49 protein-coding genes (2 of these 49 only partly in view) are annotated in these 57,671 nt (G+C 73.3%); 20 read left to right on the top strand and 29 right to left on the bottom strand.

What is annotated here, in order from left to right:
• Together EYB28_RS00755 and EYB28_RS00750 are read right to left on the bottom strand one after the other, a co-directional pair.
• On the bottom strand, positions 1–1,781 hold the 5' portion of the coding sequence (locus EYB28_RS00755) for a family 20 glycosylhydrolase (protein ID WP_166844013.1). Its footprint begins 496 nt before the window's first position; the window shows 1,781 of its 2,277 coding nt (coding positions 1–1,781); its start codon is at positions 1,779–1,781; the stop codon falls past the left edge of the window.
• A gap of 37 nt (positions 1,782–1,818) precedes the next feature.
• Positions 1,819–2,892, bottom strand: coding sequence for a LacI family DNA-binding transcriptional regulator (locus EYB28_RS00750; RefSeq protein WP_166851452.1), 1,074 nt, complete (start codon positions 2,890–2,892; stop codon positions 1,819–1,821).
• Between the two features lie 269 nt (positions 2,893–3,161).
• On the opposite strand from EYB28_RS00750, the gene EYB28_RS00745 reads away from it, so the two are divergent.
• The 10 genes from EYB28_RS00745 (at position 3,162) to EYB28_RS00700 (ending at position 16,613) form a co-directional block, all read left to right on the top strand.
• The gene (locus EYB28_RS00745; RefSeq protein ID WP_166844011.1) at positions 3,162–4,082 is read left to right on the top strand and encodes a carbohydrate ABC transporter permease; all 921 of its coding nucleotides are present in this window, start codon (positions 3,162–3,164) and stop codon (positions 4,080–4,082) included.
• Positions 4,079–5,011, top strand: coding sequence for a carbohydrate ABC transporter permease (locus EYB28_RS00740; protein ID WP_166851449.1), 933 nt, complete (start codon positions 4,079–4,081; stop codon positions 5,009–5,011). Before EYB28_RS00745 ends, EYB28_RS00740 begins: the two co-directional genes overlap by 4 nt.
• 55 nt (positions 5,012–5,066) lie before the next feature.
• A complete protein-coding gene (locus EYB28_RS00735; protein ID WP_166844009.1) occupies positions 5,067–6,410 on the top strand; it encodes an ABC transporter substrate-binding protein in 1,344 nt (447 codons plus the stop codon).
• 116 nt (positions 6,411–6,526) lie between these two features.
• Positions 6,527–8,305 carry a beta-galactosidase gene (locus tag EYB28_RS00730; protein ID WP_166844007.1) on the top strand — a complete coding sequence of 593 codons (1,779 nt, stop codon included), beginning with the start codon at positions 6,527–6,529 and terminating at the stop codon, positions 8,303–8,305.
• A gap of 112 nt (positions 8,306–8,417) precedes the next feature.
• A complete protein-coding gene (locus EYB28_RS00725; protein ID WP_166844005.1) occupies positions 8,418–11,684 on the top strand; it encodes an RICIN domain-containing protein in 3,267 nt (1,088 codons plus the stop codon).
• A gap of 174 nt (positions 11,685–11,858) precedes the next feature.
• Positions 11,859–12,491 (top strand): hypothetical protein, encoded by a 633-nt coding sequence (locus tag EYB28_RS00720; RefSeq protein ID WP_166844003.1) that lies wholly within the window; start codon positions 11,859–11,861, stop codon positions 12,489–12,491.
• A gap of 133 nt (positions 12,492–12,624) precedes the next feature.
• Entirely contained in the window at positions 12,625–13,290 is a 666-nt protein-coding gene (locus EYB28_RS00715; RefSeq protein WP_166844001.1) for a copper resistance CopC family protein, read from the top strand.
• An 11-nt stretch (positions 13,291–13,301) separates the two neighbouring features.
• The gene (locus EYB28_RS00710) at positions 13,302–13,892 is read left to right on the top strand and encodes a copper chaperone PCu(A)C (RefSeq protein WP_166843999.1); all 591 of its coding nucleotides are present in this window, start codon (positions 13,302–13,304) and stop codon (positions 13,890–13,892) included.
• Positions 13,892–15,118, top strand: coding sequence for a Dyp-type peroxidase (locus EYB28_RS00705; protein WP_166843997.1), 1,227 nt, complete (start codon positions 13,892–13,894; stop codon positions 15,116–15,118). Before EYB28_RS00710 ends, EYB28_RS00705 begins: the two co-directional genes overlap by 1 nt.
• Positions 15,119–15,128: 10 nt before the next feature.
• Positions 15,129–16,613, top strand: coding sequence for a PepSY domain-containing protein (locus EYB28_RS00700; RefSeq protein WP_166843995.1), 1,485 nt, complete (start codon positions 15,129–15,131; stop codon positions 16,611–16,613).
• A 32-nt stretch (positions 16,614–16,645) separates the two neighbouring features.
• Here the strand turns inward: EYB28_RS00700 and EYB28_RS00695 are convergent, their stop codons facing one another.
• Positions 16,646–18,172, bottom strand: a complete 1,527-nt coding sequence (locus EYB28_RS00695) for an alpha-N-arabinofuranosidase (protein WP_240930321.1) — start codon at positions 18,170–18,172, stop codon at positions 16,646–16,648.
• A gap of 90 nt (positions 18,173–18,262) precedes the next feature.
• Positions 18,263–18,796, bottom strand: a complete 534-nt coding sequence (locus EYB28_RS00690; RefSeq protein ID WP_166843993.1) for a CGNR zinc finger domain-containing protein — start codon at positions 18,794–18,796, stop codon at positions 18,263–18,265.
• Between the two features lie 26 nt (positions 18,797–18,822).
• Between EYB28_RS00690 and EYB28_RS00685 the strand changes: the two genes are divergently transcribed.
• Positions 18,823–19,038: a hypothetical protein gene (locus EYB28_RS00685; RefSeq protein ID WP_166843991.1), complete on the top strand. Its 216-nt coding sequence runs from the start codon at positions 18,823–18,825 to the stop codon at positions 19,036–19,038.
• A 237-nt stretch (positions 19,039–19,275) separates the two neighbouring features.
• Positions 19,276–19,452 (top strand): hypothetical protein, encoded by a 177-nt coding sequence (locus tag EYB28_RS00680; protein WP_166843757.1) that lies wholly within the window; start codon positions 19,276–19,278, stop codon positions 19,450–19,452.
• 245 nt (positions 19,453–19,697) lie between these two features.
• Here the strand turns inward: EYB28_RS00680 and EYB28_RS00675 are convergent, their stop codons facing one another.
• The 9 genes from EYB28_RS00675 to EYB28_RS20515 all read right to left on the bottom strand — a co-directional run bounded on the left by EYB28_RS00675 (position 19,698) and on the right by EYB28_RS20515 (position 29,331).
• On the bottom strand, positions 19,698–20,009 hold the full coding sequence (locus EYB28_RS00675; protein WP_166843989.1) for a hypothetical protein: 312 nt from the start codon (positions 20,007–20,009) through the stop codon (positions 19,698–19,700).
• A 57-nt stretch (positions 20,010–20,066) separates the two neighbouring features.
• Positions 20,067–20,744, bottom strand: coding sequence for a hypothetical protein (locus EYB28_RS00670; RefSeq protein ID WP_166843987.1), 678 nt, complete (start codon positions 20,742–20,744; stop codon positions 20,067–20,069).
• On the bottom strand, positions 20,741–22,048 hold the full coding sequence (locus EYB28_RS00665; protein ID WP_166843986.1) for a M23 family metallopeptidase: 1,308 nt from the start codon (positions 22,046–22,048) through the stop codon (positions 20,741–20,743). The genes EYB28_RS00670 and EYB28_RS00665 overlap by 4 nt, the downstream gene beginning before the upstream one ends.
• A gap of 16 nt (positions 22,049–22,064) precedes the next feature.
• Positions 22,065–22,709 carry a hypothetical protein gene (locus EYB28_RS00660; protein ID WP_166843984.1) on the bottom strand — a complete coding sequence of 215 codons (645 nt, stop codon included), beginning with the start codon at positions 22,707–22,709 and terminating at the stop codon, positions 22,065–22,067.
• Entirely contained in the window at positions 22,709–25,003 is a 2,295-nt protein-coding gene (locus tag EYB28_RS00655) for a hypothetical protein (RefSeq protein ID WP_166843982.1), read from the bottom strand. The genes EYB28_RS00660 and EYB28_RS00655 overlap by 1 nt, the downstream gene beginning before the upstream one ends.
• A complete protein-coding gene (locus EYB28_RS00650) occupies positions 25,000–27,714 on the bottom strand; it encodes an ATP-binding protein (protein WP_166843980.1) in 2,715 nt (904 codons plus the stop codon). The genes EYB28_RS00655 and EYB28_RS00650 overlap by 4 nt, the downstream gene beginning before the upstream one ends.
• Positions 27,711–28,220: a hypothetical protein gene (locus EYB28_RS00645; protein ID WP_166843978.1), complete on the bottom strand. Its 510-nt coding sequence runs from the start codon at positions 28,218–28,220 to the stop codon at positions 27,711–27,713. Before EYB28_RS00645 ends, EYB28_RS00650 begins: the two co-directional genes overlap by 4 nt.
• Before the next feature lie 4 nt (positions 28,221–28,224).
• Positions 28,225–28,449 carry a hypothetical protein gene (locus tag EYB28_RS00640; RefSeq protein ID WP_166843976.1) on the bottom strand — a complete coding sequence of 75 codons (225 nt, stop codon included), beginning with the start codon at positions 28,447–28,449 and terminating at the stop codon, positions 28,225–28,227.
• Between the two features lie 234 nt (positions 28,450–28,683).
• Entirely contained in the window at positions 28,684–29,331 is a 648-nt protein-coding gene (locus tag EYB28_RS20515) for a CatB-related O-acetyltransferase (protein WP_304599228.1), read from the bottom strand.
• 164 nt (positions 29,332–29,495) lie between these two features.
• On the opposite strand from EYB28_RS20515, the gene EYB28_RS00630 reads away from it, so the two are divergent.
• Positions 29,496–31,640: a heavy metal translocating P-type ATPase gene (locus tag EYB28_RS00630; RefSeq protein WP_205710969.1), complete on the top strand. Its 2,145-nt coding sequence runs from the start codon at positions 29,496–29,498 to the stop codon at positions 31,638–31,640.
• Between the two features lie 21 nt (positions 31,641–31,661).
• Here EYB28_RS00630 and EYB28_RS00625 read toward each other — a convergent pair whose 3' ends face one another.
• The 5 genes from EYB28_RS00625 to EYB28_RS00605 all read right to left on the bottom strand — a co-directional run bounded on the left by EYB28_RS00625 (position 31,662) and on the right by EYB28_RS00605 (position 38,760).
• Entirely contained in the window at positions 31,662–31,952 is a 291-nt protein-coding gene (locus EYB28_RS00625; protein ID WP_166843972.1) for a DUF1905 domain-containing protein, read from the bottom strand.
• Positions 31,953–32,022: 70 nt separating this feature from the next.
• Positions 32,023–33,573 (bottom strand): glucoamylase family protein, encoded by a 1,551-nt coding sequence (locus EYB28_RS00620; RefSeq protein ID WP_166843970.1) that lies wholly within the window; start codon positions 33,571–33,573, stop codon positions 32,023–32,025.
• Positions 33,574–33,582: 9 nt separating this feature from the next.
• Positions 33,583–34,842: a glycoside hydrolase family 1 protein gene (locus tag EYB28_RS00615; RefSeq protein WP_166843968.1), complete on the bottom strand. Its 1,260-nt coding sequence runs from the start codon at positions 34,840–34,842 to the stop codon at positions 33,583–33,585.
• A gap of 43 nt (positions 34,843–34,885) precedes the next feature.
• Positions 34,886–36,526, bottom strand: a complete 1,641-nt coding sequence (locus EYB28_RS00610; RefSeq protein ID WP_166843966.1) for an alpha-amylase family glycosyl hydrolase — start codon at positions 36,524–36,526, stop codon at positions 34,886–34,888.
• A complete protein-coding gene (locus tag EYB28_RS00605) occupies positions 36,523–38,760 on the bottom strand; it encodes a beta-galactosidase (protein ID WP_166843964.1) in 2,238 nt (745 codons plus the stop codon). The genes EYB28_RS00610 and EYB28_RS00605 overlap by 4 nt, the downstream gene beginning before the upstream one ends.
• Positions 38,761–38,889: 129 nt before the next feature.
• Between EYB28_RS00605 and EYB28_RS00600 the strand changes: the two genes are divergently transcribed.
• The 6 genes from EYB28_RS00600 to EYB28_RS00575 are packed head-to-tail and all read left to right on the top strand — an operon-like array spanning position 38,890 to position 46,918.
• Positions 38,890–39,906 (top strand): LacI family DNA-binding transcriptional regulator, encoded by a 1,017-nt coding sequence (locus EYB28_RS00600; protein WP_166843962.1) that lies wholly within the window; start codon positions 38,890–38,892, stop codon positions 39,904–39,906.
• 37 nt (positions 39,907–39,943) lie between these two features.
• Positions 39,944–41,629 (top strand): ABC transporter substrate-binding protein, encoded by a 1,686-nt coding sequence (locus tag EYB28_RS00595; RefSeq protein WP_166843960.1) that lies wholly within the window; start codon positions 39,944–39,946, stop codon positions 41,627–41,629.
• A 21-nt stretch (positions 41,630–41,650) separates the two neighbouring features.
• Positions 41,651–42,646: an ABC transporter permease gene (locus tag EYB28_RS00590; RefSeq protein WP_166843958.1), complete on the top strand. Its 996-nt coding sequence runs from the start codon at positions 41,651–41,653 to the stop codon at positions 42,644–42,646.
• Positions 42,643–43,548, top strand: a complete 906-nt coding sequence (locus EYB28_RS00585; protein WP_166843956.1) for an ABC transporter permease — start codon at positions 42,643–42,645, stop codon at positions 43,546–43,548. The genes EYB28_RS00590 and EYB28_RS00585 overlap by 4 nt, the downstream gene beginning before the upstream one ends.
• Positions 43,548–45,476, top strand: coding sequence for an ABC transporter ATP-binding protein (locus EYB28_RS00580; protein WP_166843954.1), 1,929 nt, complete (start codon positions 43,548–43,550; stop codon positions 45,474–45,476). The genes EYB28_RS00585 and EYB28_RS00580 overlap by 1 nt, the downstream gene beginning before the upstream one ends.
• On the top strand, positions 45,476–46,918 hold the full coding sequence (locus EYB28_RS00575; protein WP_166843952.1) for a sulfatase: 1,443 nt from the start codon (positions 45,476–45,478) through the stop codon (positions 46,916–46,918). The genes EYB28_RS00580 and EYB28_RS00575 overlap by 1 nt, the downstream gene beginning before the upstream one ends.
• A 10-nt stretch (positions 46,919–46,928) precedes the next feature.
• On the opposite strand, the gene EYB28_RS00570 is transcribed toward EYB28_RS00575, so the two are convergent.
• The 8 genes from EYB28_RS00570 to EYB28_RS00535 all read right to left on the bottom strand — a co-directional run bounded on the left by EYB28_RS00570 (position 46,929) and on the right by EYB28_RS00535 (position 54,466).
• Positions 46,929–48,353 carry a sulfatase gene (locus EYB28_RS00570; protein WP_166843950.1) on the bottom strand — a complete coding sequence of 475 codons (1,425 nt, stop codon included), beginning with the start codon at positions 48,351–48,353 and terminating at the stop codon, positions 46,929–46,931.
• Between the two features lie 64 nt (positions 48,354–48,417).
• Positions 48,418–49,158: a VIT family protein gene (locus EYB28_RS00565; protein ID WP_166843948.1), complete on the bottom strand. Its 741-nt coding sequence runs from the start codon at positions 49,156–49,158 to the stop codon at positions 48,418–48,420.
• Positions 49,159–49,269: 111 nt separating this feature from the next.
• Positions 49,270–49,656: a hypothetical protein gene (locus EYB28_RS00560; RefSeq protein ID WP_166843946.1), complete on the bottom strand. Its 387-nt coding sequence runs from the start codon at positions 49,654–49,656 to the stop codon at positions 49,270–49,272.
• Between the two features lie 21 nt (positions 49,657–49,677).
• Positions 49,678–50,001: a hypothetical protein gene (locus EYB28_RS00555; RefSeq protein ID WP_205710800.1), complete on the bottom strand. Its 324-nt coding sequence runs from the start codon at positions 49,999–50,001 to the stop codon at positions 49,678–49,680.
• Between the two features lie 60 nt (positions 50,002–50,061).
• Positions 50,062–51,249, bottom strand: a complete 1,188-nt coding sequence (locus EYB28_RS00550) for a glycoside hydrolase family 1 protein (RefSeq protein ID WP_166843945.1) — start codon at positions 51,247–51,249, stop codon at positions 50,062–50,064.
• 51 nt (positions 51,250–51,300) lie between these two features.
• Entirely contained in the window at positions 51,301–52,197 is an 897-nt protein-coding gene (locus EYB28_RS00545; RefSeq protein WP_166843943.1) for a carbohydrate ABC transporter permease, read from the bottom strand.
• A gap of 37 nt (positions 52,198–52,234) precedes the next feature.
• Positions 52,235–53,179 carry a carbohydrate ABC transporter permease gene (locus EYB28_RS00540; protein ID WP_166843941.1) on the bottom strand — a complete coding sequence of 315 codons (945 nt, stop codon included), beginning with the start codon at positions 53,177–53,179 and terminating at the stop codon, positions 52,235–52,237.
• A 3-nt stretch (positions 53,180–53,182) separates the two neighbouring features.
• Positions 53,183–54,466, bottom strand: coding sequence for an extracellular solute-binding protein (locus EYB28_RS00535; protein ID WP_166851438.1), 1,284 nt, complete (start codon positions 54,464–54,466; stop codon positions 53,183–53,185).
• A 152-nt stretch (positions 54,467–54,618) separates the two neighbouring features.
• Here EYB28_RS00535 and EYB28_RS00530 point away from each other — a divergent pair, with 152 nt between their 5' ends.
• Positions 54,619–55,653 carry a LacI family DNA-binding transcriptional regulator gene (locus EYB28_RS00530; RefSeq protein WP_166843939.1) on the top strand — a complete coding sequence of 345 codons (1,035 nt, stop codon included), beginning with the start codon at positions 54,619–54,621 and terminating at the stop codon, positions 55,651–55,653.
• Between the two features lie 63 nt (positions 55,654–55,716).
• Here EYB28_RS00530 and EYB28_RS00525 read toward each other — a convergent pair whose 3' ends face one another.
• The 3 genes from EYB28_RS00525 to EYB28_RS00515 all read right to left on the bottom strand — a co-directional run.
• Positions 55,717–56,964: an MFS transporter gene (locus tag EYB28_RS00525; protein ID WP_166843937.1), complete on the bottom strand. Its 1,248-nt coding sequence runs from the start codon at positions 56,962–56,964 to the stop codon at positions 55,717–55,719.
• Complete coding sequence (locus EYB28_RS00520) at positions 56,961–57,509, bottom strand: winged helix-turn-helix domain-containing protein (RefSeq protein ID WP_166843935.1); 549 nt, start codon at positions 57,507–57,509, stop codon at positions 56,961–56,963. The genes EYB28_RS00525 and EYB28_RS00520 overlap by 4 nt, the downstream gene beginning before the upstream one ends.
• Before the next feature lie 92 nt (positions 57,510–57,601).
• Positions 57,602–57,671, bottom strand: the 3' end of a protein-coding gene (locus EYB28_RS00515) for a cation diffusion facilitator family transporter (RefSeq protein WP_166851436.1). It continues 842 nt past the right edge of the window; only the last 70 of its 912 coding nucleotides appear in the window; its start codon lies beyond the right edge, outside the window; it ends in the stop codon at positions 57,602–57,604.

Genomic DNA, 57,671 nt, shown 5'->3' with positions numbered 1-57,671 from the left:
ACGTCCTGGATGCCGCGGCGGCTCGCCTCGGTGTGGGCGTCGTAGGTGCCGGGCGGGAACTTCGGGCCCATGACGTACTGGTGGATCGGCCGGCCGTCCGTCGTGTGCTCCGGCAGGACGACCCCCACGTACCCGGGCGCGGTGCCCACGGCGTCGAGCCGGTCGCCGAACGCCGCGAACTCGGCCTCGCTGCGCTGCGCGGTGTTCCACTGCCGGTCGGCGACGACGGCGCGCGGGCGCAGCGCCAGGCTCTCGATCCACTGTCCCTGGGCCCAGCCGAGGTCGTCGCCCCACACGTGCATGCCCCAGCCGAGGACGGTGGGGTCTGTCGGCGGCTCCCACGTGCGGGCGATGCGCTCCTCCTCGGGCAACCAGTCGCGGGCGGGCACGAGGTAGAAGGGGTGGCCGCTCGCGACGATCTTGTCGTACCCGTCCAGGTGCGGCGCGGTGCCGTCGCCGGTCCAGTCCATGACGACGACGTCGCGGTCCAGCGGCACCTGCACGGTGTCGTCCTCCGAGCCGTCGTAGATGATCGACCTGCGGCCGGCCGCCGTGACCTGCTCGTTGAGCGTGTTGAGGAAGTCGACGGCGACGTCGCCGATCGTGGAGTGCTCCGGCGACCTGTCGATGAACGCCTGCAGCGCCGGGCACTCGGCGAGGTTCGGCGGGATCTCGTCGCCCCCGAGGTGCACCCACGGCGAGGAGAACCACGGCATGAACTCGTCCAGCATCTCCTGGGAGACGCGCAGCGCCCTCGGGTTCATCACGTTGAACGTGAAGTCGTCGGTGAGGTGGTCATAGGAGTACCCGGCGCAGGAGTTCTCCGGGGTGGCGCCGGTGTCGCGCTCGCCGAACCCGGGCTCGGCGTCCAGCGGGCCGTCCGCCATCCCGACGTGGAAGTACGCGGACTTCGGCGACACGTGCGCCGGGAACTCGAAGCCGGGCACGAGCTGGACCTGGTGAGCCTTCGCGAGACGGTCGAGCCGCTCGATCGTCTTCCTGTCATAGCTGTAGTCCGGTTCGGCGAGGCCCGGGTACTTCGGGCTGTCGAGCCGGAACCCCTCGGCGTCGTCGAGGTGCAGCACCAGGAAGTTCTGCTTGAGGTACCCCATCTGCCGGATGACGTCCTCGACCTCGCGCGGCTCCCAGTACTCGCGCGACACGTCCACCGTGTTCATACGGATCCCGGTGTCCGGCGCGTCCTCGACCACACCGGCCGGCAGCGTCCGCTGGTCCGTGCTCGCCCGCAGCAGCTGCAGCAGGCTGCGGGTGCCGTAGTACACACCGGCCGCCGTGGGCGCCGTGATGCGGACCTCCCGGCCGATCTCCAGCCGGTACCCCTCGGGTTCCGCCGCGGCGTCGGGGTCCAGCGCGACCCGGATGCCTCGGGCGTCCTCGCTGTCCGCGACCGTCACGGGAACCCGCAGGCCGGTGACGGCCTCGACGTCGGGTGCCGCGTCCCGGGCCACCTGGCGCAGGGTGCGGGTGCCGACCTGCGGGTCGGACTCCGCCGTCATCCCCGGCACGGCGGTCCAGTCGTCGGCCGTGTCCTTGTCGACGACGAACCGGACGGACGGGTCGAGACGCAGCTCGCCCTCGCCCGGGGTCCAGGACTGCGGCTTCGGGACGACGGTGGTCAGGGGGTCGGCGGCGGACGGGGCGTCGGGCGTGGTCTCCGCCCGTGCCGACGGCGGAGAGGTGGCGGCCGGCAGGGCCAGCGCCAGTGCGAGGACGGCGGTGGCGGCTGCCCGCACCGTCGTCGTGGCGTGCGTCGTGGTCATCAAGAGCTCCCTCGGTCTCGACCTGCGCCGCGTGCTGCTACAGCGGCTCGCGCTCCTCGGCGACACCCTGGTCGCGGTCGTCGAGGAAGCCGGCCTCGGCGGTCGGCCGGGACGCACCCGCTCCCGGAGCGGGCGGCGGGGCGGTGCTCGCCCGCTCGACGAGCCGGGTGGGCACGAGCGTGGTGCCCCGGGGGGCGTCGTGCTCGGCCATCTGGTGCAGCACGCCGGCGACGCACCGGCGTCCGACCTCGGCGAAGTCCTGGTGCACGGTGGTCAGCGGCGGGGGATACGCGACGGCGTCGGGCACGTCGTCGAAGCCGACGACGCTGACGTCCTGCGGCACCCGCCTGCCCGCCTCGGCCAGGGCTCGCAGCAGCCCGAGGGCCATCTGGTCGTTGGCGGCGAAGACGGCGGTGGCGTCCGTGCGGGCGATGGCGCGCCCGGCCTCGTACCCCGACGACGCCGACCAGTCGCCGCGGTGCACGACGTCGGGCACCGGGCGGCCCGCGTCGACGAGAGTGCGTCGCCAGGCGTCCTCGCGGCGCTGGCTGGCGAACGAGTCGGACGGCCCCGCGAGGTGCAGCACGGTCTCGTGCCCGAGGCCGAGCAGGTGCCGCACCGCGGCGCGCGACCCGGCGGCCTGGTCGGTGTCGACGACGGGGTAGCGGTCGCCCGCGTCGGAGTCGGCCACGACGACCGGCACGTCGGTGGGCAGCGAGACGCTCGCGGCGTCCAGCAGGTGCACCTCCATGAGCAGGATGACGGCGTCGACGGCGAGCTCGCCCAGGCGGGTGAACGCGCCGTTGACGCCGTCCTGCGTGGGCGCCTCGAGGGGGATGACGGTGATGGCGTACCCTTCGGCGGCGGCCGACGTGGCGACGGCGTCGAGGGTGCGCATGTTCCCGGTGGTGGACAGCGTGAACAGGATGACGCCGATGGTGCGGAAGCGCCCGGACCGCAGCGCGCGGGCGGCGCTGTTGGGGCGGTAGCCCAGCTCGCGCATGGCGTCGAGCACCTGGCGGCGGGTGGACTCCACGACGTTCGGCTGTCCGTTCGACACGCGCGAGACCGTCTGCGTCGAGACCCCGGCGCGCCGCGCGACGTCGGCCATGGACACGCGCCGTGCCGGTCCTCGCTGCCCGCCGCGGGGCGCGTCGGGCCGGTCCTCGACGGTCGGTGTCGGTTCGGCCACGCTGTCCTCCTGCACGGTTTGCCTCGGCCGTGGTCTCGGTGCGGTCTCGATCCGGCACCGGCGGGTGCTCGGGGTTGACGTCCGCTCGGCCACGGTGCACGATCACCCTAGTCCATGTTTACGTCAACATCGATCACCGCGACGCGCGATGTTGACGTCAACATCCTGAGGGAGATCGAGGAAGTGTCATGACGACGACGTCCCCGCCGACGACGGCGAGCACGCCCACCGTCGTCCACCGCCGCAGCCGCCGGCGCTGGACGGGGTGGATGTTCGTGGGCCCCTTCATGGCGGTCTTCGCGCTCGTCTTCCTGGCGCCGATCGTCTACTCGCTGTACCTGTCGGTGTTCCGCACCCAGATGGTCGGCGGCACCACGTTCGTGGGCCTGGACAACTACGCCCGCGCCATGAGCGACCCGCAGTTCTGGGAGGGGCTCGGCCGGGTCTCGCTGTTCCTGGTCGTGCAGGTGCCGATCATGCTCGGCATCGCCCTGCTCGTGGCGCTCGCGATCGACTCCGGCCGGCTGTACGGCAAGAGCTTCTTCCGCATCTCGATCTTCATGCCCTACGCGGTGCCCGCCGTCGTCGCGTCGCTGATGTGGGGCTTCATGTACGGCACCCGGTTCGGCCTGGTCGGCAACCTCAACGAGGCCCTCGGGATCAGCCTGCCGGACCCGCTGTCGCCCGGGCTCGTGCTGGCGTCGATCGGCAACATCGTGACCTGGGAGTTCGTCGGCTACAACATGCTGATCTTCTACGCCGCGCTGCGGGTCGTCCCGCATTCGCTGTACGAGGCGGCGGAGATCGACGGCGCCGGGCAGTGGCGCGTCATCGGCGCGATCAAGCTGCCCGCCATCCGCGGTGCGCTCGTCATCGCCACGATCTTCTCGATCATCGGCAGCTTCCAGCTCTTCAACGAGCCCAGCATCCTGCAGTCGCTGGCGCCGAACGCGATCACCACGGCGTTCACCCCGAACCTGTACGCCTACTCGCTGTCGTTCTCCGGCCAGCAGTACAACTACTCCGCGACCGTCGCCATCATCATGGGCCTGATCACCATGGTGATCGCCTACGTGGTGCAGCTGCGCGGCATGCGCAAGGAGGCCTGAGCGCCGTGACCACCGCGACCCCCGCCGCTCCCGCCGCCGCCCGGCGTCCGGCGCCCCGCCTGCGCACGCCTCGCGTCCCGTCCGCCCGACCGCGCCGCAGCACCCTGCTCACGGTGCTCACCGCGATCGTGCTGGTCTACTCGCTGATCCCGCTGGTGTGGCTGCTGATCAACGCCACCAAGACGCAGGGCGACCTGTTCAGCTCCTTCGGCCTCTGGTTCGGCGACTCCTTCGCCCTGTGGGACAACGTCGCCACCACGCTCACGTACGACGACGGCGTCTTCGTGCGCTGGCTCGCCAACACCGTCCTGTACGTGGTGGTCGGCGCGGGCGGCGCCACGTTCCTCGCGATCCTCGGCGGCTACGCCCTCGCGAAGTTCGACTTCCCCGGCAAGCGCGGCGTGTTCGCCGTCGTCATCGGTGCGGTCGCGGTGCCCGGCACGGCGCTCGCCGTGCCGACGTTCCTCATGTTCAGCCAGATGGGGCTCACGAACACCCCGTGGGCCGTGATCATCCCGTCGCTGATCTCCCCGTTCGGGCTCTACCTCATGTGGACGTTCGCGGCCGAGGCGATCCCCACCGAGCTGCTCGAGGCCGCCCGCATCGACGGCGCCGGGGAGTTCCGCACCTTCTTCCGCGTCAGCCTGCCGCTGCTCGCCCCCGGGATCGTCACCGTGCTGCTGTTCACGATGGTCGCCACCTGGAACAACTACTTCCTGCCGCTGATCATGCTGCGCGACTCGTCCTGGTACCCCCTGACGCTCGGGCTCAACGCCTGGAACGCGCAGGCCGCCACCGCCGGCGGCGAGGCGATCTTCAACCTCGTCATCACCGGGTCGCTGCTCACGATCGTGCCGCTCGTCGTCGCCTTCCTGCTGCTGCAGCGCTTCTGGCAGTCCGGCCTGGCCGCCGGGAGCGTCAAGGAATGACCCCACCCCGTCCGCTCGACCCCATCCGTCTGACGAAGAAGTGAGAGGACCCCTCATGGCACGCTCCACCCCCTGGCGCCGCGCGCTCACCGCGACGCTCACGGCCGGCGCTCTCGCCGTCCCGCTCGCCGCCTGCAGCGGCGGCGCCGACGCCCCCGCCGACTCCGGCGAGGCCACCGCCGACGCCGCGTCCGCGCTCGAGGAGGGCGGCGAGATCACCGTCTGGGCGTGGGACCCGACGCTCGAGTCCGTCGCGAAGGACTTCGAGGCCGAGCACCCGAACGTCACCGTCAACCTCGAGAACGTCGGGACGGGCAACGACCAGTACACCGCCCTGCAGAACGCGATCGCCGCCGGCGACGGGGTGCCCGACGTCGCGCAGATCGAGTTCTACGCCCTGCCGCAGTTCGCGCTGTCCGACGCCCTCACCGACCTCACCGCCTACGGCGCCGACCAGCTCGACGGCACCTTCACGCCCGGCCCCTGGGGCGCCGTCACCCAGGGTGGCGGCGTCCACGCGCTGCCCACCGACTCGGGCCCGATGGCCCTCTTCTACAACAAGCGGGTCTTCGACAAGTACGACATCGAGGTCCCCACCACGTGGGACGAGTACGTCGAGGCGGCGCGCAAGCTCCACGAGGCCGACCCGAAGGCGTACCTCACCAACGACGTCGGCGACGCCGGCTTCACGACGAGCCTCATCTGGCAGGCCGGCGGGCGCCCGTACCAGGTGGACGGCACGGACGTGACGATCGACTTCACCGACGCCGGGTCCCAGCAGTTCGCCGACACGTGGCAGACCATGATCGACGACGAGCTCGTGGCCCCCGTCGGGTCGTGGAGCGACGAGTGGTACCAGGGGCTGTCCGACGGGTCGATCGCCTCGCTCGTCATCGGCGCGTGGATGCGCGGCAACCTGGAGTCCTCGGTCCCCGACGCGTCCGGCGACTGGGCCGTCGCCCCGATGCCGCAGTGGGAGGACGGCGGCCAGGCGACCGCCGAGAACGGCGGCAGCTCCCTCGCCGTCCCCGCGGCCAGCGAGAACGCCGACCTGGCGTGGGCCTTCCTGGAGTACGCGACCGTCGGCGACGGCATCGCGACCCGCGTCGACGAGGGCGCGTTCCCCGCGACGACGGCCGAGCTCGAGGACCCGGAGTTCCGCGAGCAGGAGTTCGAGTACTTCGGCGGGCAGAAGGTCAACGAGGTGCTCGCCGACTCGGCGTCCCAGGTCGCGGAGGGCTGGCAGTACCTGCCCTTCCAGGTGTACGCGAACTCCATCTTCAACGACACGGTCGGGCAGGCGTACGTCTCCGGCACGACGCTGACGGACGGCCTCGCCGCGTGGCAGGAGCAGTCCGCGACGTTCGGCAACGACCAGGGCTTCGCCGTCAACCAGTAGCCCCACCGACCGAGCGTCTCTGTTCGTCGGGTTTCCGCGCGTGAAGCCTGACGAACAGAGACGCTCGGCGGGTCCGGCTCGTCCGCACCACCCTTCCCCGAGAGGCTCCACGACTCATGCCCACGTTCGAGATCGGCGAGCGGGACTTCCTGCTCGACGGCCGCCCGTTCCAGGTGATCAGCGGTGCGCTGCACTACTTCCGCGTCCACCCCGACCAGTGGGCCGACCGGATCCGCGCCGCCCGCCTCATGGGCCTGAACACGATCGAGACGTACGTGGCGTGGAACTTCCACGCGCCCACCCCGGACGAGTTCGACCTCACGGGCCGCCGCGACCTGGGCCGCTTCCTCGACCTGGTCGCCGCGGAGGGCCTGCACGCGATCGTGCGGCCCGGTCCGTACATCTGCGCGGAGTGGGACGGCGGCGGGCTGCCGGCCTGGCTGTTCGCGGACGGGAGCGCGGGGGTGCGGCGCCACGATCCCGCCTTCCTGCGGGCCATCGGCGACTACTACGCCCACCTGCTGCCCGTCGTCGCGCCGCGGCAGACCACGCGCGGCGGCCCGGTCCTCATGGTGCAGGTGGAGAACGAGTACGGCGCCTACCCGGGCGTGCCCGACGACGAGCGGGTCCGCTACCTGCGCGAGCTCGTGCGTCTGACCCGGTCCCACGGCATCGACGTGCCGCTGTTCACGAGCGACCAGGCCGACGACGAGCACCTCGGCCGCGGCGGCCTGCCGGAGCTCCACAAGACGGCGAACTTCGGCTCCCGCACCACCGAGCGTCTCTCGATCCTGCGGCGTCACCAGCCCACCGGCCCGCTGATGTGCACCGAGTTCTGGAACGGCTGGTTCGACTCCTGGGGACAGATCCACCACGTCACCGCGCCCGAGGACACGGCCGCCGAGCTCGACGAGCTGCTCGCGGCCGGCGCCTCGGTCAACCTGTACATGTTCCACGGCGGCACCAACCCGGGGCTGACCAGCGGCGCCAACGACAAGGGCACCTACCTGCCCATCACCACGTCGTACGACTACGACGCGCCCCTGTCCGAGCACGGCGCCCCCACCGCAAAGTTCCACGCCCTGCGGGCGGTGATCGCCAAGCACGCCCCCGTGCCCGACGAGCTGCCCGCCGAGCCCGGGCTCGCGCCCGAGGGCGACGTCGTCCTCGGCCGGCGTGTGGCGCTGGCCGACGTCGTCGACGCCCTGGCCGGTGCCGGGCGGACGGCGCAGCGGCCGCCGACGATGGACGCCCTCGGCCAGTGGTCCGGGTTCGCGCTGTACCGCACCCGGGTGGAGGACGACGACGCCGTGCTGCAGGTCGCCGAGGTCCGCGACCGGGCGCACGTGTTCCTCGACGGCGAGCCCGTCGGCGTGCTCGACCGCACGGGCCACGTCGCGGCGTTGCCGCTGCCGCCCCGCGCGGGCGAGCTGACGCTGCTCGTCGAGGACCGCGGCCGGGTCAACTACGGCCCGCGCATCGGCGAGCCGAAGGGCCTGCTCGGCCCGGTGCGCACCGCGCGGCGCGAGCTCACCGGCTGGGAGGCGCTGCCGCTGCGCGTCGCCGAGGCGCCCGCGCTGCTCGACGGCGCCCTGCGGCCGGTGACCGCCCCGGACGCGCCCCTCGCCGGGCCGTCGTTCCACCACGGCACGTTCGACGCCGCCGCGGGGACCGACCGGTTCCTGCGCCTGGACGGCTGGACCCGGGGGCTCGCGTGGGTCAACGGCGAGCTGCTCGGCCGCTACTCCAGCGAGGGCCCGACGGCGACCCTCTACGTGCCCGGCCCGCTGCTGCGCGACGGCGCGAACGACCTCGTGCTGCTCGAGCTGCGGGGCGCCGCGTCCGCCCGCGCCCGGTTCGTCGCCACCCCCGACCTCGGACCCACCGAGCCCTGACCCCGAGCGTTGTGGGTACGGAGATGGCGAGGTTCCGGCGCCGGAGCTTCGCCATCTCCGTACCCACAGCGGTCCCCGATCCATCGCACCGACGCGAGAGGAGTGCTCACCGATGAGCCCGACCGACGAGAACGCACGACGAAGGAACGCACGACGACGCGCCGGCGTCGTCACCGGCACGGCGGCGGCGCTGCTCGCCGTCGGTCTGGTCCCGGCGACGGCGTCCCCCCAGGCGGTCGCCGCGGAGGCGGACGACGGCGGGACCGTCACCGTCCGCCCGGACCCGTCGTACGCGGGCGAGCCGTTCGAGGGCTGGGGGACCAGCCTCGTCTGGTTCGCCAACGCCACCGGCGACTACCCGGACGAGATCCGGAACCGCCTGGCGGACATGGTGTTCGGCGACGAGGGCCTGAACCTCAACATCGCCCGCTACAACGTCGGCGGCGGCAACGCCCCCGACGTGCCGGACTACCTGCGCGCCGGGGGCGCCGTCGACGGCTGGTGGAAAGCCCCCGAGGGCACCACCCGCGACGACGTGGACTGGTGGGACCCGGCGAACCCCGACCACTGGGACGACGACGCGGACGCCACCCAGCGCTGGTGGGTCGACCGCATCAAGGACGACATCACCCACTGGGAGACGTTCAGCAACTCCCCGCCCTGGTTCATGACGGAGTCCGGCTACGTCTCGGGCAACTTCGACGCAGGCACCGACCAGCTCAAGGCCGAGAGCGTCCAAGACTTCGCCCGCTACATGGTCGGTGTCACCGAGCGCCTCGAGGACGCGCACGGCATCGACGTGGACACGATCGACCCGTTCAACGAGCCCAACACCGACTACTGGGGCACCCAGCTCGGGGACGAAGGCAACCCGACCGGCGGCCGCCAGGAGGGCGCCCACATCGGCCCGGAGCTGCAGCAGCAGGTGATCCCCGCGCTCGCGGCCGAGCTCGCCGGCTCGACGACGGACGCCGTCGTCTCCGCGATGGACGAGACCAACCCGGGCCGGTTCGCCACCAACTGGAACGCGTACTCCGACGGGGTGCGCGACCTGGTGTCCCAGCTCAACGTGCACACCTACGGCACCGGCCAGCGCACCACCGTGCGCGACATCGCCAAGGGCGAGGACAAGCCCCTGTGGATGAGCGAGGTCGGCGGCTCCTGGTCCAGCACCGGGCAGGACTTCGAGTCCATGGAGTCGGGCCTCGGCAGCGCGCAGCACATCGTCGACGACCTGCGCGAGCTCGAGCCCTCCGCCTGGGTGTTCTGGCAGCCCGTCGAGGACTACGACAACATGGCGCCCGGCGGCGAGAGCCCCGAGGGCGGCAACTGGGGCGAGATCCAGATCCCGTTCTCCTGCACCGCGCAGGACACGCTGGAGACCTGCCCCATCTACACCAACACGAAGTACTGGATCACCCAGAACTTCACGCACTACATCGCGCCCGGCGACCGGCTGATCGGGGTCGACGACGCGAGCAGCACCGCCGCCGTGTCCGCGGCGGGCGACGGGGCCGCCGTCGTGCACGTCAACGACGACACCGCCTCGCGCGACGTCACCCTCGACCTGTCCGGCTTCGCCGACACGGCCGGCGCCACCGTCACGCCCGTCGTGACCAGCGCCGACGGCTACCTCGTCGAGGGCGACCCGGTCGCCGTCTCCGGTGCCTCCGCCACCCTCACCGTGCCCGCCGAGTCGGTGACCACCTTCGTCGTCGACGGCGTCTCCGGCGTCGCCGAGGACGCCCCGCTGGCGCAGGACGGCCACGTGTTCCGCCTGGACGGCGTGCAGTCCGACCGCTCGCTGGCGCCCGACGGCGACGGGGGCGTGCGCATCGAGACCGACGACCCCGCCGCGGCCGACCAGCTGTGGACGCTCACCGACCTGGGCGCCCCCGAGGGCTCCGGGACGCACCGCACCCGCTACGCCGTGACCAACGTGGGCACGGGGGAGCGGCTCGCCGTCACCGCGGACACCTCCGCCGTGCTGGTGGCCGCGGACGGCGACGCCCCGCCGGAGGCGCGGTGGATCCTGTCCACCACCGGCGACGGCACGTACACCCTGGTCAACGCGTCGTCGCGGACGCTGCTGGAGGTCGGCGGCGAGGCGTGGGCCGACGGCTCCCCGGTCGGCACGTACCGGGCGACCTCCGGCGCCAACCAGCGGTGGGCGATCGTCGACGAGACGGTGCTCGCCACCGAGCCCGTCGACGTCTTCGCCGTCCCCGGCACCACGCCCGAGCTGCCCACGACGGTCACGCCCGTCTACCCCGACGGGCCGCGCGGCGAGCTGCCCGTCACCTGGGTCGTGCCCGCAGACGACGCGTGGGCCGACGCGGGCACGGTCGAGGTGACCGGCACGGTCGCCGTCCCCGGCGGCGGTGCCGTCGAGGCGACCGCGACCGTCGTCGTCGACACCCTCACCGCGACCCTGCCCGCGCGTGCCGAGGCGTACGCCGGCGGCGTGCCCGAGCTGCCCGCCACGGTGACCGCCGTCGCCGCCGGCGGGGCCGAGGTCGAGCGCCCGGTGACCTGGGACGACGCCCCGGCGGGCGCCTTCGACGACCTCGGCGTCGTCCAGGTGGCCGGGGCCGCGGACGACGGCGCGGGCGGCACGCTGCCCGCCACCGCGCGGGTGCTCGTCACGCCGCCCGGGGAGGCGAACGCGGCGCTCGCGGACGGCACCACCGCCGCCGCGACGTACACCGAGCCCGGCTACCCGGCCGAGCGGGTGATCAACGGCGACACCGGCGACAAGGGCTGGTCCAACTGGCGCTCCGGCGACAAGAACCCGCAGGACACGCTCACCGTGACCCTGCCCACCGAGCGTGACGTGACCGGCGTCGTCACGCACTTCTGGCGCGACGGGTCGCACCGCAGCTGGGCGACCGGCGTCGCCGTCGAGGCGCGGGTGGACGGCGCGTGGCAGACCGTCGGCGAGGCGGAGACCGACGGCGAGACCCTCGTGGCCCGCGTGCCCGCGGAGGTGCGGGCCGATGCCGTCCGCGTCGTGATGACGGCGCACCCGGACACCCATCTGGTGGTCAGCGAGATCGAGGTGCTGGCAAAGGTGCCCGGCGAGCCGTCGCCGGTGTGGGACGCCGCCACCCGGTACCGCAAGGGCGACGAGGCCTACCACGACGGCGGTCACTTCCGGGCGTCGTGGACGTCCCGGAAGCAGGCGCCCGGCGCGTCCGTGCACGGCCCCTGGCAGGAGCTGGTCCGCGACGTCGACGGGACGGACGTGTGGACACCGTCGCGCATCTTCACCGCGGGCGACGTCGTCGTCCACGACGGGGAGCGCTACGAGGCGCAGTGGTGGACCCGGAACCAGGAGCCGGGCGTCGAACACGGCCCCTGGCAGCCTCTCGAGGGCTGACCACCGCCTGGACGAGCGTCTCTGGTCGTCAGGATCCGGCGCCTGGATCCTGACGACCGGAGACGCTCGATCCGGGCGCGTACGTTCCGGTCGTCTCGTGCCACGCACTAGGCTCGGCCGGGACACGGTGGCCGGTCCCGACGCCGGCCCCAGCGACCTCCGGAGAGCCGCACCATGACCGCACGCGACGAGCGGGCCGGGCCCGCCCGGTTCGTGCGCGGTGCGCTCGCGGCGATGGCGTCGACGGCCGTCGCGCTGCTGTCCCACGTCGCCGGCGGTGGTCAGGTGCCCGGCATGCTCGGGATCGTCGTCCCGCTGGCGCTCTCGCTGCCGGCCTGCACGGCCCTGGCCGGACGGCGGCTCTCGGTGCCGCGGCTGTCGGTCTCCGTCGTCGTGAGCCAACTCTTCTTCCACACCCTGTTCGTCCTCGGGACGCCGTCGGGCGCGGCGCCCGCCTCCGGCGGCCCGCACGGCCACGGCCTGCACGCGCCGGTGACGCTGCCCGCTGCCCAGGCCCCCGCCCACGCCATGCACACGGACCCGACGATGTGGGCCTGGCACGGCGTCGCCGCGGTGATCACCGTCGTCCTGCTGCACCGCGGCGAGACGATGCTGGCGCGGCTGCGCGAGCTCGGCCGGCGCGCTGCCGCGTGGCTCGTGCGCCGGTGGCAGGTCGCGGACCGGGTCCCGACGTTCGTCGTCCCCCGGCTCCCGGGCGTGCGTGCCGCGGACTTCCGCCCGCCGCCGCCCGGCCCTCAGCTCGCGCCCCTGTGGCGCCGAGGACCTCCCGCGCCGCACGCAGTCTGAGCTCCGTGCCGCGGGCCGCCGTGCCCGCGCGCTGATCCGTGCCCGCGCTCCGCGGGCGAGCGGGACGCCGCACGTGCGTCCCGTCGACGCATGCTCCGACGCCCTTCCGCGGCGTCCCAGGAGAGGTCCCCCTATGTCTCGTTCCCGTCCCCTCGTGGCGGGACTGCTGACGGCCGTCGTCGCGATCCTCGCGACGGCGCCGCCGGCGTCCGCCCACGACCAGCTGATCTCGAGCGACCCGGCTCACGACGCCGTCCTGGCCGCGCCCCCGTCGGAGGTGTCGATGGAGTTCTCCGACGACATCCTCGACATGGGCGCGGCTGTCGTCGTCGCCGACGAGTCCGGCACTGACCGGTCCGAGGGCGAGGTGTCGATCGACGGTCCCGTCGTGACGGTGCCCCTGCAGGAGCTGCCCGGCGGCTCCTACGAGGTGCGCTGGCGCGTGGTGTCGTCCGACGGCCACCCGATCTCGGGCGTCGTGCCGTTCTCCGTCGAGGGCGGGGACGACGGAGCAGGCGACACTCCCGCGGACGCCGGCGAGGCGGCTGCCGACGAGGACCCCGCTGAGGATCCCGGCCAGGAGACCGCGGGGGCGGACGCCGAGACGTCGGCCACGGACAGCGCACGGAGCCGGACCGCGACCGAGGACGGGGGGACCCTGCGGGTCGTCCTCGTCGCAGCAGGGGGCGCCGTCGTGGCGCTCGGCCTGCTCGCACTCGTCCAGATCCTCCGCCGCCGCAGGAACGCGGCCGGCGCCGACGACACCGAGCACGGCTCGGGCACGTCGGGAACACCGTGAAAGGCACCTCCGTGACCCACCGCACCACCCACTCCACCGCTCGGACGACCTCACGCCTCGGCGTCGTCCTCGCCGCCGCCGCGCTCGGCCTCGCCGGGTGCGCCTCGGACGGCGCGGCAGCCGACGACACGGACGCCCCCGCCGCCGAGGAGGTGACCGTCTCCGACGCCTGGGTCAAGGCGGCCGACTCCGGCATGTCGGCCGCGTTCGGCGAGCTCACCAACACCGGGGCCGAGGACGTCACGATCACGTCCGTGAGCACCGAGGCCGCGGCGATGGTCGAGCAGCACGAGACGGTCGAGAACGAGACCGGCGAGATGACCATGCGCGAGGTCGAGGGCGGCCTCGTCGTCCCGGCCGGCGGGACGCTCGTGCTCGAGCCGGGCGGCAACCACCTCATGCTGATGGACCTCACCGGCCCGATCGAGGCCGGCGAGGAGGTGACCGTCACCCTCACGTACGCGGACGGTTCCACCGCGGACCTCACCGCACCGGTCAAGGACTACTCCGGCGCGAACGAGAGCTACGGCGGTGGCTCCGACCACGACCACGAGGACGCCGACGGCACGGGGGACTCGGACGACATGGACATGGAGGGCTGATGCCCGCGCCCGGCAAGGGCGCCCGCACCGACCGCACCGGGTCGACCCGGCGGCAGTTCCTCCTCGGGGGAGCTGTCGCCGGCGTCGGCGCGGCCGCCGCGGTCGGCGCGGACCAGGCCCTCACCAGCACCGACGCCCCCGCGGTCGACGCGGCGCCCCTGCACGGCGCCCAGACCGTGCCGTTCCACGGCGCCCACCAGGCCGGCATCGACACCGACGCGCAGGCGCACGGCCTCTTCGTGGCCCTCGACCTGCGCGACGGCACCGACCGCGAGGCGCTGCGCCGCATGATGCGCATCCTCACCGACGACGCCGCGCGGCTCACCCGCGGTGAGCCCGCGCTGGCCGACTCCGAGCCCGAGCTCGCCGTCGCGCCGTCGCGCCTCACCGTGACGTTCGGCGTCGGACCCCGGTTCGTCGCCCGGGCCCGGGGCGAGGCCCCGGGGTGGTTGAAGGCGCTGCCGTCGTTCACGGTGGACCGGCTCGTGCCGGAGCTGTCCGACGGCGACCTGCTGCTGCAGGTGGCCGCCGACGACCCGCTGACCGTCGCGCACGCCTCGCGGATGCTCCTCAAGGACGCCCGCAGCTTCGCCACCGTGCGGTGGACCCAGCAGGGGTTCCGGCGCGCGCACGGCACCGTGCGGCCCGGTACCACGATGCGCAACCTCTTCGGGCAGGTCGACGGCACCGCCAACCCGGTCCCGGGGACGGCGGACTTCGACCGGCTCGTGTGGGCCGGTGACGGGTGGCTCGCCGGCGGCACGGGCGTCGTCGTGCGTCGCATCCGCATGACCCTCGACACCTGGGACGAGCTCGACCGCAGCGGGCGGGAGCAGTCCGTGGGCCGGTACCTGTCCGACGGCGCGCCGCTCACCGGCACCGACGAGCACGACGAGCCGGACTTCGAGGCCACGACGGAGATCGGGTTCCCGGTCATCCCCGAGTTCTCGCACCTGCGGCGCGCCCGCAGCGAGAACCCCGACGAGCGGATCTTCCGGCGCGCCTACAACTACGACGACGGCGGGTCCGGGACGCAGGTCTCCGACGCCGGCCTGATCTTCGTGTCCTACCAGGCCGACGTCGAGCGGCAGTTCGTGCCCATCCAGCGGCGGCTCGACGAGCTGGACCTCCTCAACCGGTGGACGGTCCCGATCGGCTCCGCCGTCTTCGCCGTCCCACCCGGGTGCGACGAGGACGGCTTCATCGGCGAGACCCTCCTGACCTGAAGGCGAGATCATGACGACGACGTCCACCACGCCCGACATCCGCCCGCCCACGGAGCACGCGCCACCGCCCGCGCCGCGCCGCACCCGCGGGTGGTTCGGCGCCCTGCTGCTGCGGCTGCACTTCTACGCCGGCGTCCTCGTCGGCCCGTTCATCCTCGTGGCCGCGACCAGCGGCGCGCTCTACGCGATCACCCCGGCCGTCGAGCAGGTGGTCTACGACCACGAGCTGCACGTCCCGGCCACCTCGACGACCCTGAGCCTCGCCGAGCAGATCGACATCGCCGAGGCGTCCGTCGGCGGCGACGACGTGACGCTGTCGGCCGTGCGCCCGGCCCCCGAGCCGGGCGACACGACCCGTGTGATGTTCGCCGAGGAGGGGCTGGGGTCCAGCGAGTCGCGAGCGGTCTTCGTCGACCCGGGGACCGGCGAGGTCCGCGGCGACCTCACCGTCTACGGCACCAGCGGCGCCCTGCCGCTGCGCACCTGGGTCGACCAACTGCACCGGTCGCTGCACCTCGGTGACGTCGGACGGTTCTACAGCGAGCTCGCGGCGTCGTGGCTCGGCGTCGTCGCGCTCGCGGGTCTCGGCCTGTGGATCGTCCGGGTGCGGCGGACCCGCCGCAAGGCCGAGATGGTGCGCCCCTCCCTGCGTGCCAGGGGGTACCGGCGGCTGTTCTCGTGGCACACATCCCTGGGGGTATGGGTGCTGCTCGGCGCGCTGTTCCTCTCCGCCACGGGGATCACCTGGTCCCAGCTCGCCGGCGGGCGGGTCGGCGACCTGCGGTCGGCCCTGTCGTGGGAGACGCCGGCGGTGAGCACGAGCCTCGGCGACGGCGGCGCGGCGCCGTCGGGCGAGCACGCCGGCCACGGCGGGACGGCCGCGGAACCCCCCGGTGCGGCGAACCCGGCCACCTTCGACGCCGTGCTGGCGATCGGGCAGCGGTACAACGTCGACACGGGCCTGGTCGAGATCAGGCCCCCGGCCGAGCCGGGGACCGCCTGGGTGGTGCAGGAGATCCAGCGCAGCTACCCCACCGAGGTGGACGCCGTCGCGATCGACGGCACGACCATGCAGGTCGTGGACCGGACCGACTTCGACGAGTTCCCGATGCCCGCGAAGCTGACCCGCTGGGGCATCGACCTGCACATGGGATCCCTGTTCGGCCTGGCGAACCAGGTCGTGCTGTTCCTCGTGGCCGGGACGATCGCCACCATGGTGGTGCTCGGCTACCTGATGTGGTGGCGACGGCGCCCGACCCGGTCCCCGCGCACGCTCGCGGGGAGCCCGCCGCGCCGCGGCGTCCTGCGCGGCGCCCCGTGGTGGGGCATCGCCGCCGTGCTCGCCGTCGCCTGCCTCGTCGGCTGGGCGCTGCCGCTCGTCGGGTGGACCCTCGCCGGGTTCGTCGTGCTCGACGTCGTCCTGGGCGCCGTCGCCGCCTCCCAGAGCGGCCGATCGAGCGTCTCTGCTCGTCCGGAATCCGGGCGCGAAACCTGACGAACAGAGACGCTCGATACCGGGCTCGGCGGTCAGGCCAGGGGGAGGCGGACGGTCGCGAAGGCGGCGGGCGGCAGCTCGGCCGTGAGCACGCCGTCGTCGACGCGGACGCCGTCCAGCGGGCGGGGCGCGACGGCGTCCGGCTCGTCGAACGTGTTGTGGGCGGCGGGGTCGTCGGCGGTGAGGACGGTCGCGACGGGCGAGCCGACGGCGCGCCCCCGCAGGTCGATGCGCACGGTCGCCGGGCCGTCGGGGTCGAGGTTGGTCAGCGAGACCAGGACCGCGCCGTCCTTCGTGGACGCGGACGCCGAGACCGAGGGGACCGCGGTGCCGCCGACGTCGTGGCGGGCGCGGTCGGCGACGTCACGCACGGGCAGGGCGGTGGCGTCGTGGTGGCCGGCGCTCATCGCGAAGGCGTGGAACGTGGGGGTCCGGATCATGCGCGCGCCGTCGGTGAGCAGCATGGACTGCAGCACGTTGACGGTCTGGGCGATGTTCGCCAGGCGCAGGCGCCGGGCGTGGTCGTGGAAGGCGTCGAAGTGGACGGAGGCCACGAGGGCGTCGCGCAGCGCGTTCTGCTGGTACAGGAACCCCGGGTTCGTGCCGGGCTCGACGTTCCACCAGGTGCCCCACTCGTCGAGGGCGAGCCCGAGCTTCGCCTGCGGGTCGTAGGCGTCCATGACGGCGGAGTGCCCGGCGAGGATGCGCCGCACGTCGAGGGCCTTGCGCATCGTGGCCCAGTACTCGTCGCGCGTGAACTCGGTCGCGGAGCCCTTGTCGCCCCACGTGCCGGCGAACGTGTAGAAGTGGAACGAGATCATCTGGAACAGGTCGCGGGGGTTCGCGTCGCCGAGGCTCGCGATCTGCTGCATGAGCGTCTCGGTCCAGGCGTAGTCGTCGTCCGACGCGCCGGCGGCGATGCGCACCAGCCGGTTGTCGCCGTGGTCGCGCGCGTAGGTGGCGTGCTGCCGGGCGAGCGACGCGAACTGGTCGGCGCGCAGGTTGCCGCCGCAGCCCCACGGCTCGTTGCCGATGCCGAACAGGGCGATGCTCCAGGGCTCCTCCCGGCCGTGCTCGCGGCGCAGGCGCGCCATGGGGGCGTCGTCGCCGCGGGTCAGGTACTCCACCCAGTCGGCGGTCTCCTGCACCGATCCGGAGCCGACGTTCGCGGACACGTACGGGGCGGTGCCGAGCAGCTCGCACAGCGCCATGAACTCGTGGGTGCCGAAGGAGTTGTCCTCGACGACGTCGCCCCAGTGGGTGTTGGCGATGCGGGGCCGCTCGTCGCGCGGACCGACGCCGTCGCGCCAGTGGTAGGTGTCGGCGAAGCAGCCGCCGGGCCAGCGCAGGTTGGGGATGCTCAGCTCGCGCAGGGCCTCGACGACGTCGGTGCGGATGCCGCCGACGTTCGGGATGTCGGAGTCCTCGCCCACCCAGAAGCCCTCGTAGACGCAGCGCCCGAGGTGCTCGGCGAAGTGCCCGTACACGTGGCGGCTGATCGTGGGACCGGGGACGTCCAGGTCGACGACGGCGTCGAGCACGGGGGCACGGTCGGTCACGGGAGGCTCCTTTATCGGTACAGGTCGAACCGGCCTGAGGCTACCGTGAGAGCGGGCCGAGCAGCCGGGTGTCTCACGAGCCCGGGAGCGTCATCGGGCTCGTGCGCGGTGCCGGCGGACCGCCGCCCGGTTCGCGCAGCGCACGGAGCAGTAGCGCCGGCGGCCGTTGCGGGTGACGTCGACGACGACGGCGGTGCACTCGCCCGGCATGAGCAGCCCGGCCTCGCACCGTCCGAGGCGGTGCATGCCGCGCGTCGTGAGGTGCAGCGCCGTGCCGACGCTGATGACGGCGTGCAGCACGTGCGCCAGCGACTGGTCCTCGTCGCGGTAGTGCAGGTGCCAGCCCTCGTCGTCGTGGTCGGTCAGCCGCGGGTAGGCGGCCGCGGCTGCCATCTGGGCGTTGAGGAGCCGGGCCCGCTCGGGCGCGGTGGGGGCGTCCACCACCGTCAGCCAGTCGTCGATGACGCGGCGGGTGCTCGCGTGGTCGTCGGGGCGTTCCGCGAACGCCATCGTCATGCCGAACTCGCGCGTCCGGGCCTCGATCCCGTGCCGGTCCGCCGGCCAGTCGTCGGCCAGGGACGCGGCGAGGAGCACCGCGTACTCGCCGTAAGGGTTGAGATGCACAAGACCATGACACCATGGTCGTGGGCATGCGCAACCTGCGAACCCATGACGACCGCCTCCCGGTGCCCACCGCGACGCACGAGCACGCCTGGCAGGTGGAGTCGCGGCACGCGACGTCGGCCGGGTGGGTGCTCTACGTGCGGTGCGCAGGGTGCGAGACGCGCCGGGTGGACGTCCAGGACCACCCGTCCGGCGTCCCGGCGGCGCTGAGCCGCGAGCTGGGGTCCGGCGAGGTGCGGTGACGTCCGGGATGTCGACGTCGGTCGAGGTGGCACACGCGCCTGTTGCCTGCCCTGTCGGGACCTGTGGGTTCGGCATGACCCTGGCGGCGCGAGCGGCCGAGGCCGGCGCGCGGCTTCCCGACCGGCTCGCCGGGCCCGTCCACGGAATGAGACCGGTATGGCTTCGCCGGGTCGAATTGCCGCGGGTTCAGTATCGTCAATGGAGACAGGGCAACATAGTTCGTTGACCGAGAGGGCGTGAGCACCATGCCTCCCAAGGCCAAGACATTGTTGATTTGGCTCGTCGTGATCTTCCTGATCTACGCGGTCGTGACCAGCCCGGATGCAGCCTCGAACATCGTCACGGGAATTTGGGAGTTCATCATCGGAGCCTTCCGCGGCTTCGGCGAGTTCTTCTCGAACCTGGCGAGCTGAGGTTTCGCGCAAGACGTCGGGGGACAGCTGCCCTGCCGCACGGCACGGTGGTCCGGCCCCGTCGTCTCGCCGCGCGGTCGTGATACCCGGTGGCGAGGTGGCCGCCGGGTCGGGGTCGGCCTGCGCCGTTCTCGTGCGGCCGAGTGGAGCCGGCCTGAGCCTGACCCTGTCATGGGCTCGGCATGACCTCCGCGTGCCCGGCGCTGCCCGTCACGCGGTCGCGACTCGTGGGCATGGTGCCTGCGTCAGCGGCCGGTGGTCCGCGCGGCGGTGGCCCTGGACCGCTCGCGACGGCGCCGCCGGCGTGCTCCCGCGGCGAACAGCAGGATCAGCACGAACGGGACGGCGAGCACCCCGACGCCGAGGAGGTCCACGCGGTCGACGGAACCCACGAGGGGGAGCGTGACGGCGTGGCCGGCCTGGAGCTCGCCCCACGTGGACTCGATCCAGGGGCGGACCTGGGCCGTCCAGGTCTGCTTGAGGAGATACAGGCCGCCGAGGGCCAGGAGGACGTAGACGATCTCCGTGAGGTCCTTGTCGTTCTCGTGGGAGGCCATGTCTCCTCATCCCGGATCGGTCGGTGCGTCGGTCGGTGCGCCGTACGGTGGCGAGCCTCAGTCGTAGACGAAGAGGCGGTGGATCGGCAGGGTCTCGATGGTGTCCTGCGTCTCGCCGTGGTACGTGAACTGGGTGATCCACCAGATCGCCGGCGGGAGCAGGTTGACGCTGATGTCCCCGGCGACATCGACGGGCTCGCTCACGGCGTACCACCACGACCACTCGCTGGGGGCGTGCTGGAGCCGGACGCGTCGGCCGGTCAGGCCCGTCACCTCCCGCGCGGGCCGGGGCCGCCGCGCGGGCGGCTCGTCGAGGGTGCGCTGGACCTTCGTGAGCCACGACCCGTCGCCGGCCGGCCGGTCCTCGGCGTCGGCCTCCGGGGCCCCCTCGTCCTGGCCCGCGGCGTCGCGGTAGACCCACGTGTAGTCGACCGGCCACTGCTGCATGGTCAGGCCCCGCTCGGGGTAGCCCTTGTGCAGCCACCACAGCAGGGGCGACGTCACGTGGAGGGACTCCCGGGGCTCGGTCTCGCGGGGCAGGGTGATGGTCTCCCGGTCGCCGCGGGCGAGCACCTGGCCGTCGATGTAGTAGCGGCCGGGCAGGCCGATGGTCAGCTCGTCGCCCACCTCCAGGCCGGGGACGTGCCGGGCGGGGACCGGGTACCGGACCGGCGGCGGTGCCACCTGCCAGGTGATGTCCGTGTAGGCGAAGACCTCGGCGCCGTCGTCCCTCATGCGGACGCCCCCAGCTCGACGCCGTGGGCCGGCATGAACGTCTCCGGGTCCACCGGGTCGCCGTCCACGTGCACCTCGAAGTGGTAGTGGGCGCCGGTGCCGACGCCCGTGTCGCCGGTCAGCGCGATGCGTTCCCCGGCCTCGACCCGCTGCCCCGGCCGGACCAGCACCTCCGAGAGGTGGAGGTGGCGGGTCGCGATCCCGCCGCCGTGGGACACCTGGACGACCAGGCCGCCGCCGGACGTCCAGGTGACCTCCTCGACGACCCCGGCGTGCGGCGCGACCACCGGCGTCCCGACGGCGGCGTGGAAGTCGGTGCCCGCGTGCAGCCGCCACTCGCCGAACACGGGGTGCAGCCGCCGGCCGAAGTGCGAGGTGACCGCCGCCTCGATCGGCGCCGTCCAGGCTCCGGCGCCGAGGTCCGGGCCCGTGGACAGCCCGCCGCCGCCCGCCGCCGAGGCGAGCTCGAAGCTCTCCTCGCAGTACGCCTGGACGTCGTACCCGGCGTCGCGGTAGTCCGCCACGACGGCGGCCGCGTCGTCGACCGTCGCCGCGGGTGCTTCGTCGCGGGGCGACGTGTCCGCCGGCGTGCTGCCCGCGAGGGCCTCGACGACGACCCGGGCACGCTCCTCGTGCTTGGCGTAGGCGTCGGGGAAGGCGGAGCGCTGGACCTTCTGCGCGGCGACGGTGACCGGCAGGTCCTGCCAGCCCGCCACCTCGAGCAGACCGCCCGGCGACGCCGTGCCGGTCCGCTCGTCGTAGTGCGGCGAGCGGGGGCCGCCGAAGAACGCCCGGGCGGCGAACGACGGCGTCCGCACCTGCGCGTCGGTGCCCCACCCCTGCGACGGGCGCTGCTGGAACAGCCCGAGGGAGTCCCGGTCGCCGTACGCGACGTTCCGCAGCCCGGACTCCTGGATGGCGGTGGCGATCGCGACGACCAGCCCCCGCTCGCCGACGCCGGCCGCCTTGCCGGCCGCGATGATCGCCCGGGCGTTCGCGACCTGGTCCTCGGAGCCCGGGCCGAACCCCGCCACCGGCCCGCCGCTCGGGATCGCGGGCTGCCGGTCGACCGGGGGCGGCGCGTAGGCCGCCTGGTCCACCTGGTAGCCCAGCGCGGTGCAGGCCGTCGCGGACTCGGCCTCCTCCTCCGCGCCCGCCAGCATCATCGCCGCACCCCCCAGCATCACGGCGCACCCCAGGAGGAGCACGCCCGCCGCGGCCACGAGCACCGGCCAGCGGCGCGCGAACCAGCCGACGACCGCGGTCCGGAACCAGGCCGACGCGAGGGCGAGAGCGGCTTCCACCGGCGTCCCCCCGCCGTCACGCGGCCGTCTCGACGCGCGACGCGAGCCACGGCTCACCCTCGCCGTCGCGGGCGACGGTCACGCGGATCCACGCCCCGCTGGTCGTCGGGACGTCGAAGATGCCCTCCTCCGCGTTGATCGCGACCTGCACCGGCTCGCCCGCCACGGCGGTGTCGGGGGTGCGGGCAGGGTCGGTCTCGGCGAGGCCGCCGTCCCACATCTCGACGGTGACCAGGGGACGCACCTGCCGTCCCCACGCCGCGGCGCCGAGGTCCGGGCGCGCCCAGGCGGCGACGAACGCCGCGGCCGCGTCCGCCGCCGCGGCCGAGGGATTGTCCGCGGCCGGGTCGTCGCTGAGCGCGTCGGTCGCACCGCCTGCCTCCTCGGTCCCCGTGCCCGCCGTGGCCGGCGTGCTCGCCGTGAGCTCGGGGTCGACCGGCGTCGCCGCCGGCGCGGTCTCCCCGGAGGGCGCGGCCCCGGGCGTCGCGGTTGCCGCGGGCGCCGAGGCCGTGGCGGTCGGCACCTCCGCCGACGGCGTGACGTCGTCGCCGTTGAGCTCGCCGGCCACGAACGTCACGACGAGCACCGCGACGACCACGGACACCAGCCTGGTGGGCGAGTACAGCGGCCACCGGACCACGGGCGCGATGAGCTGCCACATCAGCGGTACTCCTCGTCGTTGTCCGCCGCGGCCGCCGCCGGCGGCCGCCAGAGCTCGAAGACCTGCGCGCCGTCGACCGTGCGGGTGTTCGTGTCGGTGATCCCGGACGGCAGGGAGTCGGAGCGCTGCATGACCGTCGGGGGAGGGCTCGTCTTGGACGACGGCTTCGCCAGGTTCTCCTCGGCGGCCGCCGCCGCGATCCCGTCGGCGACCCCTGCGGCGCCCGCGGCCTCGGCCGCCCGGCGGGCGCGCCGGGTCGGTGCGGTGGTGGGCCTCGTCGCGGCCGCGGGCGTCCTCGCGGCGTCGCCCTCGGACGGCGTCGCGTCGGGGCGGCGGTCCGCCGTCCCGACCCCCCGGGAGCTCGGTTCCGGGGACGGGGCGGGCCGGGTCCGGGCGGGAGGCACGAACGTGGGGGAGACGTCCGACTGGCGACGGCGCGGCCCGCCCACCTCGGTGCCCGCCGCCGCGGCCGTGCCCACCGCGGCGCCCGTCGCGGCGGCGACCGCCGTCCCGCCCGGCGCTCCCGCGGGACGCAGCGGTGGCGACGAGGACCGTGCCTGGCGTCCCGCCGGCCGGCTCGTGTGCTGGGGCCCGGCCCGGTCGGCCCGCGCCCAGGTCGTGCCCGCCGCGGTCTGGGGCACCGGGCCCGTGTCCGCCACCGGGCTGTCGTCGTGGCGGCCCCCGCGAGCCCGCGCGGACCGCCGGCGGCGCGCGTCGGACAGCGCCTCCTCCTCGTCGTCGTCCGTCGCGTCGTCGACCCCCCGCCGCACGGCCCGGCGCGTGACCGCGGCGCGCGCCCCCGCGCCGGCCATCCGGCGCAGGCGGGCCATCCCCGGGATGGTGCGGCCCGGCCGCAGGATCTTGAACAGCACGATCATCACGACCAGGCACAGCGTGATCTTCAGGAGCCACGCGAGCTGCGAGGACAGGATCGCGCTGTCGATCAGCAGGTTCACCAGGGCCGCGACCCAGAACAGCGGGCCGAGGATCACGAACCGCCCCACGTTCTTCAGGACGGTGACGACCCACCCCTGCGCGGTGTACAGCAGCGCGACGAGTCCCACGGCCGGCGCCACCGGCACGAAGACGCGGACCACGGCGTACGACAGCACGATGAAGACGGCCGCCACCGCGAGGAACGGCATCGTGAAGCCGGTGCCGACGATCGCGGCGGCCGCCGCGTCCCACCGGCCGTTGTTCCCCGTGAGCTGCTGGTACGCGGCGCCGTCGGCGCGCTCGACGGCGGCCGCCGTCCGGACCCACAGCTCCTTCTTCGCGTCGATGATCGCGGCACCCGCCTCGGGGTCGTCCTCCACCGTCCGGGCCTCGTCCCAGGTCAGGTGCGAGGCGCGGAACAGGTCCGGCCCGTAGGCCGTCGCGACGTGGCTCGTCGTCGACCCGAGCGTCCCTTCCAGCCAGCTGTCGTACAGCATCTGCCGGTTGATCCCGTCGAACAGGTGGCTCAGCGCCTCCGAGGCCGGGTCGGCGGACGTCGCGGTACCGCCCGGGTCGCCCGGGACCGCCGGCCCCAGCACCTCGCCCGTGCCCGCCGTCGGGGCGCCGACGGCGCTCGCGGACGCGGTCACGGTCGTCTCGATCAGCCCGTCCACGGCCTGCGCGGAGGACACGGGGTAGCTCATGACGTAGGTGGTGGCGACGAGGGCCACCATCGCCCATCCCACGCTGGTGACGACGTGCGAGACGTCCGCGCGGCCGGCCGCCCAGAGGAGGGAGACCGCCACGACGAGCGCCGCCACGACGAACCACGGCGACCAGATCCCCGACTTCACGGTCTGGGTCGCGGCGGTGAGCACGCCGTCGAGCGGCGACAGCCAGTCCGGCACGACCACCAGGTCGAGCAGGCCGTGGGTGAAGGCGACCACGGCGGTCGACCCGCCGAGGCCGATGTTGCCCGCGGTCGTGCCGAAGTCGGGGCCGACGCCCGAGCCGGGGCGGCAGCCGGTGTCGTAGTTGACCCACGTGTACGAGTAGCCGTAGACGTCGCTCAGAGGCACGCCCAGGTCGTCGAAAGGGTCGGCGTCGGTGGCCGTGTCCGGGCGCGGGAAGAACTTCCCGGCCAGCCCCGCGGTGGGGCGGGTCGGCTCGGGGGCGTCGGCGCAGGCCTTCGCCGCCACCGGGCCGGCCGCCCGGACGGCGGTGGCCGCGGTCGTGCTCGCGGGGGCCGCGGTCGTGCTCGCGGACGCCGTCGCCGCGACGGCCGGGGCCGCGACGAGGCCGACCGTCAGCAGCAGGACGCCGAGGAGGCGGCGGAGCACGCCCGGGCCGGAGGTCATGTCATGACCTCCTCCGCCGTTGCCTGGTCGAGCGACCGGGCCGCACGGCGTCGCGCCGGGTCGGCGGTGCTGTCGAGCGCGGCCGACAGGAGCTCGTGGTTGGTGTAGTCGATGCGGATCTTCTCGATGCCTCCGCGGCCGTCGTCGCCGCCCATGCCGTCGCGGAAGATGAACTCGCGCGGGGTGCCGCGCTCCGCCGAGCGGCGCCGGCGCTTGGACAGGCCGCCGAACACGGACTCGTAGCCCATGCCGGTGGGCAGCTTCAGCAGCCGGCAGTTGGCCTCCTGGGCCGCGGCGTCGGTCGTCTTGCCGACGAAGGCGGCGCCGACGAAGTTGTTGATGTCCTGGCCGATGACGTTGGAGGCGTTCTGCGTGGACACGAGGCCGGCGATGTTGTGCTTGCGCGAGTCGGTCGACGTCTTCTGGACCAGCGTCGCGCCGGTCGAGACCTTCGTGATCTCGTGCAGCTCGTCGAGGAACAGGCCCTTGCGCTCGTGCCGGTCCACCCGGTAGACGCTGCGTAGCGCGGACCACGCGGCGAGCGTGAGGATCGGCCGGCTGAGCAGCTCCTCGTTCGTCCACTCGGCGCGGGACTTCGCCTCGTCGATGGTGGCCAGCCCCTTGAGGCTGAGGATCGTGAGGCGCTCGTCGGCGAGGTTCTCGCCGTGGTTGCCGTGGTAGGGGCTGGCGAAGAACAGCCGGGAGAGCTCTCGCTCGGAGGCCTCGCGCAGCCGCCGCACGATGGTGCGCGCCTCGTCGCCCTCGATGTTGTGCAGCGCCTTGAGCACGCCCTCGACGGTGGAGTAGGAGAGCGCCTCCGCGGCGTTCACCGCGTCGCGGAGCGTCGAGCGGACCGCCTTGCCGCGGTCGCTGGTGTAGTCCGTCTCCTCGGGCGGCAGGCACCACAGCAGCGTGTCGAACGTGAGGTCCCGCCGCTGCGCCGCAGCCGCCGTCCTGGCGAGGACGAACTTCTCCTCGGGGTCGTCCTCGTCGAGGTACCAGTCGCGCCGCGGGTCGGGCACCAGGGCGTACGGGTTGAGGGCGCCGGGCTCCGACTCGAGCAGGTTGACGGCGCGTGCGACCCCGCGGAACTCGGGCAGGTCGGCGAGGGGGCCGAGGAGGCCGGAGGGGTCCAGCACCGTCCACGGCACGCCCTGCGCGCAGGTCTTGTAGATGACGCCGCCGGCGAGCCAGGTCTTGCCGGCGCCGAGCCCTCCGACGATGGGCACGAGCCCGGACCCCTCGACGACCTCGGGCCCGTACCAGGGGTCCCACGTCACGGCGCGCTCGGCGAAGCCCGAGGTGTAGCCGATGAGGACGCCCCGCTTGTCCCCGACCTCCGCGGTGGCCGCCGGGACACCGGCGGCGAACTTGAGGATGGGCATGCGCCGGGTGTGCCCCGAGTTGGCCAGGGGCTCGCCGGGGACGAACTCGCGGGCGAGGCGGTACTGGTCGAACTCCCGCTCGATCTTGATGCCGGGCTTGTAGAGGTTCTGCACGGCCTTCGCCCGCTTGAGCGCGTCCTCCTCGGTGGGGCCGGAGACGGCGATACGGAACCAGCCCCGCACCCGGGTGGAGAGCCCGTCGAAGCCCGAGCGCATCTCGTCCTCGACGTCCGCCGCGCGGGCCGCCTGGCGCTTGAGCTGGCGCGGCGGCTCCTTGCCGTGGTCGATCACGTAGTGGTCGTGCTGGGCCAGCACGCGGTCGGAGAGCCGCCGCATCTCCTTGGCCGTCTCCTCGGGGTCGCGCACGTCGACGCGGAAGCTCCACTCGACGGGGAAGCGCAGCTTGTCCGTCTTCGCGATCCAGGGCTCCTCGCCCTCCGGGATCGCGAGGTCGCCCATGCGTCCGACCGTGAGGACGACGACGTGCCGGGTGAGCGGCTGGTCGCTCAGCGTCGAGTCCACGCGGACGGACTGGGCCAGCGGCTCCGCGCTCCACTGCACCCCGCCGGCGAACTCGTCCAGGTCCTCCTTCTCCCAGACGGTCTCCTCGACCACGTCCTGCTGCGGCACCGGGCAGCCGAGCGCGAACGAGCGCGCGAGCAGCCAGGCCATGTCGTTGCCGAGGGCGGGCTCGGCCTCGATCCCGGGCGCGGCCATCGTCTCGTCGAGGTCGTCGAGCCGGGTCTGCAGCGCGGCCAGCTCGCGCCGGGCGACGTCGGGCAGCACCCGTGACGTCAGGTCGACGGCGGTGGAGCGGGCGCCGAGGTCGACGCCGTAGTAGACGAGCTTGTCGGCCTGCATCCGGTCGCGGAGCTGCATCTGGTCGCGCTCGAGGATCTTGCCGAACCCCACCGTCGGGGAGGGCGAGTTGTTCCACGCGGCCTCGGCCCACGCCTGCACGGGGTAGGGGCGGGTCGTGATGCGGCCGTAGATCGTGCGGCCCACGAGGTCGGCGATCTGCGTGGCGTGCGAGACGATCAGCTGCTCCCCGTCCGCGACGGAGCGGAAGGACCACATCTGCGGGTCGAGGACGTACCAGGCGATCATCCGCTTGTCGGTGAACGTCACGTGGTTGGCGACCCGCGACAGCGCCCATCCCATCTCCGCGCCGAGCGGCTTGGGGACGTCGGGGTGGCGACCGCGCCCCCGGCGCGCCGCGCGGCGGCCCGAGGCCGAGGCGTCCTCGTCGCCCTCGACCGGGTCGTCGCCGAGGAGGACGTCGTCCTCGACGTCGTCGGCCGGCTTGCCGAAGAGGCGGAACCTCATGCGGGGCTCCCCTTTCGCGAGGCGGCCGCGGCGTGGGCGTAGTGCCGCCATCGGCGGCGGGGGACCGTGCCGTCGAGCGCGCCGCCGGGGACCGTCGCGGCCGGCCGGGCGTCGCGGGGCACGGCCCGTCGCGACGGGGCGTCCGGCGCCTGGATCCGGGTGGCGCGCCGCCGGAAGGCCCGCGTCCGCCGGGACGCCACCCGCCGGGTCGGGACGCGGCGGGCGGTGAGCTCGTGGGACATGGTCACCGCGAGCACGGAGACGGGTCGCTCCTGGCTCGTGTTGTCGACGATCCACTGCGCCAGGCGGATGGAGACCAGGACCGTCAGCGCGACGGACAGCAGCGAGAAGCCGATGCCGGTGCGCACGAGGAACGCGAGCCCGAGCATGATGAGCAGCGGGCCGATGGCCAGCGCCCGGTACCGCAGCCGGCCGACGTAGCGTCCCGGCGGGCCGAGATAGGTCTGGTCGACGTCGTAGATCTCGTCGTCGTCGGGCAGCTTCACGGCGTCATCCGCGGAGCATGTTGGCGACCCACTCACCGATCGCCTCGCCGGCCCCCGTGTTCGCCAGACCGAGCCAGATCAGACCGATGAGGCCGCACGCGACGATGGTCACGACGCGGGAGATGTCACCGCTCTTGCCCTTCCACAGGACGATCGCGGCGATGAGGATCAGGATCAGCGGGATGATGTTGTCCTGGATCCACTGGGAGATGCTCGGGATGCCGTTCACGTGTCTCTCCTCGCGTCAGCCCCGGTGCGGGGTGTGCATCGCGTCACACGGTACACATCGGACATTCGCTCGGCACGGTGCCGGTTCCGCCTCCTCGCGTCCTCGACCTGGTGGGCCGGACGCCGCCACGTCCCCGTGCCGGCGTCGTTGTGGCGAACGCTACCGAGGACGGCGCCGGACGGCTTGTCGACGTCTCACAGGGTGATCGTCATCGCGCGATCGGCGGCGCCGCGCTCACTGGTTCCCGAGGCGCTCCAGGTCCTGAGGCGTGCCGGCCATGATCGTCGCGGCGTGCTCGGTGATGCGCTCGACGGGCCAGTCCCACCAGCGCACGCGCAGCAGGCGCGCGACGTCCTCGTCGTCGTAGCGGACGCGGATCGTGCGTGCCGGGTTGCCCGCCACGACCGCGTACGGCGGCACGTCCTTGGTCACGACGCTGTGCGCGCCGATCACGGCGCCGTCGCCGATGGTCACGCCGGGCAGGATCGTCGCCTCGCGCCCGATCCACACGTCGTTGCCGACCACGGTGTCGCCCGGCTGCTCGATCGCGAGGAACGTGTCGAGGGTGTTCGCCGTCCAGTCGCCGCCGAACATCGTGAACGGGTACGTCGACGGTCCCGCCATCGGGTGGCTGCCGCCCGGCATGAGGAAGCTCGCGCCCGGGCCGATCGCCGAGAACCGGCCGATGACGAGCCGCTGCGGCCCGAACAGATAGTGCACGTTGGCCTGCTCGAACGGGGGTCGCGTGCCCTCGTCGTCGTAGTACGTGTAGTCGCCCACCTCCAGGAACGGCGACGTCGCCGTGTTCTTCAGGAACACGACGTTGGTGAGGTCGTCACGCGTCGTGGGGTGCGTGCGGTCGGGGTCGGGCACGTGGGGCACGGCGCTCCTTCGTCGTCGCGGCAGGTCCGGCACAGGATCGTACGCCGCCTCGACCGCGGTCGGCAGGAGCCGGTGCCGCCATAGACGGGAATACCGGTCAGGGGTATATTGCTCAGCGAGGAGATATACCCCATGGGGGTATGAACGCCGAGCGAGGGGACGCCATGACGGGGGACCGCGGGCACGATCACGGCACAGCGCCGACGATGGATCGCATGGATCACGAGGACCACTCCGGCCACGGTGCGCCCGCGGGTCCCAGTGCGCCCGCGGGTCACGGCGAGCACGCAGGACACGAGGGTCACGGCGGCCACGAAGGCCACGGAGGGCACGGCGACCACGTCGCGCAGTTCCGGCGGCCGTTCTGGATCATGCTGGTGCTCGCGGTCCCGACGGTGGCGTTCTCGCCGATGTTCGCGTCGCTGTTCGGGTACGACCTGCCCGGCGCCGCCTGGGTCGACGGGGTCTCCCCGGTGCTCGGCACGGTGATCTTCGCTTGGGGCGGGCGCCCGTTCCTCACGGGCGCGGTGAGCGAGCTGAAGGCGCGCACGCCCGGGATGATGCTGCTCATCGGCCTGGCGATCACGGTCGCGTTCGTCGCGTCGCTCGGCGCGAGCCTCGGGCTGCTCGACCACCAGCTCGACTTCTGGTGGGAGCTGGCGCTGCTGGTCGTCATCATGCTGCTCGGCCACTGGGTCGAGATGCGCTCGCTCGCGCAGACGACGTCGGCCCTCGACTCCCTGGCGGCGCTGCTGCCGGACGAGGCCGAGCGGGTGGAGGGCGAGCAAGTCGTCACCGTGCCGCCGTCCGACCTGCGGGTGGGCGACGTCGTCCTGGTCCGCCCGGGCGGCAGCGTCCCGGCCGACGGCCTCGTCGTGGACGGCCGTGCCGAGATGGACGAGTCGATGGTCACCGGCGAGTCCCGCACCGTCGCCCGCGCCACGGGCGACGACGTCACCGCCGGCACCGTCGCCACCGACTCGGGGCTGCGCGTCGAGGTCACCGCCACCGGCGACGACACCGCGCTGGCCGGCATCCAGCGGCTCGTCGCCGAGGCCCAGTCGTCGACGTCCCGCGCCCAGCGGCTCGCCGACCGCGCCGCCGGGTGGCTGTTCTGGTTCGCGCTCGGGGCCGCCGTCCTCACTGCGATCGCCTGGGTCGCGCTCGGGATGCCGGACGACGCGGTCGTGCGCACGATCACCGTGCTCGTCATCGCCTGCCCCCACGCGCTGGGCCTGGCCATCCCGCTGGTGGTCTCCATCGCCACCGAGCGCGCCGCCCGCGGCGGCGTCCTCGTCAAGGATCGCCTCGCGCTGGAGAGCATGCGGACCGTCGACGCCGTCCTGTTCGACAAAACCGGCACCCTCACGAAGGGCGAGCCCACCGTCGCGGACGTGGCGTCGTCCACCCTCGGCTCGGACGAGGTCCTCGCGCTGGCGGCCGCCGCGGAGGCGGACAGCGAGCACCCGCTCGCCCGGGCGATCGTCCGGGCCGCCGAGGAGCGCGGGCTCGACGTGCCGCGCGCGAGCGACTTCTCGTCGTCGCCGGCGGTCGGCGTCGTCGCGACGGTCGACGGGCACGAGGTGCGGGTCGGCGGGCCGCGGCTGCTCACCGAACAGGGTGCCGACGAGGCGGCCGAGGCGGAGGCGTGGCGCGCGGAGGGCGCGATCATCCTGCACGTGCTGCGGGACGGCGCCGTCGTCGGCGGGCTGAAGCTCGCCGACGAGGTCCGATCGGAGTCCGCCCAGGCGGTCGCGGCTCTGCACCGACGCGGCGTGCAGGTCGTGATGATCACGGGGGACGCGGAGGCCGTGGCCCGGTCCGTGGCGGACGAGCTCGGCATCGACCGGTACTTCGCGGGCGTGCGGCCGGAGGACAAGTCGAGCAAGGTCGCCGAGCTGCAGGGCGAGGGCCGCAAGGTCGCGATGGTCGGGGACGGCGTCAACGACGCCCCGGCGCTCGCACAGGCCGACGTCGGCATCGCGATCGGCGCCGGCACCGACGTCGCCATCGCGTCGGCGGGCGTCATCCTCGCCAGCGACGACCCGCGGTCCGTGCTGTCGGTGATCGAGCTGTCGCGGGCGAGCTACCGCAAGATGAAGCAGAACCTGTGGTGGGCCGCGGGGTACAACCTGCTGTCCGTGCCGCTCGCGGCGGGCGTGCTCGCGCCGGTCGGCTTCGTGCTGCCGATGTCCGTGGGTGCGCTCCTCATGTCCGCCTCCACCGTGGTGGTGGCGCTCAACGCCCAGCTGCTGCGGCGGCTGGACCTGCGGCCCGACGTCACCACTCGCGCGGTGCTGGACCGCTGACCACGTCCCCGTCGGACGCCGTCAGATCCTGTCGAGGGTGAGCAGGACGGTGACGTCGTCGCCGTCGCCCACACCCTCGGCCCGGCGCACGGCGTCCTTGAGCGGCACGAGGTAGCCGCCGGCCTTCGGGAAGAGCGACGTCGTGAACATCGTGGCCCCGAGCCGGCCGGTCACCGGGATCACGCCCCAGCCGTAGGTGACCAGCGGCGCGACCGCCGCGATCGCCTCGGCCTCCGCGTCCGGCACGGCGACGTAGTAGTAGGGCGCCGGGCCGCGCCACTGGAAGACCTCGCCGCGCACCTCGAGCTCCATGGGACCAGCATGGCGCGGCCCACCCACGCGACGCCTCGCGAGGCGCCGGGCGGGTAGGCCGCGGTGCGGGTCAGTCGCGGCCGGAGGAGCCGAACTCCTCCATCGCCATGAGCGGCCGCACGTGCTCCTCCAGCGCCCCGGTCGACACGTACCGGCGCACGTCGTCGTCGGTGAGCGCGTTGCCGAGCGCCGCCATGATCATGCCCTGGTCGAGCGCCAGGTACCGCTGCGAGACCTGCCCGCTGCGCACGGCGACGGCGTCATAGAAGCCGCCCGGCCCGTAGGCGTCGAAGTCGCGGGCGATCCGCCGCAGGTTTGCGACGGCCTGCCCGGGCGCGTAGCGCAGCGCGAGGAACGACGCGTGCGGCGTCACGACGCCGTCGCCGTACTCCGTCGGCGCGGGCGAGCCCTCACGGCACCCCGCGTACGGCTGGTCCACGGACGTGCGCTCCTGGTCGGAGGTGTACCCGGGGCCGTCGAGGCCGAGCTGGTCCACCCCGTACTCGCGGTAGCCGCCCGCCGGGTCGTTCGACGGCGAGAAGCCCCAGTAGCCGTAGCCGGCCTCCTTGAGGCCGTGCTCGATCTGGCCCTGGACGTACAGCGGGTGGTTGACGCCCCACGACCGCGGGCCCCACTCCTCCTCGGGCACGAACAGCGGCACCATGAGCGCCTCGAACATGCTGCCGCCCCAGGTGGGCACCACCTGCATGCCGCGATATGGCAGGGTGCCCTCGAACACCCGCTGGCCCAGGTACTCCTTCCACTCGCCGTCGGCGTCGGTCTCCGTCCACGACCAGTCGCAGCTGTCCGACGGGTACGCGCGGGTCGTGCCGAAGTAGTGCTTCGCCGGGATCTGGCCCGCGGCGATGCCGAGGTAGGAGGCGATCCGCGGCTCGGTGTTGAACGCGCCGTAGTGGTGGCCGGTGTACCAGACGTCGACGCCCGTGCCGCAGTAGTCGCCGGTGACGGCGGCGTCGTTGCCGGGCCCGGCGTCCCAGAAGCCGCCGCGGATCTGGTTCGCCTCCGGGTCGTAGTAGCAGCCGAAGTCCATGTCCTCGCGGATGGCGTCGGCCTCGTCGGCGAGCGACGGCTCGGCGCGGCCGGCGAGCAGCAGCCCGGTGGCGAGCCACCCGTTGTCCACGCTGGAGAGGAACTGGTCGATCGGGCCGCCGCCGGGGAACGTGTCGAGTCGCTCCCCGGTGGCCGGGTCGTACCAGTTGTAGAACATGCCGCTGGGCTCGTGCCGCTGCATGCCGGCGACCGTGTCCAGCGTGGTGGCCATGCGGTCGTGCGCCTCGCCGGCGTCGATGAGGCCGACGTCGCGCGCCACCACGGTGCTCCACAGGTAGGCGCCGATGTTGGTGGGCGACGTGTAGCCGCCGCGGGTGGCGGGGTCGAGGTCGCCGCCGACGTTGTCGTCGGGCAGGCCCGTCTCCTCGACGGCCAGCGCCTCGAACGACCGCCAGGTGTCCGCGGCCCAGGTGCGCAGCAGCCGCTGCGAGCCGTCGGCGCCGCGGTCGGGAGCGGGGTCGGCGCTCGCGCCGCCGGGCAGCGTCGCGAGCACCAGGCCGGTGGTGGCCAGGGCGGTGACGAGCGTGCGTCGTGTCGTGCGTGTCCTCATCGTGCGTCCTCACTTCCTCGTGGGGTCGGGTTCAGGGGTGGCGGCCGGCGCCGCGACCGTCGCGGCGAAGACGGCGTCGGCCTCGGGCCGTGCGGCGGTGCGCGGCAGCACGTTGCGGCGCGCGAGGTCGCCGAGCCAGCCGAGGCTGGGCCGGGGGGCGCGGGCGAACGTCTCGCGGTCCACGCCGATGAGTCCGAACGTGGGTCGGAACGAGCCCCACTCGTAGTTGTCGAGCAGCGACCAGTGCAGGTAGCCGCGGACGTCGCAGCCGTCGTCGACGGCGTCGGCGAGCCCGCTCAGCGCGCCGGTGGTGTAGTCGATCCGGCGGGCGTCGTCGGAGGTGGCCATGCCGTTCTCGGTGACGAGCATGGGCACGCCACCGGTGACGTCGCGGGTGTGGCGCAGCGCGTGGCCCAGCGCCTCCGGGTAGTACTCCCACCCGGTGAGGGTGCGCTCGACGTCGTCGGGGAACGGCACGGGGCCGTCCGGGCCGATGATGGTGCGCAGGTACGACTGGACCCCGACGAAGTCGTCCTCGCGGGACTGCTCGAGGAAGTAGTCCTCGCGCCAGTAGCCCCAGTCGTCACGCTCGCGCTCGTACCCGGGGACGGCCTGGTACACCTGGTTGGCCACGGTCCAGCCGGACCGCACGTGCCCGAGCCCGCGCAGCACGCCTGTGGACGCGTGGTGCGCCGCCGCGATGACCTGCGCGGCGTGCGGCGACGGGCCGGGGAAGTTGACCCCCCACTCGGTGTCGATCTTCGCCTCGGCCTGGTTGACCATCATGTTCGGCTCGTTGATGGTCACCACCCAGGAGACGTCGTCGAGGATCCGCGCCGCCGTCTCGGTGAAGAACCGGAACCGGTCGACGACGTCGGGGGCGTACCAGCCGCCCTCCTGATACTGCCAGGCCGGCACGGTGAAGTGGTGCAGCGTCACCACAGGCTCGACGCCGGCGTCGCGGCAGGTGTCGATCATGCGGCGGTAGTGGTCGAGCTGGGCGCGGGACACCTCGCCCTTGGCGGGCTCGATGCGGGCCCACTCCAGCGAGAAGCGGTAGGCGTTGAGCCCGGCGCCCGCGAGCAGCCCGATGTCCTCGCCGTACCGGTGGTAGGAGTCGCAGGCGTCGCCCGACGGCTCCTCGACGTGCGTGTCGGGGGCGTGCTCCAGCAGCCAGTGGCCGGAGTTGGTGTTGCCGCCCTCGATCTGGTGGCCGGCGGTCGAGGCGCCCCACAGGAAGCCGTCCGGGGCGGCGGTGGTGTGCGTCATGGGTGGGTCCCTCCGATGCGTCGTCGCGGTGGTGCGGGGTGGTTCAGGCGAGGTCGAGGACGGCGTACCCGTGCCCGTCGAGGTGCACGGTGTCGCCGTCGGTCCGGTGCCCGCGGGCCTCGACGGCGCGCGCCCGGGCGGCGCCGGGCACGTCGATCCGCACGGGCGCCCGGCCCGGGTTGAGCACGACGGCGAGGCTGCCGCCGCGCAGGTACGCGAACGGATAGCCCGTGGCCAGCACCTCGACGGGCGCCGCCGCGTCGAGCCGGTCGTCCGAGGTGCGCAGGTGCGCCAGCCGGCGCACGAGGTGCAGCAGCGAGCCCTCGTCGTCGAGCTGGTCGGCGACGGTGGGCCGGCCGGGGTCCGGGTCCTGCGGCAGGTACCGGGACTCCGCGACGTCGGGGCCGAACCGGCCCGGCGGCAGGTCGCCCCACTGCATGGGGGTGCGGGACCCGGCGCGGTCGTAGGTGGGGCTGAGCCGCGAGCCCTCCAGCGTCGGGGTGCCGGGCACGAACCGCATGCCGATCTCGTCGCCGTAGTAGACCGACGGCATGGACGGCCAGGTGAGCGTCAGCACGAGGGCGGCGCGGGCCTGCTCGGCGTCGCGCTCGCCGGCCACGAGGCGCGTGAAGTCGTGGTTCGACGTCGGCAGGCCGGTGAGCCCACCCCGCCCGGTCGCGGCGATCGCCGACGTCGCCTCCTCCCAGGCGCGGACGAACGTGCCGGCGTCGCCGCGGGCCTCGGCGTCGGCCCAGGCGGGCACGTCGCCCCACGACGGGTTGACCGTGCCGGCGCCGTTGTTCCACAGCGTGCGCAGCGGCAGGCCGTCGTCGTCGCCCCCGAACTGCAGGAAGAAGTCGGCGTGGAACCCGGACGGGACGGAGACCCGCGGGTCGCCCCACTCGCTGACGAGCACCCGGCCCGGGTGGGCGCGGTCGAGCCAGTCGCGCGTCTCGCGCCACAGCCGGCCGGTCTCCACCAGGCCGGGGTCGTCCTTGACGAGGGAGGCCGCCATGTCCACGCGGAACCCGGCGACGCCGAGGTCGAACCAGTGGGTCATGATCTCGCGCAGGGCGGCCCGGTTGGCCCGCGGGCCCTCCGCGTCGACGGGCTGGCGCCACGGCTCGTCCGGGTGCGTGCGCGCGTAGCCGAAGTTGAGGGCGGGCTGCACGGGGAAGAAGTTCGGCCGGTAGAACCCGCCGCGCTTCCCGGGGCCCGGCTCGAACCCTTCGACGGGGACGTCGCTCCACACGTAGCGGTGGTCGTCGGGGTCGTCGGCCGACGCGACGAACCACGGGTGCTGGTCGGACGTGTGCCCGGCCACGAGGTCGAGCAGCACCGAGATGCCTCGCCGCCCGGCCTCCTCGGTGAGCTCCGCCAGGTCGTCGTTCGTGCCGTACCGCGGGGCGATCGTGAGGAAGTCGGCGACGTCGTACCCGGCGTCGGCGAACGGGGAGACGAAGCACGGGTCGAGCCACACCGCGCCGACGCCGAGCCATCGCAGGTAGTCGAGGCGGGCGGTGATCCCTGGCAGGTCGCCGATCCCCGCACCGGCGCCGTCGGCCCCGGCGCGGCCGGAGTCCGCGTAGCTCTGCGGGTAGATCTGGTAGAGCACCGTGCGCCCGAGGCGCGGCGCGAGGTCGGTCGCGGGGTGCGGGGACGTGGGGGAGTGCGGCGTCGTCATCGGGCGCACTCCGTCCCGCCGATCCAGCCGAGCCGCGCGTGGGCGTCCCCGGGCTCCTGCACCAGCCAGGCGCCGGTGCGGGCGCGCAGCCGCAATGGCTCGGCCAGCAGATCCCGGCCGTCGCGCTCCAGCGTGACCTCGGCGTCCCACGGGGAGACGTTGAGGGTGTGCACGACCCGCGTGCCGTCCGGCGTCGCGGTCGGGACCACGACGACGCCCGGCACGGACGACGTCGGGCGGACCAGCGGCTCCGCACCCAGCCCGGCGAGCAGGCGCTCCCACACCGGCAGCAGGCAGGGCAGGTCGGCGGCGACGACGAGCGCCCGGCCGGCGCCGTGCGCCACCTGGACCACGCACGGCTCGCCCGCGGCCGGGGAGCCGTCGGCGGCCGCCACCCGCGCGAACACGTCGGCGCCGTCGGGGACGCCGAGCGGCTGCACGAAGCCGCCGCGCACCTCGGCCATGGCGAGCCGGTCGTCGGCCGGGACCACGGACGGGAAGTAGCCGGGCCGCTCGTCGCGCCGGTCGCCGACGGTGATCCCCAGGGCGTCCGCGAGCCGCGTGGCGGGGCGGCCCAGCATGTCCCGCGTCGGCACCGGGCCGTGCAGCAGCAGCCGGCCGCCGTCGCGCACCCAGTCGGCGACCCGGGCCTGGATCTCGTCGTCCAGGTACGGCGTGGGCGCGAGGGCGAGCACGCGGTCGTGGGCCAGGTCCAGCGGGCCGTCGTCCTGCAGGTTCACCGCGTCGGGGGCGTAGCCGCCGACGGCGAGCGCCCGGGTGAGGATCTCCCGCGGGCCGGAGCCGCGGAACCGCTCGAGCTCGGCCACGAACCGCCGGTCCCGGTCGGAGCCGGGGTAGCGGTACTCCGTCATGTAGTGGTCCGGGACGAAGCCGAGCGTGACGGGCGGGGTCTCGGGCCGGGCGGCGCGCAGCAGGCCGGCGTGGGCGGTCGCGGCGGTGGTCGCGTCCGCGAGCCGGGCGTACCCGGGCGACGGGCGTCCCTCCGGGCCGAGCGGGGCGGCGAAGCCGTGCCGCTCCCCGGTGAACGCGACGCGGTCGTTGCCGTCCCCGACCGGCTCGAACAGCAGCGGGTTCCGCCCGCCGGTGAGGAGGTAGTAGTTGACGAAGGTGTTGCCCTGGGCGAGGCACGTCTGCAGCTTGAGCGGGCCGGCCTCGGGGCCGCTGCTCACGCCGAGCGACTCGCCGTAGTCGCCGCTGCCGACCTCGAACTCCATGCTGCCGGTGGGCTGGCCCGGCACCGTGGTGGCCGCGACGAACGCGTTCGACGCCCAGAGGCCGGGCAGCTTCTCCAGCGTGAGGTCGCCGATGTAGTAGTCCGTGCCGGGCAGCACGTCGGTGCGGCCCTCCCACGTCTTCCAGAGCTGGGAGACCCCGAGCGGGAACATGCTCGCCGCGCCGCCCCAGCAGCCGTGGACGTTGACGAGGAACGGCACGTCGACGCCGAGCTCGCGCGCCCAGGACTCCAGGTGCCGCACGTACGCGGCGTACTTCTCGCGCGTGAAGCGGCCGAGGTCGCGGTGCAGGGCGAGCACGACGTCCTCGCCGGGGGACCGCAGCGCCGGGCCCCACGCCGCGGCGTCGGCCGGGTCGAGGCCGTAGCGCGCCTTGACCTCCTGCTCGCCCTCCGCGGCGACGAGCCAGGCCACGAGCTCGGCGACGGTGCGGTCGGACAGGTCGGGGGAGTTGGTGACCCAGGGCAGCATGCCGATCTCGTTGTCGAGCTGGACGCCGACGACGGTGCCGCCGCGGCTCGGCGTGCGGTCCGCGAGCAGCGGGATCACGGCCTCATACCAGCGTCGGCACGCCGCGAGGTAGGCCGGGTGGGTGTAGTCGACGACCGTGACCTCCGGGGTACGGCCGTCCCACGTGGGCGGCACCACCTCCGGGTGGTCGCGGAACAGGCTGGACGGCAGCCCCTCGTGCTTGAGCTCCGCCATGACGAACGGGCCAGGACGGCCGATCACCGCGAGCCCGCGGTCCGCGCACAGGTCGAGGAACCGGCCGAGGTCGAGCTGGGCCCGGGTGCGGCCGGTGAGGTCGAACGAGCCGTCGGGCAGCTCGTGCACCAGCCAGGGGATGTACGTGGCGACGGTGGTGACGCCCGTCGCGACGGCGGCGTCGAGGCGGGCCTCCCAGTCGGAGGGGTCGAGCCGGAAGTAGTGGACCTCGCCGGACAGGACGAGGTCGTCGTGCAGGGTCGGGAGGGTTGCCAACGCGCTACTCCTTCGTAGGTCTGGACGTGGTCCAGGTCACCTCGGGGCTTGCATGTAACCGGTACCACGCGCCATAGTGGCAGATGTAACCGGTTACATCCACCGGCCTCGACGACGAGGGAGTGATTCATGGCCAGCTCGGGCAGGCCCACCGTCCGCGACATCGCCCGGCACGCCGGCGTGTCCGTCGCCACCGTCTCGCGCGTCACCCGGGACGACCCCAAGGTGGCGCCCGCCACGCGCGAGCGGGTGCAGCAGAGCATCGACGCCCTCGGCTACACGCCGTCCGCGCTCGGTCTCTCCCTGGCCTACCAGCGCCACCACACGCTCGGGATCGTGCTCCCCGGCCTCGGCGGTCCGTACTTCGCCGAGCTCGTCCAGGGCGTCGAGTCCGTCGCGGTCGCCGCCGGGATCGCGGTCAACGTGCTCGGCACCCACTTCCGGCCCGACGCCGCCCAGGCCGTCACCCAGCTCGCCCAGCGCACCGACGCGCTCGTGGTGCAGGGCGGCACCGTCGACCAGGCGCTGCTGGCGGAGATCGCGCAGTCGATGCCGGTGGTCCTGGTCGCCGGCACGTCCGACCACCTTGCGACCGTGCGGACCGACGGCCACGCCGGCAGCCGGGAGGTCACCTCCCATCTCGTCGAGGTCCACGGGCACCGGCGGCTCCGGTTCCTCGGGGCCCCCGACGGCTCACCCGACCCGACGGCCCGCTACCACGGCTTCCGCGCAGCCCTCGAGGACCACGGCCTCACCGAGGCCGGCGCCCCGCTCCGGTTCGGCTTCGAGGCCAAGTACGGGGCCATCGCGGCACGGGAGCTCGACGCCGAGGGCGACCTGCCCGACGCGCTGGTCTGCGCGAACGACGAGCTCGCGTTCGGGGTCCTGGCGACGCTGCCCGGCCTCGGCCGCTCCATCCCGGGGGAGATGGCGATCGTCGGCTTCGACGACAACTCGCTCGCCGGCCTCGCCTCCCCCACCCTCACCACCGTGCACCAGCCGACCTTCGAGCTGGGTGCCACGGCCGCGCGGATCGCGCTGGAGCCGACCCGCGACGGGGCGGCTCCCGCCGTCCCGCTGCCCCCCGACGACCGGGTCCTGGAGACCCGGACCGTGATCCGCGAGTCCTGCGGCTGCGCCGTCTGACGCACGCCGCGGCAGTCTTCGACGAGGAAGGTTGTTCATGATTCACACCACCGCCGGCCGCCGTGCGGCCACCCGGCTCATCGCGTGCGCCGGAGCGGCCGCGCTGCTGCTCACCGGTTGCTCGACCGCCGACCAGGGAGGAAGCGCCGGCGAGAGCCGGACCACCGACGACGGCCGGATCGCGTACCTCAACCTGGGGAACTTCTCCAACGCCTCCAACCCCAAGCCGAACTACAACCCGTTCTCCACGACGGCGATCGGCCCGCTGTGGACGATCTACGACCCGCTGTTCGAGGTGAACAAGTACGACTGCAGCGAGGTGCCGCAGCTCGCGACGGAGTACGAGTGGACGAGCCCCACGGAGATGCGGCTGACGACGCGTGAGGGCGTCACCTGGAACGACGGCGAGGCCTTCACCGCCGAGGACGTCGCCTTCACGTTCACCCTGCTCAAGAAGAACCCCGCGCTCGACACCAAGGGCGTGGGCGTGCGGCTGACGAGCGCCGAGGCGACGTCGGACACCGAGGTGGTGCTGACGTTCGACGGTCCCGCGTACGCCATCAAGGACAAGATCATCGAGACGACGATCGTGCCCGAGCACGTGTGGGCAGGCGTCGACGACCCCGCCACCTACACCGCCGAGGAAGCCGTCGGCACGGGGATGTTCACGGTGAAGTCCCTCAACCCGCAGCAGTTCACCGTCGAGGCGAACCCCGACTACTGGCAGGCGGACAAGGTCAAGGTCGACGAGCTGCGCTTCACCAAGGCGGCCGAGGGGCAGGTGGACCAGCTCCGGCTCGCCCGCGGCGAGTACGACCACAACTCGATGTTCGTCCCCGACATCGAGGACTCGTACGTGGCGAAGGACCCGGAGCACAACAAGTACTGGTTCGCGTCGGGGTCGCCGATCTCCCTGTACATGAACCTCACCGAGGCGCCGTTCGACGACGTCGAGTTCCGCCGCGCGATCGCCCAGGCGGTGGACAAGGAGCGCCTCACCGAGGAGGCCGGCTACGGCTACGTGGAGCCCGCGAGCCAGACGCTGCTCGTGCTGCCCGGACAGGAGGACTGGCTCGACCCGTCCATCCCCGACGAGGGCATGGTGGCCTACGACCCCGAGACGGCCGCCGACGCGCTGACGGCCGCGGGCTACGAGCTGGACGCGGACGGCAAGCGCCTGGGCAAGGACGGCGAGCCGTTGGCGTTCACCTTCACCACGCCCCAAGGATGGTCCGACTGGACCGCGGCGGCCGACTCGGTCAAGGACGACTTCGCGGAGCTCGGCATCGCCGTCGACGTCGACACCCCGGACTATCCGACCGTCGAGCAGAACCGCCTCACCGGGACGTTCGACATGGCGTTCGGCGTGCGCGGCGGGCTGTGCTCGATGTACCAGAGCTTCGCCGAGCCGCTCGCGTCCGAGAACACGGCGCCCGTCGGGAAGAAGGCGTCGACGAACGAGGTGCGCTGGCGCGACGCGCGGACCGACGCGCTGCTCGAGGAGCTGGAGGTCACCGAGGACGTCGAGGCGCAGAAGCCGATCGTCCACGAGCTGCAGCAGATCATGGTCGACCAGGTGCCGTTCGTCCCGCTCTGGTACGGAGGCAAGTGGTTCGAGTACAACACGAAGCACGCGACCGGCTGGCCGAGCGCCGAGGACCCCTACGCGGGCTCGGACAACAACCGCCTCATCTACACGTCCCTGGTCCCGGCCGAGGACTGACGCCGACCCGGTGGGAGCACCATGACCTACTTCGCGCGGCGCATCGGGTTCTTCGTCCTGACCCTGTGGGGCGCCGTCACCCTCAATTTCCTCATCCCGCGGATGTCCGCGGGCGACCCGGCCCAGGCGATCCTCGAGCAGGTCGCCGCCAAGGACGGCTACGTCGACCCGGCCCAGCTCGAGGCGGTCCGCGCCATGCTCGGCGTGCCAGACGCGTCCCTGTGGTCGCAGTACGTCGACTACCTGGGGAACATCGCCTCCGGGAACTTCGGCGTCTCGTACACCTACTTCCCCTACAGCGTCACGGACGTCATCGGCGACGCGCTGCCGTGGACGATCGTGCTGCTCGGGACCACGCTCGTGCTCTCGTTCGTCATCGGCACGCTGCTCGGGGCGTGGGTGGCGTGGCGGCGCAACACCGGCTTCGACGCCGTGGTCACGGTGGGGTCGAGCTTCCTGGGCACCCTGCCGTTCTTCTGGCTCGCGCTGCTGCTCATCTACGTCTTCGCGATCACGCTCGGCTGGCTGCCGTCGTCGGGCGGCTACTCGGGGGCGGTCGAGCCGGGGCCCTCGCCGGAGTTCTTCGTGGACGCGTGGCAGCACTTCCTGCTGCCGGCGGCCGCGATCATGATCACCGGCCCCATCGGCTGGATGCTCGGCATGCGCAACAACATGGTGGCGTCCCTGGGTGAGGACTTCACGCGGTTCGGCCGCGCCAAGGGCCTGCCGGCCCGGGTGCTCGCCGTGAGCTACGGCGCCCGTGTCGCGATCCTGCCGAACATCACCGGCTTCGCGCTCGCGCTCGGCGGCCTGGTCGGCGGCACGGCGCTCGTGGAGCAGGTCTTCAACTACCCGGGCATGGGGCGCCTGCTCCTCGAGGCGGTCGGCAACAAGGACTTCCCGCTCATGCAGACGATCTTCCTGTTCTCCACGGTGGGCGTCCTGGTGGCCAACCTCGCGGCCGACATGCTCTACGGCCTGCTGGACCCGCGCGCCCGACGGAAGGAGACGGCATGAGTGCCGTGACACTCGACGGGCCTCCGGCCGTCACCGCCCGCCGCCCCCGGCTGCTGCGCACGCCGCGGTGGTTCGTCATCCTGTGGCGCAACAAGAAGGCCCGGTTCGGGATGGTGCTGCTGGCGCTGTTCCTGCTCATGGCGGCGTTCGCGCCCTGGCTGGCGCCGTACGACCCGCGCGACGGCGGGTTCGCGCCCGGCCTGCCGCCGTCGGCGGAGCACTGGTTCGGCACCACGGGCCGCGGGTTCGACGTCGCGTCGCAGGCGATCTGGGGCGCCCGGACGTCGCTGCTCGTGGGTCTGGTGGCCGGGACCATCTCGACCCTCATCGCCCTGGCGATCGGCATGACCGCCGGCTACCTGGGCGGGTTCGCGGACGAGGTGCTCTCCTTCTTCACGAACCTCGTGCTCGTGGTGCCGACCCTGCCGCTGATGGTCACCCTGGCGGCGTACATGCCCGGCGGGGGCGGGGTGTGGATGGTCATCGTGGTCATCGGCATCACCGGCTGGGCGGGCGGCGCCCGCAACAAGCGGGCGCAGATCCTCACCCTGCGCAACCGGGAGTACATCCAGGGCGCCCGGCAGGCGGGCGACGGCATCTTCCGCATCATCTTCCGCGAGATCGCGCCCAACATGACGTCGCTCATCGTCGTCGGATTCATCGGGGCCGTCGGCGGCGCGATCGGCGCCGAGGCGGGGCTCGCGTTCATCGGCATCGGGGACCCGGAGACCATCTCCTGGGGCACGATGCTCTACTGGGCCAGCCAGGACGGCGCGCTGCTGACCGGGGGCTTCGCCCGCCTGGTCGTGCCCGGCCTCCTGCTCGCCCTGCTGACCACGGCGCTGACCTTCATCAACTTCGGGGTCGACGCGCTGAGCAACCCGCACCTGAGGGAGCAGTGATGGCACTCGTCGAGGTGGAGCACCTGTCCGTCGACTACCGGTCCCGCGACCTGCCGCCGTCCCACGCCGTGCGGGACGTGTCGTTCAGCATCGCCGAGGGCGAGTTCGTCGGCCTGCTGGGGGAGTCCGGGTGCGGCAAGTCGACGCTCGGGAACGCGCTGCTGCACCTGCTCGACAGGCCGGCGCACCACGCGGGCGGCAGCGTACGGTTCGACGGCCAGGACCTGTACGCACTGAGCGAGCGCGACGTGAACCGGCTGCGGTGGCGCGAGATCGCGACGGTGTTCCAGTCGTCGATGAACGCGCTGAACCCGGTGCTGCGGGTGGCCAAGCAGTTCCACGACGCGATGGACGCGCACGGCTGGCGCGAGGGGGTCGACGGCGACCGGCACGCCCGGATCCGCGAGGTGCTGGCCGACGTCGAGCTCGACGCCGACCGGGTGATGCGGTCGTACCCGCACGAGCTGTCGGGCGGGATGCGCCAGCGGGTCGTGCTCGCGCTCGCGCTGCTGCTGCGTCCCCGGTTCGTGCTCCTCGACGAGCCGACGACGGGCCTCGACGTGCTGGTGCAGCGGTCGATCGTCGAGCTGCTGCGCCGCATCCAGCGCGAGCAGGGGTTCACCGTGCTGTTCATCAGCCACGACCTCGGCACCGTGCTGGAGATCGCCGACCGCGTCATGGTGATGTACGCGGGCGAGGTCGTCGAGAGCCGGCCCAGCGCGGAGCTCGCCACGAACCCGCTGCACCCGTACTCGCACGGCCTGCTCGGCTCGTTCGACGACCCGCGCGCCGAGCACGTCTCGGTGGCGTACATCGCGGGCCGGCCACCCGCGCTGACGGAGCCGCCGCCGGGGTGCCCGTTCGCGCCCCGGTGCCCGTCCCGCCTGGCCGCGTGCGACGACGTCGTGCCCACGCTCGACGACGCCCCCGAGGCCGCCGGTCCGGGCCCGTCGCTGGTGCGCTGCCACCTGTTCACCGACGTCGGCGCGGCGGAGCTCGGGGCGGGCACGGTGCCCGAGACGCCGCGGTTCGCCGAGGTGACCGCGTGGTCCGGCGCCGCGTCCTCGGCCGAGGGGCGCGAGCCCCTCGTCGTCGTGGAGGACCTGGTCAAGACGTACGAGCGGCGCCGCGGGCTGCGCAAGGAGCGCGTCGAGGCGGTGCGCGGGGTGTCGTTCACCCTCGTGCCCGGCCAGGTGCGCGCCCTCGTGGGGCAGTCCGGGTCCGGCAAGTCCACGATCGCGAAGATCCTCACACGGACCGAGCGGGCGACGTCGGGCACCCTGCGGGTGGACGGCGTCGATCCCGGCTCGCTGCGTCGCGCCGCGCTGCGCGAGTACCGCTCCCGGGTGCAGATGGTGTTCCAGGACCCGTTCGCGGCGCTCAACCCCACCAAGACCGTCGGCGACAGCCTCGGCCGGCCGCTGCGGAACTACCTGGGCCTGACGGGCGACGCCCTCTGGCAGCGCGTGCTCGAGCTGCTCGAGTCGGTGGGGCTCTCGCCCGCCGCGACCTACGTGGACAAGCTGCCGCACCAGCTCTCGGGCGGGCAGCGCCAGCGCGTCGTCGTGGCGCGGGCCATGGCGCCCCGTCCGCGGCTGCTCGTGGCCGACGAGCCCATCTCCATGCTCGACGTGTCGATCCGCGCGGAGATCCTCGAGCTCCTGGCCGACACGGTGCGGGAGCAGGACGTGACGATGCTGTACATCACCCATGACCTGCTCAGCGCCCGGCTGCTCGCCGACGACATCATGGTGATGCGCTCCGGCGAGATCGTCGAGCAGGGGCCCACCGCGCAGGTGGTCCGCGAGGCGCGCCACCCGTACACGCGCTCCCTGCTGGACGCCATCCCCCGCCCCGCGCGCGCCGGTGCCGTCCCCGCCGGGCCGACCGCGACCGAATCGACCACCCCGACGGGAGCCCCCGCCTGATGCGACGCCCGAACATCGTCCTGATCCTCACCGACGACCACGCCGCGCACGCGATCGGCGCCTACGGGTCGGTCGTGAACACGACCCCGCGTATCGACGAGATCGGCGCGCTCGGCCGCCGGCTGGACCGGTGCTACGTGACCAACTCGCTGTGCACGCCGAGCCGGGCGTCGATCCTCACGGGTACGTACTCGCACGTCAACGGCGTGACGACGCTCTCGACGCACCTGGACGCGAGCCGGCCCACGTTCGTCTCGCAGCTGCGTGCCGCCGGGTACCGCACTGCCGTCGTCGGCAAGTGGCACATGGGCCACGGCGAGGGCCACGACCCGCAGGGCTTCGACTACTGGGACGTGCTCCTCGACCAGGGGGAGTACTTCGACCCGACGTTCCGCTCGGCCGACGGCGAGCGGACGGAGCCCGGGTACGCGACGGACGTCATCACCGACCTGGCTCTGCGATGGGCCGACGCGCAGGACGGCGACGCGCCGTGGTGCCTGCTCGTCTGGCACAAGGCGCCGCACCGGTCGTGGGAGCCGGACGAGAAGCACGCGGGGATGTACACCGACCCGATCCCCGTGCCGGAGACGTTCACCGACGACTACGCCACCCGCACGTCGTCGTCCCGCCGTGCCGCGATGCGCGTCGCGGACCACCTCACCGCCGACGACCTCAAGGTCGACCCGCCCGAGGGCCTGGGCTACGAGGAGCTGGCCCTGTGGAAGTACCAGCGGTACATGGAGGACTACCTGCGCTGCGTGGCGTCGGTGGACGACAACGTGGGGCGGGTGACCGACTGGCTGCGCGAGCGCGGCGATCTCGACGACACGCTGCTCATGTACTCCTCGGACCAGGGCTTCTTCCTGGGCGACCACGGCTGGTTCGACAAGCGGTTCATGTACGAGGAGTCGATCCGCATGCCGTTCCTGCTGAGCTACCCGCGGCGGCTGCCGGCGGGCGGCGGCCACGACGGGATCGTCACCAACGTGGACCTGGCGCGCACCATCCTCGACGCCGCCGGGGTCGAGCCGCACCCGGGGATGCAGGGGCGCTCCTTCTGGCCCGACCTGGTCGGCGGCGAGGCGCCCGAGCCGCCCCCCGAGGGCTTCTACTACCGGTACTGGGAGCACCACGACGGCGTGCACCACGCGCCGGCGCACTACGGGTACCGCGACGCCCGGTACAAGCTCGTCTACTACTACAACGACGGGCTCGGGCTGCCCGGCACCGGGTGGCAGCGGTTCGGTGGCGAGTGGGAGCTGTTCGACACCGAGGCCGACCCCGACGAGCTGCGCAACGTGGCCGACGACCCCGCGTACGCCGAGGTGCGGCACCGGCTCGAGGCCGCGCTGTGGCGGGCGCAGGCCGCCGTCGGGGACGCCCCGCACCCGAGCCAGCCGGTGCCCCGCGACGTGCGCGCCGCCGCGCCCGTGCCCGGCTGAGGGGACGGCGTCACCCGAGGGGCTGCGCCGCCTGCGGGAACCGCGTCTCCCTGATCCCGTCGCGCCAGGCCTCGGCGCCGTTGTGCCGGGGGAGGGACGCCACCCGCAGACCGTCGGCCTCCGGGCGGCGGTGGACGGCGTAGAAGGCGTCGAGACGGCGGCGCAGGTCCGCGACGACGGCGGCGTTGCCGGCGCGCCCGATGACGTCGTGCTCCTCCCGGGGGTCGGCGACCAGGTCGAACAGCTCGTCGGGGCCGTGGCCGTAGCGGCACACGAGCTTCCAGCGCGGCGTGCGGATCATCCGCAGGTCGCCGTACTCCCCGTAACGGGTGTCGTCCCAGGCCTCGTCGGCCCGGCCCTCGATCGCGGGCCGGAAGGTGCGGCCCGGGCAGGCGCGCCCGGGGTCGGGGACGATCCCGGCGTAGTCGCAGATCGTGGCGAACGTGTCGTAGTGGTCCACGCAGGCGTCGACCCGGCGCCCCTCGGGCGCGTGCGGCGGACGCACGAGCAGGGGGACCCGGAGGCTGGTGTCGTACATGCTGAGCGGGCGGGTGCTGTTGCCCTTGCCCCAGAATCCGTGCTGCCCGAGCGTGAGCCCGTGGTCGCTGGTGTAGATCACCAGGGTGTCGTCGAGGCGGCCCAGCGCCGCCAGCCGGTCGACGACGCGGCCCACGCCGCGGTCGATGTCGGTGACGGCGGCGTAGTAGTTCGCCCACCGCTCGCGGTCCGCGGCCTCGGTCCGCTCGGCTGCCGAGGCCTCGCCCGACGCGAACCCCTCGTCCTTCGCCCAGGGGTGGCGGCCGGGGCGCCAGACGTCCGCCCACGTCGCGTCGTCGTACAGCGCGACGAGCTCCGGGTCCTGGCCCGCCCACGGGCTGTGGGTGGCGATGTACCCGACGGTGAGGAAGAACGGCCGGTCGGCCGGGGCCTCGTCGAGGAACCGCAGCGCGTGGTCGGTGATGATGCGGGTCTTGTTGCCGGTCAGCGTCACCGGGTCGCCGTCGAGGTGGTAGGTGTACTCGCCGTCGTGCGTGCCCTGGCCGCCGGGCAGGCCGAAGCACCGGTCGAACCCGCGCGGCACCTCGTGCGAGCGGCCGAGGTGCCACTTCCCGGCCAGGGCGCAGTGGTACCCGGCCTCCGAGAGCAGCTCGGGCAGCGTGGCCTCGCCGTCGAGCCAGTCGCGGTCGGCGATCTCCGGCTCCGCCTCCTGCAGCCAGTCGTGGATGCCGACCTGCGACGGCGTGCGGCCGGTGAGCAGGCTGGCGCGCGCCGGGGAGCACACCGGGGACGGCGTGAACGCCCGGTCGAACCGGACGCCGTCCTCGGCGAGGCCGTCGATGCGCGGCGAGCGGACCTCGGCGTTGCCGTAGCAACCGGTCGCCCAGGCGCCGTGGTCGTCGGTGAGGAACAGGAGGACGTTCGGGAGCTCGGGCACGGTCGGATCCTGCTCCGGCGAGGTGCCGGGGCGCAAGGGCGCCGCAGCCGGGTCTGGGTCGTCGTCAGACGACGCCCGTCGTCCCCAGCAGGGAGCCGATGCCGAACGTCGCGCCGAGGGCGAGCGCCCCGCCCACGACCACGCGGACGACGGAGCGCGACCGGGCGGAGCCGCCGATCCACGCGGCGATCGCCCCCGCGGCGCCCAGGGCGGCGAGCACGACCACGATCGTGCCGGCGACCTTGAGCGGCTCGGGGATGAACAGCACGGCGAGCAGCGGCAGGACGCCGCCGGTGAGGAACGCCAGCAGCGACGCCCACGCGGCGTGCCACGGGCTCACCACGTCGTCCGGGTCGATGTTGAGCTCCGCGGACAGGTGGGCGCCCAGCGCGTCGCTCTCGGTGAGCTCGGTGGCGACCTGCCGCGCCGTCTCGTCCGACAGGCCCTTGTCGCGGTAGAGGCCGACGAGCTCGTCGAACTCCTCCTCGGGCATCGTCGCGAGCTCGTGCTTCTCCAGGTCGATGAGCGCCTTCTCGCTGTCGGACTGGCTGGAGACCGACACGTACTCGCCGAGGGCCATGGAGATCGCGCCGCCGACGAGGGCGGCGACGCCGGCGACCAGCACTGCCGTACGGGACGGCGTCGCCGCGGCCACGCCGACGACGACAGCCGCCACCGACACGATGCCGTCGTTCGCGCCCAGCACGCCCGCGCGCAGCCAGTTGAGCCGTTGGGCGAGCCCGCCGCCGGCGTGCGGCTCGTCGACGTGTCCGCGGTCCTGGCTCGTGTCCGTGCGGGTGGTCATGGCACCAGCACAGCACCCGCCGACCGTTGCCGCCAGCAAGGACAGGCTGGCCGAAGCTCGGTGCGGTGTCTCGGACGAGGACTTCGCGGCGCGCGGTCCCGGCTGCTGGCCCTAGGCCGTCTGCAGGAACTCCGGCTTCACATTGCGCCGGAGGGCCGCTCCCAGAGCGCTGGACACCTCATCCGGCAGGTGGCTCAGCAACACTTCGAACTGCTCCGGCGACAGGACGGGCCGGTCCAGCACGGGTGCATGTACGGCGCCCTCCACACCCTGCACGATCAGCATGCGCGCGAGCGTCGAGACGGGTACCGCCTGGTGCTCTGCCGCCACTGCCAGCCTGTCGTACTGCTCACCGGTCAGCCGGACGGAAAGGACGCGTGGCCGAGTGGCCTCGCTGTTCGGGCGATGGCCTGCGGCACCGGGAGGCATCGGCTCGTGGCGAGTCCTCTCTGCCTCGGCGGCAACCTCCTTGATCAGGTCGCGCACGTCGTCACTCATCGGATGCCCCTTGGTCTGCTCTCAGTACTCTCTGCTCTCGTACACGGCCACGTCGGTCGGGTTCGAGCGCCACGCGCTCGCGCCCCACACGAAGCCCGAGCCGTCGGGATCGGGGACCGTGATGACGGTGATGACGAACCCGGCGGTCTCGGACCATCCGATGGTGCGGTTCGACATCCCCTTCCTCCCCTTGGGGTCCGGTGTGAACCACACCGCCTCAGGGTCGCAGTACGCCTCGTTCGCCCACTCCGGATCGATGTCCGTCTCTCGCGGTCGGTCCGTCCGGCCTCGGCGGTCGCGCACATGCACGTCTGCGTGCCGCCAGTCCGGGAGGATCACCGCCATGTCATACAAACTACTACGGTTCGCGGTGGGGCGTACAGGGCCGTGCCATGGGGCGTCGGGTCACACGGCGGGAAGCTTGCCCGTCCGGGCGACGTCGCCCAGCCAAGCGAGGCTGGGCTTGGGCGTGCGCTCGAAGGTGGTGCGGTCGACGGCGACCAGGCCGAACGTGGGGCGGAAGCCGCTCATCCACTCGTAGTTGTCGAGCAGCGACCAGTGCAGGTAGCCGTCCACGCGGCACCCGCGCTCCATCGCGCGGGCCATGCCGGCCAGCGCCTCGCGCGTGTAGTCGATGCGGCGGGAGTCGTCGGCGGTCGCCATGCCGTTCTCGGTGACGATCATCGGCACGCCGCCCGTGATCCGGTGGGTGTACTCCAGCGCCTCGCCGAGCGCCTGCGGGTAGTACTCCCAGCCGGTGAGGGTGCGCTCGACGTCGTCGCCGAACGGCACCGGCTCGCCGTCGGGCCCGATGATCGTGCGCAGGTAGCTCTGCACGCCGACGAAGTCGTCGTCGCGCGACACCTCGAGGAAGAAGTCCTCGCGCGGGTAGGCGTAGGCGTCGCGGGCCTCGTCGGCGCCCGGCGCGGCCTGGAACACCTGGTTGGCGACCGTCCACCCGGCCCGGTGGCCGAGCCCTCGCAGGATCTCGACGGCGCCGCGGTGGGCGCGGGCCTGGACGTCGGACGCCTCCTGGTCGGGCGCGGCCAGCCCGGCGGCGTCGAGGTTCGTGCGGCGGCTCGCGCCCAGCATCATCGAGGTGATGTTGGGCTCGTTGATCGTCACGACGTGCCGCACGTCGTCGAGGATCGGCGCGACGGTCTCGACGTACCGCAGGTAGGTGTCGACGGCGTCGGGCGCGAGCCAGCCGCCCCGCTCGGCGAACCAGCGCGGCAGCGTGAAGTGCAGCAGCGTGACCATCGGCGTGACGCCCGCGGCCAGGCAGGCGTCGATCATGCGCCGGTAGTGCGCGAGCTGCGCCCGCGAGACCTCGCCCTCGGCAGGCTCGATGCGCGCCCACTCGACGGAGAACCGGTAGGCGTTGAGCCCCGCGTCGGCGAGCAGGCGGACGTCCTCGGGGTAGCGGTGGTAGCTGTCGACGGCGTCGCCCGAGCTGTCCGCGCACAGCGTGCCGGGGACGTGCTCCTTCGCCCACCAGTCGCTGTTGACGTTGCCGCCCTCGATCTGGTGGGCGGCGGTCGAGGCGCCCCAGAGGAAGCCGGGGCCGGTGGGCAGGGTGAGCGGTGCGGGCACGGAAGAGCTCCTTGCGGGACGGTGCGGGTCGGGCCGAGGGGCGGCCGCGGGCTACTTGATGCCCGTGGTCGCCACGCCCTGGACGATGTGGCGCTGCAGGAAGAGGAAGACGACGAGGATCGGCAGCACGATGACGGTGGCGCCGGCGACCAGCAGGCCGTACTGCACGGTGTTCTGCCCGGTGGAGTACAGGGCGAGCGCGACCGGCAGCGTGTACATGTCGGCGGACTGCACGGCGACCAGGGGCCACAGGAAGTTGTTCCAGGACCCGAGGAAGGTCAGGATGCCGAGCGTCGCGAGCGCGGGCTTGGCCTGCGGGAGCACGATGCGGAAGAACGTGCGGAACTCCCCGGCCCCGTCGACGCGGGCGGCGTCGAGCAGCTCGTCGGGCACGTCGAGCATGAACTGGCGCATGAGGAACACGCCGAAGGGCGCGGCGAGGAACGGCAGGATCAGCGCCGCGTACGTGTTGATGAGATCGAGGTTGGCCACGAGCACGAACAACGGCACGAACGTGACCATGCCGGGCACCATGAGCGTGGCCATCACCAGGGCGAAGAGCAGGCGCCGCCCCGGGAAGTCGATCTTCGCCAGCGCGTACCCGACCATCGCGCTGAACAGGACCGCGCCCACCGTGACCGCCAGGGCCACGACGACCGAGTTGAGGAAGAACCGGGGGAAGTCGAGCGAGGCGAACAGCTCGGTGTAGTTCGCCGTCGTCCACTGCTCGGGCAGCAGCGTGGGCGGGAACTGCCGGATCTCGCCCTCGGGCTTCACCGAGGACACGAGCATCCACAGCAGCGGGCCGAACGAGGCGACGAGACCGACGAGCAGCGCGACGTTGAGCACGATCGCGCGCGGTGTCAGCCGCCGCCGGCGGTCCGGGCGGGGCGCCTCGCCCGGGGGTGTCGCACCGGTCGAGGCGACCGGCAGGGACGTCGTCGTCATGGGAGCTCCTTTCGCCGCTGGGCCGTCGAGGGGGCCATCAGCTCTTGGGCCGCAGCAGGCGGAACTGGAGGAAGGACAGGATGACGATCGCGACGAACAGGATGTAGCTCATCGCGGCGGAGAGCCCGTAGTTGCCGAAGCCGAACTGGTTGAAGATCTCGTAGGCCACGGAGTTGGTCGCGCCGAGCGGGCCGCCCTGCGTCATGACGAACGGCTCCTCGAAGAACTGCAGGTAGCCGATGCCGGTGATGACGGCGCAGAACAGCAGCGTGGGCCGCAGCAGCGGCACGGTGACGGAGCGGAAGGTGCGCACGGCCCCGGCGCCGTCGAGCGCGGACGCCTCGTACAGGTCGCGGGGGATGCCCTGCAGCCCGGCCAGGAGGATCACCATGGAGAAGCCGACGTTGCGCCAGGTCGCCATGACGATCAGGGCCGGCATCGCCCACGTGGGGTCGGTGAGCCACCGGGGCCCCTCGACGCCGATCACCCCGAGCAGCGAGTTCACCAGGCCGAAGTCGGGCTGCAGCAGGAACCGCCACACGACGGCGACGGCGACGATCGACGTCACGACGGGCGCGTAGAAGCCGACCCGGAACACGGACCGGAACCACACGAGGCCCGAGTTGAGCAGCGCCGCGAGGAGCAGCGCGATCGCGAGCGTCAGCGGCATCGCCACGCCCACGAAGTAGAGCGTGTTGCCGGCCGCCTGCAGGAACTTCGGGTCGGTCAGGGCCGCCGCGAAGTTGTCGAGGCCGACGAAGTTCACCGCGAACGGCGTCTTGAGGTCGGCGCCCCGCATGTCGGTGAACGCCATGTAGAGCGACGACGCCACCGGGACGAGCATGAACACCGCGAACAGCAGTGTGAAGGGCAGGGCGAAGCCCCACGCGGCCAGGCCGCGCCGGCGCCGCCGCGCGTTCTCCGGCGCGCGGCCCCGCGCGGCGCGGAGGCCGGGCGGACGGGTCTCGACGGTGGCGGCCACGGCTCAGTCCAGCCCCGTGCCGATCGAGGTGGCTGCGTCCTGCATCTGCGCCGCCGCGTCCTGAGGCGTGACGTTGCCGGCGACGACCTGCTCGATGATCAGGTTGAGCTCGTGGTCGATCTCGCCCCACGTCGGGACGGCGGGCGTCGATCGCGCGGTCTCGAGCACATCGCCGTACACGGCGAGCGACTCGTCGTCGGCCAGCGCGGGGTCGTCCCACGACGCCTGGACCGCGGGCAGGTCGCTGGAGATCTCGAACCAGTCCACCTGGACGGCGGGGTCGGTGGCGAACTGGACGAACTTCCAGGCCGCGTCCGGGTTCTCGGCGTCTGCGAGGACGGCCAGGTTGGAGCCGCCGATGAACGACGCGGAGGTCTCGTCGGCGGGCAGCGGCGTCACGTCGAACTTCGAGGCGAAGTCGTCGCCGGCGGTGGCGAGCAGGTTGGCACGGTCCCACGGCCCCGACACGTACGAGCCGAGCTCGCCGTCGATGAAGTCCTGGATCTTCTCGTCCTCGACGAGCCGCTGCGGGGCGAGGCCCTCGGCCATGAACGACGCGTAGTAGTCGAGTGCCTCGACCTGGGCGTCGTTGTCGAGGGTGAACTCGGTGCCGTCGTCGCTCATGTAGTCGCCGCCGGCCTGCCAGTAGAACGGCGAGTACATGATGTTGGTGCCGTCGCCGTCGGTCTGCAGGGCGATGCCGTGGTCGGCGCCGGCGTCCTGCATGCCCGCCGCGAACTCCTTGAGCTCGTCCCAGGTCTGCGGGGTGTCCACGCCGGCCTTCTCGGCCAGGTCGGTGCGGTAGTAGAGCACGCGGGTCTCCACGTACCAGGGCACGCCGTAGGAGGTGCCGTCGACGACCGTCGTGTCCCAGGCACCGGGGAAGAACGCGCCGGAGTCGACGTCCTCGGGGGTGGGCGCGAGGCCGCCGAGCTCCACGAAGCTGCTCATCAGGGTGGTGCCGACCTGCACGAGGTCGGGGACCTCGCCCGTGGCGATCGCGGTGTTGATCTTCTCCGTGGAGGACTCCCACGGCACAGGCGTGACCTCCACGGTGACGTCGGGGTTGTCGGCCTCGAACTGCTCGGCGAGCTCCGGGAGGCGCTCGCCCTCGGTGCCCATCGCCCAGATCTCGACCGTGCCGGTCGCGGGGCCCTCGGAGATGCTGCCGGCGGGCTCGGCCTCGCCGGCGCCGCCGCCGTCGTCGCTGCGTCCGCACGCCGTGAGCGCGAGGGCCAGCGTGAGCGTCGACGCCGTCACCGCGCCGACGGTGCGAGGTGTTCTCATCACGATCCACTCCCTTGGTGATCCCGAAATTTCGAAGCACGGCCTCGAAAAGCTTCCGGGAGAGTAGAGGGCGAGAGGGGGTGTGTCAACGCATCGGCCTTCTCTCCGCTACGATCTCGTTTTCAGAAACCCCGTCGACCAAGGAGCACCGCGTGACGCCGCCGTCGGACCGCCCGGACATCCCGCTCGCCGTCGTGGCGGCCGAGGCCGAGGTCTCCGTCCCCACCGTCTCGAAGGTGCTCAACGCCCGCCCCGACGTCGCGGGCGCGACGCGGGCCCGGGTCGCGGCCGTCCTGGAGCGCCACGGGTTCGTGGTCGGTCCCGCGCGGCGCAAGCCCACAGGCCTCCTCGACGTGCGCATCGTCGACTTCGAGGGCACCTGGTCGGAGGCCGTCGTCCGCGGCGCGGTCACCGGGGCGCGCCGGCTCGGCCTCGACGTCGTCCTGTCGGTGGAGCCCGACCCCGACGACTGCAGCGCCTGGGTGCGCCACGCCCTCGACCGCGGCACCGACGGCCTCGTCAGCGTCGTGTCCGTTCCCGACGCCGCCGCGCGCCGGTCCCTGGAGGACACCGGCACCCCGCTCGTCGTCGTCGACCCGCGCCAGCGGCCGCCCGAGGGCATGCTCAGCGTCGGCGCCACGAACTTCCAGGGCGGCCTCGAGGCGACGGCGCACCTGCTGTCGCTCGGGCACCGCCGCATCGCGACCATCACCGGGGCGCTCGACCAGGACAACGCCCTCGCCCGCCTCGCGGGCTACCGCGCCGCCCTCATCCAGGCGGGGGCGGCCGTCGACGACGAACTGGTGCACGTCGGCCGGTACGGCGTGAACTCCGGCTACGAGGGCGCCCAGCGGCTGATGGCCCTCGACGACCCGCCCACCGCCGTCTTCGCGAGCAGCGACGACACCGCGCTCGGCGCCCTGCACGCGTTCCGCGAGGCCGGGGTGCCCGTGCCGGACGAGATCTCGCTCGTCGGCTTCGACGACCTGCCCGTGGCTCCGTGGATCGACCCCGCGCTCACGACGGTGCGCCAGCCGCTCGCCGCGATGGGCGCGACCGCCGTCGACCTGGTGCACCGGGCCCGCACGGACAGCGGGCACACCCTGCGCACCGAGCTCGCGACGTCCCTGGTCGTCCGCGCCTCGACGGCCCCACCCCCCGGCGGCCCGGTCGCCGCCACGAGGTAGTGCCTCCCGTGCCGCGGTCGTCCCCGCGGGGCACGACCGGAGCGCGGGAGGCACTACCGCGCGTCAGCCGCGCAACGACAGCTCCCGGAAGAGGCGCCGTCGCAACGGCACCGTCATCAGCGCCGCCATCGCCCCGCCGTACAGGGCGAACGGCACCCAGAGCGGCGCCACGGAGGCCAGGGCGCCGAACGCCGCCATCGCCAGCGGCATGAGGACGTCGTCGCCGAGGCGCGTGATCGACGCCATCCGACCCAGGTACGCGGGGTCGACCGTCCCGGCGAACGTCGCGCTGAGCAGCGCCGACGCGTAGCCCGCGGTGACGCCGACGACCAGGCAGGCCGCGATCGCGGACGCGAGCGGCCCGAGGCCGAGGGCGACGATCGCCACGCCCTGCACCACCAGGGCCGCGAACCCGGCGCGCGCCTCGCGCCGGGGCCGCCACCGGGTGACCGACAGCGCCCCGAGGGCGGCGCCCAGCCCGATGCAGGCCTCCAGCGCCCCTACCGCCTCGGCGCCCCACCCCGCGCCGTGGGCGCGCAGCGCGATCCCGATGCCGACCGCGGGCCCGACGGCGAGGTTGAGGCCCGAGAGGGCGAGCACGAGCGTGCGGGTCGTCGGCGTGCCGCGCAGGTGGGTGACGCCGCGCCGGATCCCGCGCCACGGGGACTCCTTCTCGGCGCGGGGGAGCGCGAACCGCGGCCGCAGCCAGATCGCGACGAACGCGATCACGAGCGCGAAGGTGAGCGCGTTCGCCGACGCGCTCCCGCCCAGCCCCGAGCCTGCGACGAGCACGCCGCCGACCGCGGCGCCGCCCATCGTGGCCAGGCGTGACGCCGTCTGCGACACCGCGCTGTACGACGGCAGGTCCTCGGTGCGCACGAGCCGGCGCCCGATCGTGCTCGCCGACGGCTCGAAGAAGGCGTCGCACACGCCGAACGCGACCGCGGCGAGAGCGAGCAGCAGCACGGTCGGCGGTGCCGCCAGCACCCACAGCGCCACACCCACCAGGACGCCGACCCGCAGCGCGTTGAACAGGATCATCACGCGCCGCGCGTCCGCCCGGTCGGCCAGCACCCCGCCGAACAGCAGCACGAGGGCGCGCGGCACGGTGCCCGCCGCGACCACCACGCCCGCGACCGCGGGGCTGGCGACCTGCACGGCCGTCCACGCCAGCGCGATCGTCCAGATCGCGTCGCCGGCGTCGGACAGCGCCTTGACACCGATCCAGGCCTGGACGACGCGGTCGCGCGAGAACCGTGGTGGTTCCCTCAGCAGGACGGGCTGGGTCGGGCTCGTGGTCCCGGCGGTCATGGCGCCGTGGGGAAGCCGTGGGCGAACACGAAGACCGGGCGGCGCTCGGCGCCGTCGTCGGTGTCGACACCGGCCTGCCAGGCCTGGAACGCCTCGAGCAGCGCCGTCGACAGTGCGGCCAGCTCCTCGGGAGTGGCCCACGCGAGCGTGTCCATGCTGAACGCCGCGCGGGTCCACTCGGGCATGGGGGTGGAGCGGCGGTGCCAGGCGCGCAGCCGACCGAGCTGCATCTCGATGTTCACGCGCTCCGCCTCCCGCGCGAGCAGCGCGTCGGCGGGGGAGTCGGCGAAGTCCTCCGTGGACCAGCTCAGGCCCCGGCCGGAGGTCCGCCACCAGCTCGTGCGCCGGTCCCCGGTGGGGTCCTCGGCGCGCTCGACGACGCCCGCCCGCTCCAGCATCCGCAGGTGGTGGCTCACGCTGCCCACCTGCCGCCCCAGCGACGTGGCCAGCGTCGTCACCTGGGTCGCCCCGTGGAGCACCAGGTAGTCGTGGATACGGCGGCGCACCGGGTGGTGGACGGCCGTGATCGCCTCGATCGGTTCCATGCCGTCGACGCTAGAGGCGCGCCGCCAGTCCTACAAGACTTCTTGTATACCGCGGAATCTCAACGATCAGACTGCGAACGCGATCCTCACGGTCAGTCGTGGGTGGGGTGCTCGTGCTCGGGGTGCGTGTCCGGCTCCACCTGGAACGTGGAGTGCTCCACG

This window comes from Isoptericola sp. BMS4, assembly GCF_011634835.1.
Classification (GTDB): Bacteria; Actinomycetota; Actinomycetes; order Actinomycetales; family Cellulomonadaceae; genus Isoptericola.
Note: the sequence above shows the minus strand (reverse complement) of the source record. Positions and strands in the feature narration are given on the sequence as shown.

Bases quoted from the DNA above. Each gene is read 5' to 3' on its own strand.
- EYB28_RS00750 (WP_166851452.1), bottom strand. From the start codon at position 2,892: ATGGCCGACGTCGCGCGGCGCGCCGGGGTCTCGACGCAGACGGTCTCG.
- EYB28_RS00630 (WP_205710969.1), top strand. From the start codon at position 29,496: ATGACGGGGGACCGCGGGCACGATCACGGCACAGCGCCGACGATGGAT.
- EYB28_RS00735 (WP_166844009.1), top strand. From the start codon at position 5,067: ATGGCACGCTCCACCCCCTGGCGCCGCGCGCTCACCGCGACGCTCACG.
- EYB28_RS00685 (WP_166843991.1), top strand. From the start codon at position 18,823: ATGCGCAACCTGCGAACCCATGACGACCGCCTCCCGGTGCCCACCGCG.
- EYB28_RS00560 (WP_166843946.1), bottom strand. From the start codon at position 49,656: ATGAGTGACGACGTGCGCGACCTGATCAAGGAGGTTGCCGCCGAGGCA.
- EYB28_RS00615 (WP_166843968.1), bottom strand. From the start codon at position 34,842: ATGACGCACACCACCGCCGCCCCGGACGGCTTCCTGTGGGGCGCCTCG.
- EYB28_RS00660 (WP_166843984.1), bottom strand. From the start codon at position 22,709: ATGTGGCAGCTCATCGCGCCCGTGGTCCGGTGGCCGCTGTACTCGCCC.
- EYB28_RS00590 (WP_166843958.1), top strand. From the start codon at position 41,651: ATGACCTACTTCGCGCGGCGCATCGGGTTCTTCGTCCTGACCCTGTGG.
- EYB28_RS00675 (WP_166843989.1), bottom strand. From the start codon at position 20,009: ATGGCCTCCCACGAGAACGACAAGGACCTCACGGAGATCGTCTACGTC.
- EYB28_RS00555 (WP_205710800.1), bottom strand. From the start codon at position 50,001: ATGGCGGTGATCCTCCCGGACTGGCGGCACGCAGACGTGCATGTGCGC.
- EYB28_RS00545 (WP_166843943.1), bottom strand. From the start codon at position 52,197: ATGACGACGACGTCCCTGCCGGTCGCCTCGACCGGTGCGACACCCCCG.
- EYB28_RS00715 (WP_166844001.1), top strand. From the start codon at position 12,625: ATGTCTCGTTCCCGTCCCCTCGTGGCGGGACTGCTGACGGCCGTCGTC.
- EYB28_RS00700 (WP_166843995.1), top strand. From the start codon at position 15,129: ATGACGACGACGTCCACCACGCCCGACATCCGCCCGCCCACGGAGCAC.
- EYB28_RS00565 (WP_166843948.1), bottom strand. From the start codon at position 49,158: ATGACCACCCGCACGGACACGAGCCAGGACCGCGGACACGTCGACGAG.
- EYB28_RS00705 (WP_166843997.1), top strand. From the start codon at position 13,892: ATGCCCGCGCCCGGCAAGGGCGCCCGCACCGACCGCACCGGGTCGACC.
- EYB28_RS00600 (WP_166843962.1), top strand. From the start codon at position 38,890: ATGGCCAGCTCGGGCAGGCCCACCGTCCGCGACATCGCCCGGCACGCC.
- EYB28_RS00655 (WP_166843982.1), bottom strand. From the start codon at position 25,003: ATGACCTCCGGCCCGGGCGTGCTCCGCCGCCTCCTCGGCGTCCTGCTG.
- EYB28_RS00595 (WP_166843960.1), top strand. From the start codon at position 39,944: ATGATTCACACCACCGCCGGCCGCCGTGCGGCCACCCGGCTCATCGCG.
- EYB28_RS00575 (WP_166843952.1), top strand. From the start codon at position 45,476: ATGCGACGCCCGAACATCGTCCTGATCCTCACCGACGACCACGCCGCG.
- EYB28_RS00585 (WP_166843956.1), top strand. From the start codon at position 42,643: ATGAGTGCCGTGACACTCGACGGGCCTCCGGCCGTCACCGCCCGCCGC.
- EYB28_RS00520 (WP_166843935.1), bottom strand. From the start codon at position 57,509: ATGGAACCGATCGAGGCGATCACGGCCGTCCACCACCCGGTGCGCCGC.
- EYB28_RS00620 (WP_166843970.1), bottom strand. From the start codon at position 33,573: ATGAGGACACGCACGACACGACGCACGCTCGTCACCGCCCTGGCCACC.
- EYB28_RS00730 (WP_166844007.1), top strand. From the start codon at position 6,527: ATGCCCACGTTCGAGATCGGCGAGCGGGACTTCCTGCTCGACGGCCGC.
- EYB28_RS00650 (WP_166843980.1), bottom strand. From the start codon at position 27,714: ATGAGGTTCCGCCTCTTCGGCAAGCCGGCCGACGACGTCGAGGACGAC.
- EYB28_RS00670 (WP_166843987.1), bottom strand. From the start codon at position 20,744: ATGAGGGACGACGGCGCCGAGGTCTTCGCCTACACGGACATCACCTGG.
- EYB28_RS00525 (WP_166843937.1), bottom strand. From the start codon at position 56,964: ATGACCGCCGGGACCACGAGCCCGACCCAGCCCGTCCTGCTGAGGGAA.
- EYB28_RS00580 (WP_166843954.1), top strand. From the start codon at position 43,548: ATGGCACTCGTCGAGGTGGAGCACCTGTCCGTCGACTACCGGTCCCGC.
- EYB28_RS00625 (WP_166843972.1), bottom strand. From the start codon at position 31,952: ATGGAGCTCGAGGTGCGCGGCGAGGTCTTCCAGTGGCGCGGCCCGGCG.
- EYB28_RS00720 (WP_166844003.1), top strand. From the start codon at position 11,859: ATGACCGCACGCGACGAGCGGGCCGGGCCCGCCCGGTTCGTGCGCGGT.
- EYB28_RS00535 (WP_166851438.1), bottom strand. From the start codon at position 54,466: ATGAGAACACCTCGCACCGTCGGCGCGGTGACGGCGTCGACGCTCACG.
- EYB28_RS00745 (WP_166844011.1), top strand. From the start codon at position 3,162: ATGACGACGACGTCCCCGCCGACGACGGCGAGCACGCCCACCGTCGTC.
- EYB28_RS00725 (WP_166844005.1), top strand. From the start codon at position 8,418: ATGAGCCCGACCGACGAGAACGCACGACGAAGGAACGCACGACGACGC.
- EYB28_RS00610 (WP_166843966.1), bottom strand. From the start codon at position 36,526: ATGACGACGCCGCACTCCCCCACGTCCCCGCACCCCGCGACCGACCTC.